This is a genomic window from Endozoicomonas sp. ONNA1 (genome assembly GCF_024606325.1).
Classification (GTDB): domain Bacteria; phylum Pseudomonadota; class Gammaproteobacteria; order Pseudomonadales; family Endozoicomonadaceae; genus Endozoicomonas_A.
In genome coordinates this window covers 1-41,052 of sequence record NZ_JAHHPN010000934.1, presented here as the reverse complement: position 1 = coordinate 41,052, position 41,052 = coordinate 1, and the positions used below count along the sequence as shown (strand labels likewise).

Genomic DNA, 41,052 nt, shown 5'->3' with positions numbered 1-41,052 from the left:
AGCAAGCCATCCAAGTCTTTATCAAGTGCACCTGCCAGCTCTGGGTAGTAGCGGTATGCCGACGGATAGCCGGGTGAGAATTCCCCGCCAAAAACCTGGACAGAAAAAAATAGCAGACTCGTCAGTAATAAATGGTGTAATCGATTCATAGCACTTTGACTCCTCTGAAAAGCACCTTGAGTAGCAAGTCAGGTATTGCGATACCGCTCGTTATTAATTAGACGCCAGAAGGTTCCGAAGAGTTCATTTATAGGTCAGAGAAATGGACACCCTTGTTAGCAGAATCCGTCTGGTAAGTACTTTGCCAGTGTGCTGGTTGATAATGGGATTATCGGTATCGTCCCTGCAATGATTGAAAGAGAAAACACGTTTGGCTCTTCTATTTTGATTGTCTGGAACTAGTTGCACTTTGTGTTGTCCAAGATGACATTGACAATATTAAATTAAATTCAATTAAACTCAGAGAGGTACAAATTATGCAACCTGTTAATTCCCAATCAACACTGCAACAGAACAGCTCGATCAGGCAGGAGCTATCTGTCCAGTCAACAGAAAGCTCAGGAAGGGCTGAAAACGGAAGGGCTGTAAACAGCTGGTTTGGCGCTATCTATAACGGTTTCTTCCGCGCTATTGGCTACGGAGAAACGGGTACAGTGACTGCTGCAGCAGCGCTTTCGGAAAGGACAATCGCTTCTTCTGTCTCCGGCAGCTCCGCACACACGGGCTCCAAACTGACAGCCGATTCACAACCAGTAAGTCCGATGGAACTAACAGAGGTTTTACCTGCTCTGGCAGAGGCCATAGATGCAAAAGATGCCGCCCGGGTAAAATCATTGCTGGCATCGCTGAAACTGTCATCTCCGGATCAAGCTGCGCAATTAGCCAAAGATAACCTTAAAACCATTTTGCAGGATAATTATCCATCTATTCGTAAAATACCCGAAAAAGAGTACGTAAAGCTGAAAAAGCTTATCGACTCTTTGGTGACCAGCTGTGGCAATGGTGGTAATGCACTGGCGAATTCAGCTCTGAATCTTTTTGTCGTCCGGGGAGATTTGCCACATGCCCAGTATTTTAAAAATAAACATCAGGCAACTCTGGAAGCAAATCATTTTCAGGTAGCCCTCGCTAAACTGGTCCAGAATGAAGCGCCATACACTAAACATACCGACGAACCTCACGGACACTACTTTCATGACCACGGCAAAGCGATACTGGCCCTGGCAAATATGCAAGATCATCAAACCATGGAGATTGCCAGGAAAACGCTCGCTGACGGGCTGGAAAAATGCCTGGGAGACTCCAAATGGCTGCGAAAACTGGACGAAAGAGATTTTGAGGATATTGGGAAGTGTTTTATGGAATTTTTCAAATTCGGCATCAAGGATGCAGAGCTGGCTTACTCCCTCCTGAATCTCTTGGTTACCAGGGGTCATTTCACTTGGGCGGAGAAATGGGCGAATGAATGGGATAAAGAAATTGCATCGGTCAGTATCCGCCTTAACGACAAGGATCTTTGCAAAGCCCTCAGGGATCCATTTTACCGGGGCTCTGTCGTGAAACTGCTAGAACAGGGATATCCCGGGGCAGCTGACCATCAGATAATTAAAGACACCGTTCTGGATATTTTGCAACAAACTCTGGTCGATGTTGATCGCATGGAACCTCACAAGATTGTAGGTTTCGAGAGTTTCATCCGGTGTTATACCTGTCTGCTTTCCGGACCGGTCAAAGACAAATTGTTCCTGCTCAACCCGCTCATTGACTTTTGTGTTCGTGCGGAAAGAATTGAACTGGCAGAAAGGCTGAAAACAATTTTTAAGGTGTGTTACCTTGAGCCACAGGCCTTCGAGAATGCTTGTGAAAAACTGGAGCAGTCTTCAACCGATGAATTACAGAAATCAATGACGCTAAAAGCGTTATCGGATCTGGCCGACCCTACCAAGATCAAGATCGATTAAGCCTTTGGTCTTGATCTTGGGCTGAGCCAATGTCTTGTTGATAGCCAGGGCAACAAAACTGAAAACCCTGGTATTCCGGAGACTTTATTGGCTCGGCTGGCAAGTTCATGACGTGGTACAATCACCGTTCCAAGTGAAAAACTGTAAACCATAGAACAGACAAACCGCACATGACCCCCACGATTGAACTTGCCATAGATCTGATTCAGCGTCCCTCCGTCACTCCCGAAGATGAGGGCTGTCAGGATCTGATGATCAGCCGCCTGGAACCACTGGGTTTCAAAGTAGAGAAACTGCGGTTTGGCGACGTCGAAAACATCTGGCTTCGCAGGGGAGACACTGCGCCGGTACTGGCATTTGCCGGTCATACCGACGTTGTCCCCACGGGTCCTGTAGAAAAGTGGGATAACCCTCCCTTTTCTCCCTTTGTCGATGAAAAAGGCATGTTGCAGGGACGTGGTTCAGCCGATATGAAAGGCAGTCTGGCTGCCATGGTGACAGCCTGTGAGACTTTTGTTGCTGGAAACCCTGACCATAAAGGCTCTATCGCTTTCCTGATTACCAGCGATGAAGAGGGCCCTGCCCGGCATGGAACCGTAAAAGTCATTGAGTACCTGGAAGCCCGTAACGAAAAGATAGACTGGTGCATCGTAGGCGAACCCTCCAGCACCCATCAGGTGGGCGATATCATCAAAAATGGACGCCGCGGCTCAATGCACGGTCACTTGGTAATTCATGGTATTCAAGGACACGTCGCTTACCCACATCTGGCGAGAAACCCGGTTCATGAAGTGGCATTGGCGCTATCAGAGTTGACTGGCGAAGAGTGGGACCAGGGTAATGAGTTCTTCCCGCCCACCAGCTTCCAGATCTGGCATATTCATGCCGGAGAAGGTGCCAGCAATGTGATTCCCGGAAAGTGCGAAGTCAACTTTAACTTCCGTTTTTCTCCCGAAGTCACTGATAAAGCGCTGCAAGAAAGAGTGCTGGCCATTCTGGATAGACATGACCTTGAATACGATATTGAATGGCATGTCAGCGGCCAGCCATTCCTTACCCGCCCCGGTGCACTGGTAAATGCCGCCAAAGCATCCATCAAAGCTGAAACCGGCCTGGATGCTGAGCTGTCGACCTCCGGTGGTACCTCCGATGGCCGCTTCATAGCGCCAACCGGTGCCCAGGTGGTTGAGCTGGGGCCGGTCAATAAAACCATCCATAAAGTAAATGAATGCATCAAAGCCGGTGACCTTAATCATCTCGACAGGATTTATCAGGGCATCCTGAAGCGACTCCTGACGTAAATTTATGCTCCATTTATAACGCTATAACCCTCTATGAATAACATTGAAGATATTGAAATCTATGCCAAAGACCTGAGCCTGGAGATGATCCGGAAATGGCTCAGAGCTCATTTTGATACTCTTGAAGTGCTGAGTAGCGGCAAGAAAGTTCACGACTTTCTGCTGCATGGCGAGGAAGGATCAGCGCCCGTCATGATTGTTGAGGGCGCTGTTGGCAAAGCCTGGACCAGCATCTGGTTCAAAGCCAATAAAACCCCATGGAGTGATGACATGGCCTGTGCCAGAAGCCTGAACCAGTTTGCCAAATGCCGGGTGAGAGCCAATGCGGCCCCCTGGTCAGACGGTGAAGATATGGATGAATGGTGGCAGATGACGGAAACAGGTGAAGAAAGCACAGTTTCCTGGCCAAATGCCCTCTGACATCTTATTGCCGCCAGAGAAGCTACTCAGCATCTCTGGTTTTTACCCATGGCTTTCCCTGTCAGGAAAGAATAATTGCCTTACGGGCGTGCTTTCGATCCGGCAAATATACACTTTCTTCTTTGCGCCACTGCCTCTATTCAAGCTAGAATCCACCGGTAGCCATTTACCCTCTTGATTTCAGGCCGCAGCCAGCCCAATGCACAAACCCAATACTCTCAGTCGCGTTTTGTTTCATAGCTTGAGAAAGCTGTTATTCATCTGGGTCAGAACAACAGTTCATAACAACACTACAGAAAGTCTTGGGATTCAACCAGACAAGACTGTCTGCTACGTACTTCGTAACCGCTCCCTGTCTGATCTGATGGTGGTTGAGCAGGAGTGTCGAAAAGCCGGTCTTCCTCGTCCCTATGCGTTTATTCACAAAGAGTGCAAGAACGGTGATCAAGCCTATTTTTACCTGACTCAACAACGAGGTGTTTTGCTTCAGCGAGAGCATCCGGAAACGGCAGATACACTGGCAAACCTGCTCAAGGAAACCGAGGAGCATCCCGACCGGGACGTACAGTTGGTTCCTGTTAGTATTTTCTGGGGACGGGCTCCGGATAAAGAGCAGTCCGCCCTGAAGCTCCTTTTTGACTGGAACTTCAGTCTGGGAGGGCGCTTCAGAAAGTTTATGGCCATCCTGCTTCATGGCAGACAGACCATGGTTCACTTTAACCCGGCCATGTCCCTGAGAGACATGGTGGATGAAGGTCAGGAACATACCCGCACACTACGCAAGGTGGGTCGAATTCTCAGGGTACACTTTCGTCAGCTCAGGGAGTCTGTCATTGGTCCTGATCTCTCTCACCGGAGAATACTGGTCAATGGTCTGCTCCATACTCCACAGATTCGCAAAGCCATAGAGACCGAAGCCGCCGCCCAGGAAATTACCCTGATTGAGGCTGAAAACAAGGCTCGGCAGTACGCCAATGAAATCGCATCTGACTATTCTTATCCGGTCCTCAGATTCCTGGATATTCTATTGACCTGGTTCTGGAACAAACTCTACGACGGCCTGTCGATCAATAACATTGAACCGATCAAAGCACTTTCCCGGAAGCACAGTATTGTATACGTGCCCTGTCACCGCAGCCATATCGACTACCTGCTGCTTTCCTATGCTCTTTACTATGAGGGACTGACGCCTCCCCATATTGCTGCCGGTATCAACCTGAATATGCCCATCGTGGGTACCATTCTCCGTAAAGGTGGGGCTTTCTTCATGAGAAGAACCTTCAGAGGCAACCCCCTTTACAGTGCCGTCTTTCATGAATACATGCATACCCTGTCCAGTCGCGGATTCCCCATTGAATATTTTGTTGAGGGCGGCCGCTCCAGAACCGGTCGGACTCTGAACCCGAAAACCGGCATGCTCTCTATCAGCATGAGAAGCTACCTTAGAGATAATCGCAAGCCCATAGTGTTTGTGCCGGTTTATATTGGTTATGAGAAGTTGCTGGAAGTCAGCACTTACATGAGTGAACTAAGGGGCAAAAGTAAGAAAAAAGAGTCCCCTCTGGACGTTGTGCGAACACTGGCAGCATTGAAGGATCAGTTTGGCAAAGCCTGGATCAACTTTGGCAACCCTGTCAGCATGGGTGAATTCATGGATAAGGAAGTTCCTCAATGGCAGGAAGATCAGTCTGAAGGCTTTAAACCAAAGTGGTTAAAGCAAGCGACCAATACTCTGGCATTCAAAATTGCCAGCGAGATCAACTCAGCTGCTGTCATCAACCCGGTTAACCTGGTCGCCATGGCCCTGCTTTCATCGCCTCGTCATGCCCTGGGTGAACAGGAGTTGGTATTGCTGATAGAGATCTATCAGCGGCTGCTCAGCAAATCCCCCTACAGCGACAAGACCGTTATTACTGATATGGATGGCTATGGCGTCATCCGGTATGCGGAGAAGCTGGATTTACTCAATAAATTCAGTGATTCTCTGGGTGATGTCTACAGCCTTGACGAAAAGACCGCTGTCATGATGACCTATTACCGGAATAACGTACTGCATATGTTTGCCGTGCCTTCCCTGCTCAGTTGTCTGTTTATTAATAACAGCGCCATGACGCAGAGAGAAATTTTCCGGGTCTGCTCCATTTTGTACCCTTATCTTAAATCTGAACTCTTTCTGAAGTGGAGCAAAAGAAGTTTCCTGAAAGTGGTCGTCAAATGGCTGGAAACATTGGAAAGCGAAGGCCTGATTATCAGCGACCATGACGGCTACTACCGTCAGCCTGAGTACAGTTCAGCTCAGTTTGTCACTCTGACAGTGCTTTCCCGTGCCATTGCCCAGACGCTCGAGCGCTTTTTCATGGTCATCAGCCTGCTGATCAGTAATGACAATGGCAACATTAAACAGGAGACACTGGAAAACCAGAGTCGAGTCCTGGCTCAGAGGCTGTCCATTATCCACGGGTTGAATGCTCCCGAGTTCTTTGACAAAGCTCTGTTCAAAAACTTTATCGAGCAATTACGGCTCAATAACGTAGTGGAGATTACCCAGACTAACAAACTCAACTTTGGCGATGAAGTCAAAATGGTCGCCGATGAAGCCTTCAAGGTTCTGACCAGCGAAGTCCGCCACAGCATACTGCAAACCACCAAAACACAACCTACTCCTATCAAAGAGCATTAACTCACTGCCGTTACAGCGCCCGTGCAGACGCCATCTTTCACCATCGGATTTAGCGGATATTGAAAGATGGCGGTCGCTGGATACTTAATTCACAACCTTTACTCAAATGCCTTAAGAGCATGGATATCGTACCTGCATGCCTTCCCTTGCAGTTTGTAGGTGGGCGAAGCATTGCCCAATTCCGGTGATAGCCTGGGCCTTTTAATCACTACCCGGTATCGGGCCAGTTTCAGCGCAGGCTCAAGCAGCTCATCTGCATCAGGATCACCCGATAATAACGCCTGAAAGATTTTCATTTCCTTTTTAACTTGTGCCGATTTCCCTTTATGCGGAAACATGGGGTCCAGATAGACGACATCGAACTGTTTTCCAGCGGACATACTCGACTCCATTGCACGACGACTGTCTTGTTTAATCAACAGCATACGTCCGGCAATCTCCGAGACCTCCCGATCTTCCATCGCCCTTCTGATACCGTCTTCCAGCAAAGCGGCGATGACGGGAGAACGCTCAATGATGGTCACCTTGCAACCCAGCGAGGCCAGCACGAATGCGTCTCGACCAAGCCCTCCTGTGGCATCCAGCACATGAGGTTTGACACCTTTATTCAAGCCCACCGCTTTGGCTATATCCTGGCTTTTCCCGCCGCCGAACTTTCTTCTATGGCCCGCCTTGCCACCCACAAAGTCAACACTGATGGGGTTTTCCTTGCCATTAGCCCGCTTCAGGGAAAGACGATCATCTTCAAAACCAAGAAGAAGTTGATCTTCCTCACAGCCAGCTGGATTCATAATAAGACAGGTTTCATCCATTGCACGAAGCAGCGTATCAAGATAGGCCTGCTTATCAGGATCCGGATGATTTTGTACTACGACAGAACTGGCCATTCGCCTTTTGCTCACAACATGTTGAGGTAGGTTGAATTTTATCACTGGGGAAGCATTTGAAAACCTCGAATCACTTCTCCCGGGAGCCCGTCGGAAGCAGTCTTTAGAGCATGAATTTCAGTAAAGCGAGCCCAGCCTCTTGCCTTCTTGCCTTCTTGCCTTCTTGCCATGAGTTTGAAAGGCCGCCAGACCCATTTTTTGAAACTGCAAACCACAAACAAAAACAGCAGATTCATGGTCTGCTGTTTTTATTTGTGGTTTAGACATTCATTCCAGCATCAATCAGGCTGAGCTACCATCCTCAGGTAAGGCTTCAGTGTCATCCAACCTTCCGGGAATTGCTTTCTGGCTTCTTCTTCCGTAACCGAAGGTGGAATGATCACATCCTCACCAGGCTGCCAATTCACTGGCGTAGCCACGCTGCAACGGCTGGTTAGCTGAATAGAATCCAGTGAGCGAAGGATCTCATCAAAATTTCTGCCAGTGGTCATTGGATAGGTCATCATCAGTTTAATCTGCTTGTCAGGCCCAATGATAAACACGGTTCTTACCGTAGCATTGGTGGCAGCTGTTCTCCCTTCTGAGGTATCTCCAGCGTCAGCAGGCAACATATTGTATAGCTTCGCTACGTTAAGGTCCGTATCGCCAATCATTGGGTACTGGGGCAGGTACCCCTGGGTTTCCTCAATGTCTCTGGCCCAGCGTTCATGATCATCAACAGGATCCACACTCAGGCCAATGAGCTTACAATTGCGTCTTTCGAACTCTGGTTGCAGTCGAGCCATATAGCCAAGCTCTGTCGTACAAACGGGTGTAAAGTCTTTTGGATGGGAGAATAAGATGGCCCAGGAATCACCTATCCAGTCATGAAAGTGGATGGAGCCTTGGGTAGTTTGAGCCGCAAAATCAGGGGCAACGTCATTAATTCTCAGAGTCATGTCAATTCCTCAGGGAGCAATCTCGGGTCATGAGTCGATGTCTCAGCGCTGTCGATGAAAAAATGTTCTCATTATGATCAGTCTGAAACAGACACAGTCTTGTCCGAAAAGTGTGGAATTACAATTTTTGGCAGAAAACGCAGACTTCCCAGCAGATCAATGCTGTGTCAAATAACGCAATGAATGGCGCTGAGGACCGCTGTGATGTTGCGCAAAATCCTTGCCTGACACCGCGCAGGAGCTGCACATCACGTGCAGGTGATTTGGCTTAATACTTTAGACGTCAAACCACACTTTTGACCTTCTTGACCTGAACATTGATGCCAACAGTTTCCTCTGTTTTGAACCGTTCATAGACGAATTCGTTCACGCTAACCTCGCAGCCATATACACTAAAGTCAACGACCTGACTGCTGCCACGGTTCCAGACCCTCAGTGTGGAATCACTGTGTTTTTCGATGTTCCATTGGTGGAATCCTGAATAGTCTTGCGTTTCCGCCTCATTTACAAAATGCTGGAAGCGAGCGGCACCATCAACCTTCAACGCCCTGCAAATCTGCTCAAAGGAAAGTATTGGGTCGTATCCATGATCGATAGAGTTCTGTGCAAGAATGAAATCAAACCGTTCTTGCCCGAACAGGTCAGCCGTTTTCTCTGCTACACCAAAAACCAGGTCGTAGCCGCGCTCAAGACCGTAGATATCCATCAATGTGTTGTAGGCACATGCCAGTGGGTCAGCGGCTATTATGTCCAGCTTTTGCTGGTTGAGGAGACGCCCAACCGCTGGCTTCAGCGCACAGCCCATATCGAGGATTTCTATATGACCTTCTGCATTTCCGGGTAATGAGTCCTCATATTGAAAAGGAAAGTCCAGCAGAAACTCTTTTCGGAAGTCTTCATGATGAGCCGCAAGCATATTCCTGGAAAGGCCATCCCACCAAAAACGCAACTCGTCTTCAACACCAGACGCCCATTCCTGTGCCTCAATTCCGTGTTTGTCGCATTCAATTAGAACGCTTTGTGTGAGGCTCTTTAAGGAGGATAGTAGCAAGCGTTCACAAAACCTGTTCCAGTGATCTCTGGAGCGGTACTTTTCAAGTTCGACGGCGAGGTCTGGAGAAGTATCGGAATGCTCGCTCGGTTTCACAACCTGGTATGTCTGGCGGCGAAATACTTTATTGATGCCCTGACGAATACTGCTCATTCAAATCTCCTGGTTTTAGGACAGTGAGTAGGAGCTGAACCAATTCTTCAACTGTGCTGGCACTGATCTTTCGTACTTAACCGTATACCCAAGTGCAGTAGTCCGTCCTATGAAAAAGTGCTTTCATTCAGATCAGTCTGAAACAGACGCAGTCTTTTCTGAACAGTCCCCAATTACGATTAATAAGAAGTAAAGCCTGTTTACACAAATGATCAACTGGAATTTACAGGCAGAAGAAGCCACTTTTTAATAACAAAAAAGTGAGTATTCAGTAGATAAACTCACCCATACGGCAGGATAGATGGCTGTGCCTTTAGCCATAACCATACTGATGGTCAGAACATCATAACAGCCATCAGTACAGCAACGAGAGCAAAGCGATAGATCACGAAAGGCATCAATCCGATTCGATTGATAAATGACAGAAAGAGATGCATACAGATCCAGGCGCTGACACCTGCTATCAGGGCACCAGAGAACAGTATGCCCCAGTCGACCGGCTCTGTGGATTTAATCAGATCCAGTGTCAGAAGCAGCCCCGCCCCCAGTATGACCGGAATGGATAACAAAAATGAAAAGCGGGCTGCCGCCTCACGAGTCAAGCCGAGCATCAGGCCAGCTGTTATAGTAATACCTGAGCGAGACGTTCCCGGAATCAAGGCAATAGCCTGAGCAAAGCCAATGATCATAGCCTGACGGAAGTTCAACGTTTCAATAGGCTGTATTTTTTTCCCTTTATAGTCAGCCCAACCCAGAAGAGCACCAAAAATCATGGTTGTTCCTGCAATGACAGCAATGCTGCGCATAGCCTCATCAAGACCCACAGACTTCAGGGCAAAACCAAACAGAACCGCTGGCAAGGTCGCAGAAATCAGGTACCAACCCAGACGACTGTTCACCGTTGAGCCTTTACCTGCCACAGAGCCCAGCCAGTCCAGGGCAATTCTGATCAAATCCTGACGAAAATAGACCACAACTGCGATCAATGTGCCAATATGAACAGCCACATCAAATGCCAGCCCCTGATCCGTCCAACCCAACAACTGCGCAGGCAATATCAGATGAGCAGAACTGGAAATTGGCAGAAACTCTGTCAGGCCCTGAAGCAGAGCAAGAATGATTACCTGAAGGCTATCCACGATAGCATCCCTCCCTTACCGGGTAATATCAGCACATATCGGCTTCAAAGAATGGTTAACAAAGAAAAGGCATTTCAGCGTTCACTTTTCTTGAGAGCAACTTTATCCCTGAGATAGACAGGTCTGGCCTGCTCAGCAGGCACTGCAAATCCTTCGTTAAAATCAGCCGCAGCCAGAATAGCGATATCTGCCGCTCTGGGATAAGCCTCGGGAAAACACTTCACCACTTTTGCTGCCAGCAAGTCTTCGAACTGCCAACCCGTTCCCATTCCCAGCCAGTTCTCTTCGCCATCGGGCACGAGCACTTGCTCTGGAGCAATAACGCTCTCTTCAATCACTGGCCTCATCAATCCATTTTCTTCCTTGAAAGCACCCCAATAAACTTCCCCCATGCGGGCATCAATAGATGCCAGTACAGCGTTTGACTGATGCACTCTGAAGCCTTCCTGTGCCAAGGCTCTCAGGGTTGACACTGCAACAACCGGTTTGTCCGTGGCAAACGCTAACCCCTGCACCATGGCAGTCGCTATTCTGAGACCTGTAAAAGCACCAGGCCCACGACCAAAAGCCATGGCATCCAGATCAAACAGGCTGACGCCCTGCTTTTTCAAAAGATTGTCAACCATTCCCAAAAGCTCACGGCTGTGCCTTCTGGGTAACAACTCAAAATGCTCAACAATCTCACCGTCCAGATTCAGTGCAACTGAACAGGCTTCTGTAGCGCTATCAAGAGCCAGGATTTTCATCGTTGTATCTCTATAGAGAGGAGGGGTATCTCACACATTCAAAAGCAGGCCGTATCATTGCCCGCTAATGCGAAAGTCTCTTGAAAACGTAAAAAAGGACGCATAGTCGTCCTTTTTTCTACGGTTAGCATCTGGAGATGCCAGACAACAAAGCTTATCAGGCAGCCGAAGACTTAAGGGCACTGATCACTTTGGCCTTGATATCATTAACGCTGCCTACACCCTCAACACGGGTATAGCGGGTCTGTCCTTCAATGTTCTCGTAGAAGCTGATCAGAGGGGCGGTCTGATCGTGGTAAACTCCAAGACGCTTGCGGACGGTCTCTTCAATATCGTCATCACGCTGAATCAGGTCTTCACCCGTTACATCATCTTTACCTTCAACCTTTGGTGGGTTGTAGACAACGTGATAGGTACGGCCACTGTCAGGGTGCACACGTCTTCCTGCCATGCGTTGAACAATTTCTTCATCTTCAACGGCAATTTCGATCACATGATCAATATCTACACCGGCATCACGAAGTGCTTCAGCCTGTGGGATGGTCCTGGGGAAGCCATCAAACAGGAAACCTTTGGCACAATCGTCTTTGCCGATACGTTCTTTAACCAGCTCAATGATGATTTGATCTGAGACCAAAGACCCGGAATCCATAACCGCCTTTACTTTAAGACCTAGCTCGGTACCATCCTTGATTGCTGCGCGCAGCATGTCGCCGGTAGAGATCTGGGGGATACCAAACTCTTCCATGATAAACTGGGCTTGCGTACCTTTTCCGGCACCCGGGGCACCCAACAGAATCACTCTCATGAACAGGCTCCTGTCTGTCAAGACCCACTGCTCGAGCCTTGTTATGACGATTTTAAAAGGCACAAAGGATATACACAGAGTCACTGCGTTACAAGTTGATACAGGAAAATTCTAACCTCCATATACCCATCACCAAGATAAACGAGGTTAAGTCACAACTATGAAATTTCTGCATCCGCTGGCCGATACAGTCATCAGAACGCCCATTCTGAAGAGAAGCAGACATGAGAAGGTCATACAGAGTAAAGATAGTGTCCATAATGGCTATGACCCTACTGGCTGTGACCTTGCCGGTCACCACTTTGGCACTTCCTAACGCTAAAATCATGGGACATCGCTGGCTACTATCCGCTATAAAGAGTAACCGACCGCCTTCCGGCTATCTTACTCTCGACAACTGTAAGATAAGCAAGAACATTGGCGACCTGCCCGTTGACAAGCGCACTTACAGAGTTTCATTTAACGAAAATTTTTCCTACGATCCTGCCAGTGGCAGCATCTCAACCATCATGAACAGGCTCTACCAACAGACCCTCAACCTGGGTGGAACCCCTGTTCTTATCAGTAAACCTGCCACCATTATCCTGACCAGCAGGCCCCAGAGAGAATCAGTCACTTACCAGATCGTCATCACTCATAATGAGAGAACCATGATGCAGCTCTATGAATGCCCCTGGAGTAAAGCGGTCTACTTGTGGAAACCCGAAAGAGGTAGTCTTTTCAATTAATTAAAGATTTAACGGATCATCAGTTTGACGACATCAGCATCAGCTTCACGGCTTTCTCCCGCCTGGTGAAGCTTCTCCAGATAGCTCTCCCAGTATTTTTCCTGATTGACGCAAAGATCGTAGAGATAGCCCCAGTCGTAGATGCCACTGTCATGACCATCATTAAAGTGAATTTTAATCGCATAATGGCCCACCCTTTCTATGCTGATGATCTGAACCTGCTTTTTACCCCTTTGCAGCACTGGATTACCATGCCCCCTGACCTCGGCAGAAGGACTGTGGACGCGAAGCATCTCGCTACTGAGTTGATATGTCTCATCTGCACTGTAATTCAACTCGAGTCGTTGGGATTGCTTGTGAAAGTTCAATGCTTCCGGGATTTTTTGCTGCATGCTGAAAGTCTCTGCTTTAGTTGAACGACTGGCTTAACGCAGTCTACATCAGAGTCCTCTGTAGGGGACAATTTTGAGACAAACCTTGATATGAAAGGATGAATAGGTGTCCGGTAGCAGATAGAGTCTTGCTTCCTTGTTAGTTGCGCTTACATCAATGTTTTGAACTTTCCATCTGTAAACCATTCAAAGAGTTGAAGGACATCTTTGTTGAATGCCCTTCAAACCAACATCCTTGTGATCGAGGATACTACTAAATTAACGAAAGGAACTTAACATGAACGTAAATAACACGCCCAGCGCTGCTGCTGGGCAGACTTACTCAGTCTCGCCACAGCCTGTTCAAGCTCAAGGTAATTGTTTCGGTAAGGTTGTCGTCTGTGATGATGGCAGCGCGAAAATCTATTGCCCGAAATCCGATGGATCATCGGAAGAAAAGGCCACCGTTTTTCGTGATAGCCCAATCAGGTCAGCTACCTTCAGCGCCGATGGTACCCAAGTCCTGATGACCAGTCAGGATGGAACAACGAGAACCTTTGGTCGTGATGCCGATGGGGTATTCTTCGAACAAGGCACCTCTATGAAGAAGTGATCAACTACGCTGCTTTGAGTACCAATGGCTGCCAGCTGTTGACTGCAAGTAGCGATAAAACGTTGAAAATCACTGAACTATGAGTGACAGTCAAGCGGCCTCCGACAGAGTTGGAGGCCTATTGGCTGACATCCTCAATATAACAACAATCCAGTCCCAGGCAAGCTACAACCCACCCCTGAATGATCGACATAAAACCAGAGGAGACATTAACCCTTTTATTCAGGATAATGGCGAGTCATTACCTAACCAATAATTACGCCCAAGGATTTTATCTCAGGCATGAACAACCTACAGACACCTAATGACTTATACCATAACCCTTACCCTGACGACGAAATTGATCTTTTTGAGCTTGTAGAAAAACTATTTGCCCAAAAATGGCTGATTATAGCGATTACCACTTTAGCAACAGCCATTGCTGTGGTTACAGCCTTTAAGCTTCCTGTAAGCTACACAACTGAAGCCGTCTTAAACGAACCCTCTTCTGCAGATATTGCAGCCTGGAACAGTAATGTGTTCTTAATTGCTTCAAATAGTAATAACAGTGGCTCGGGGTACCTTTCGACTGAAGAAGCCTATCAGCTGTATATGAAGTATTTAACCAGTCCTGCTGCAAGACGTTATGCTTTCCAGGAGTCATCGCTTGCGGATAATACTTCCACACCCGATCCTGAAATGCTTGCAGCGCAATATCAGGCATTCTCTAACAACTTAGCCATCACAACGGACAAGGGGGACAGTCGAACGAAAATTCGATATAGCTCTCACAGCCCTGAAGAATCAGCATCAATCGTCAATGAAATTCTTTTGCCATACGCTCAGGACCGATTTTTAAACCATATGAATGAGAACTTTCAAGCACAAATTGACATAAAGAAAAAACAGATCATAAGCCATATCAATCGTCTGGAATCAAACTTCATATCCTACAACAAACTGCGCCTGACAGAACTGAGAGAAGCTTTAGCCCAGGCACAAGCCGCCGGGATTACTGAACTTCGGACCAGTGAAGTGAATGCAACCATTCTTGATGGAGCCCCTTACCTGCTGGGTGAGAAGCTTCTGAAGTCGAGAGTTGACGCGATCAATAACAGAATTGAGAAGTATCGCTTTTACAGCATTCCCGAAACAGAAAATAGCACAGAAAAACCCTATATCAGAGGTGTATCCGGTCGTGTTTACCAGCTGGAACAATTAGAAAAACTGGACCCGGACTTTTCTTCCATGATTCCAGCCAAGATAGAGCAACCTGCGGTCATGCCAGCTTCGCCCTCTAAACCCAATAAAAAGCTTATTGTCGTTTTAGGCGCTATGTTAGGTCTGATGGCCGGAGTCTTCCTTGCCCTGATCAGGATAGCTCTCAAAAGCAGAGAAGAGAGAAAGCGAGCTGCCGACCATAACGTCCCGAGTATGGTCGGCTAAAAGGTCAGAGGATATAGCGACTCAGATCTTCGTCCTGAACCAACTCACCCAGATGCTCGTTAACATAAGCAGCATCAATCAACAGCGGTGATTCGCTGTGCTTGTGAGAGAGGTCTGCTGCACTGTAGGAGATCTCTTCCAGCAGACGCTCAATAACAGTGTGTAGACGACGGGCACCGATATTCTCGGTGTTCTCGTTGACTGTCCAGGCCACTTCCGCAATTCGGGCAATACCATCTTCAGCAAAGGTAATATTGAGTTCTTCTGTCTTCATCAGAGCCTGATATTGCTTCGTCAGGGATGCATTCGGCTCAGTCAGGATACGAACAAAGTCTCTGGTGGTAAGTGCCTTCAATTCAACACGAATAGGCAGGCGGCCCTGCAGTTCCGGAATCAGATCAGATGGCTTGGCAAGATGAAACGCCCCTGAAGCCATGAACAAAATGTGATCCGTTTTGATCATACCGTACTTGGTGGAAACGGTGCAGCCTTCGATCAATGGCAACAGATCCCGCTGAACACCTTCACGGGAAACATCAGCATTTGAGCTGGAAGAGCGCTTGGCCACCTTATCAATTTCATCGATGAAAACAATGCCATTCTGCTCAACAGATTCTATCGCTCTGGTTTTGAGTTCATCTTCATTGACCAGTTTCGCAGCTTCTTCGTCCTGAACCAGTTTCAAAGCGTCCTTGACTTTTAGCTTGCGCTTTTTCTGCTTTCCAGAATTCAGATTTGAGAACATATTCTGCAGCTGGCTGGTCATTTCTTCCATGCCGGGAGGTGCCATAATTTCCACACCCATGGCTGCTTCGCGAACATCAATCTCGATCTCTTTGTCATCCAGCTGGCCTTCACGCAGCTTCTTGCGGAACACCTGACGGGTTGTATTATCCTGAGGCTTTTCGGCGTCCTCCGAGAAGGAGCGGGGAGGCGGCAGTAAGGCATCCAGTATTCTTTCTTCTGTCGCATCGAGAGCACGATCTTTTACTCTCTCAACTTCCTGCTCACGCAGCATTTTTATAGCTGCATCCATCAGATCCCTGATAATAGATTCAACATCACGGCCAACATAACCCACTTCTGTAAACTTGGTTGCCTCGACCTTGATAAAAGGCGCATTAGCCAGTTTAGCCAGACGGCGAGCGACTTCAGTCTTACCCACGCCGGTAGGACCAATCATCAGAATATTCTTGGGAGTGATTTCATTTCGCAGCTCTTCATCCAGCTGCATACGACGCCAGCGATTGCGAAGAGCAATGGCTACGGCTCGCTTGGCATCATCCTGGCCAATAATATGTTTATTCAGTTCGTGAACGATTTCACGAGGGGTCATATTTGACATGTCACAAACTCTGTAAACGAAAGATCAGCAAACTCACCATTTAAACACTGTCAGCGAGAAGCCATATTGTAACTGACTTCTGCTTTTCAGCCTTTTGGTCAAGACTGCTCTATCTTGATTTCTTCGATAACCCGGTTCTGGTTGGTATAGACACAGACATCTGCAGCTATTTCCAGACTTTTCTCTACGATATCTTTCGCGCCCAAATCAGTATTCTGATAAAGCGCTTTGGCAGCAGACTGAGCAAAGAATCCACCCGAGCCAATGGCCAGAATGCCATCATCAGTGACCATAACGTCACCATTGCCGGTAATGACCAGAGATGCTTTAGCATCAGCTACAATCAACATGGCCTCCAGACGCTGCAATGTCCTGTCGGTACGCCATTCTTTCGCCAGTTCAACGGCTGCTTTTTCCAGACGCCCATGATGCTTTTCCAACTGGGCTTCAAAACGTTCAAAAAGAGTAAATGCGTCTGCTGTGCCACCGGCAAAGCCAGCTATCACTTTACCTTTAAACAGGCGACGCACCTTGTGGGCATTACCCTTAATGACGGCGTTACCCAGTGAAACCTGACCATCACCGCCTACGACCACACTATCGTTTCGACGTACGGACAGAATGGTGGTGCCACGATACTGTTCCAAGGTAGGCTCCTTTTAGCATTTTGCTTGATTCGTCACTTAATATTGGGGAGAAGACAGAATTATCAAGGGGGCGGCCCGGAAAAACTTTCCATACCGCATTGTGAGTAACTAACCAGTTGGTGATGAGTGTAATTTTCGCACTTGGCACTCTGTTACCGCATATCAAAGCATTTCAGGATAAAGGAGTAGTCAAACGCTATATCCTGTATCCACTCGTAACGCCTGCTGGCACCGGCATGGCCTGCATGCATTTTCATATTAAGGATCAGAGGGTTGTCATCGGTTTTCAACGCCCTGAGTTTGGCCACCATCTTGGTCGGCTCCCAGTAAGTGACCTGCTCATCGGATATCCCCGAGTTGTAGAGCGCAGGCGGATAGTTCCCGGCCTCTATATTGTCGTAGGGAGAGTAGCCAGAGATGTAGTCAAAGTCTTCTTTACTCGTTATCGGGTTACCCCACTCTTCCCACTCTGGCGCAGTCAGGGGCAAAGATGCATCACTGATCGTATTGATCACATCAACAAAAGCCACATCGGCAACAACACAACCAAACAGATCAGGTCTCATATTGGTGACAGCCCCCATTAGCAAGCCGCCCGCGCTGCCACCATTGATAGCAATCTGGCCTTTGCTTGTATAGTTACGATGAATCAGGTACTCACAGCAATCGATGAAATCGTTAAAGGTGTTCATTTTATGCTGCATTTTACCATTGAGATACCAGTCATACCCCTTGTCATCGCCACCTCTGATATGAGCAATGGCATAGACAAAACCACGATCAATCAGGCTGAATTTAGGCGAAGAAAAACCTGCCGACATTCCATGACCATAAGAACCATAACCATAGACCATGGTCTTGTTGCTACCATCCAGCTTAGTGCCTTTCTTGTAGATAATGGTCAGTGGCACTTGCTCACCATCCCGAGCCGGGGCGAACTCTCTCTTCACTTCATAGAGCGAGGCATTAAAATTCGGAACATCCTTGCGATAAACTTCTGTCAAAGCGCCATTTTCCAGATTCAGCTCAAACACTGTGTTTGGCGATATAGGTGAATCATAATCAAGCCTGACAACGGTCGCCTGATGATCCCAGTCACCATAAAACTCCAGACAATGAGCCTCCTCAGGCATGGAGATGATTGAGAAGGTTCCGGAATCCATATCCATCACAGCCACTTCGTCGAGCACTTTCTGGTTATTTTTGCGTTCAACAATCAGAAAGTGGCTGTAGAAGTGGATACTGCTCAGGCACAGGCCCTTCTGCTCCGCAATGAAGTCCTGCCAGTTTTCCTGAGCCCACTTTTCATGAGCTACAGGCATTTCATCGGCTATCGGCATGTGAGGAGCTGCCGGACACTTCATGACTTTGAAGTCATTGGCTTCATCCTGATTGGTCAGAATGTAGAAGTCCCCCCTGTAATGCTCCAGGGAGAAAGAGACATCGTTCTCACCCACAGCAAACTTTTCAAACTGATCAGAATTCCGTCCAGCCACATACACGACATGAGTAGAACCACTATCCAGATGAATCATGAAATACTCACGATCATTGGTTCGGGATAACGATAAAAACATACTGTCGTATTCTTCCGGTTTGGAATAGATTAACTCCTTTTCAGTAACGCCCTTGTGAATATCGACTTTGTACACGTCACGACCACGACCCGACTCATCCCGCTCAACAATGTACAGATGCTCATTGCCATGCCAAAGAAAAGACCCGGTACTGTTTTGAAACTCCCATTTCAGATCTTGCCCCGTCTCCAGATCCCGAACCCGGATGGTTCTCTCCATTGAACCGGTCAGATTGAAACTGTAGGCAAAATGAGTCTGCTTGAGGTTAGTGCCTGAAGCACCGAAAATATAAAGTTCTTTACCTTCTGCTTCCTTGTTTACATCAAAGTAGACTTCTTCGTGAGCTTTTCTTGAGCCTTTCTTGCGACAAAGAATCGGATAGTCCCTGCCTTTTTCTTCCCTTGTGTAATAGAAAAAAGCACCTTCTTTGACCGGCCAAGATTCATCATCTTCCCTGATACGAGACAGAACTTCACCGTAGAGGTTTTCTTCAACCTCCTTGTAGCCTTTCATCCACTCATCTTTATAGGCATTTTCAGACCGGATGTACTCAAGAACCGCTGGATTATCAAAATCCAGATCACCGGCAATAAACTTCTGCCAGTTTCTATCTCTCAGCCAGTGGTAGTCATCCACCCTGCTAATACCATGTTGAACGATTTCATGGGCTATTTTTTGGGCTACCGGTGCTTTCATACTTACCACCTGATTGATTTTTCTTCGCTCAAGGCACTGTATCATTCAAGAATAAAAAGTGAATCCAGCTATTTCATTCTCAGCAACAGACCATCAATTTTGAAATCAGCCAGCACCTGCTTTGCCTGATCAATACTTTCTGATGTTTCAAAAGGCCCCAGCTGAACCCTGTGCCATGACTCCCCTGCCCCCACGGTCACCTTGACGACTCTGGGTTCCTGGCCTGCCAACAGCAACTGAGCCTTGAGGCGTTCGGCATCTTTGGCACTTCGGAATGAACCTGCCTGTAACAAATACTTTACACCGGGCTTTGTGGTTGTTTGCGCTTCAGACACGGATTTTGAACCAGTTTTTTCACTGGCCGCTAGTGTCGGCGGCGACTGCCGCTCAACAGGTTCAGGCAGAATGACTTCCTGTTCGGGCAGCACGGTATAAAAATCAAAGACCGGTTCCGGACTTTTCTTATCGGGCTGAGCCGCTTCAGCGGACTTGGCAGGCGCATTAACGGAAACAGGAGCCGGTGTCAGATTGATCAGGAAAGCCACAAAAAAGCCAGCCGCAAAACCGGTGACCAGCCAGATCCAGCCTGGCAGCTTTGACTGTTGACTGGATTTCTTTTTCGAAGCGGCCTTGCTGGCGCCTCTTTTTGGTGGAGTACGGGTGCTCATATGTCTGATGCAAAATCTACTTCAAAAGGGAAAAACAAGAGACTCATCCTCACCCATGAACCGGAGTTTTGCACAATATCCTTTTTAAGAAGACGATTTTCACGAACAAGGTCATATTACCACGGATACCCTCTGTTACCATGCAATCACGGCACTTGTGACTTTAGATCTGGTCTTTATGGCCAATCCCAAGCTGAAAACGGGACATTTCAAAACGGTAGAAGAAGGTCATTGCAGAGCGGAGTTGACGGTGGAGCGCACAAAGAAAGTGTCTTAGCGTTAATCTCTGCTACTCTGTGCTATTCACTCACATTGATTGGAGTTATGCCAGTGAGCGCCAAAGCAAGACCTCAGCCAACAGAGATTGATCATATTCGCAACACTTTGACTGACGTAGTTGATGGTCTGGGTCAAACCCGTGGTGAAATGCACCAAAGGTTTGACCAACAAGAAAAAGAACACAGTCTATTCAAACATGAGGTTAAAGAGCGGTTTGACCTGCAAGAAAAAGAACATAGCCAATTCAAACATGAGGTTCAAGAGCGCTTTGACCTGCAAGAAAAAGAACATCGCCAATTCAAACATGAGGTTAAAGAGCGGTTTGACTGCCTCGAACAGAAAATTGACCAGCAAAGCTCTGAATTTAGTGAAGTCAAAGAAATGCTCCAAGCCTTGCTTACCCGCCAATAACCACGATCAAACGAATGCTTCCGGTTCGTTGGGGCTTCTTGGGGCTTCGCCGCTCCGCCCGACGTGCCTGTCGGCTCGCGGCTGAAGCCTTAGGTGGACCGGTATTCTATAACACGTTCTCCATTCATGGATGGGGTATAGGCTATTGTTTCTGTTATATCGCTGTTAGATAAACTTTCAGGCATACAGCACATTGCAGCATTAGCTCCTATAGCAATTATTCTAATATCAGGATTTTGTACTGGTGCTTTAAAAACCAACTTTAATTCATTTAAATCACCTTCGGGAAAACACACTAATATAGCTCCTCTTTCTTTATTTTGTAATTTACCAATAAAATCAGCAACGGCATCGGAAGCGTTTACTTTTTCGACATTTCTTAAAAATGGAGAATATCTACTTCTTTCTTTATCAAACCTGGAGAAATTATCCGTAGCAACAATATTGCACCCCCTTAGTTTAAGTTCTGAGGCAAGCCAACCATTACCAGCATAAACTTCCAAGCAAGTATCATCACCCAAATAGTCATGCAATTTAGCTAAAAACACTTGATCGATATTAACACAACTCCTTAAACAAGAAATTCTTACAAATCCATCACACACACTTTTAAATAAACCTGTTGTATCTTCTATTGCCTCTTTTATATTTATTAAATCGGGGTATTTATCTGGCACTTCATTCAACTCATATTTTTCTAAACATGCATGCATCAAGTTGAATAGAGAAATCATTTTCTCCTTATCCTTTATTTTCACTTCATCAGAAAGTGTTATACCACCCCCTAATGCGCCACCCATCTTCGAAACCAATGCTTTAAGTTCTTTTATTTCATCAATGTCAGACGGTTTATTTAAAGACTTTGATTCTATTTTTCTTTTTTTTAGTGCCCATCCTTTCAATTCACTACTATCACCAGCCTTACATTTTTTAGTGGCAGGTAAATCGAGCTCTTTATCAAGCTCTAATTTAGGTGCTAAGCAAAATTGAGCTTGCAATTTAGATACTACGGGCTTTTGACTTGGCAACATAGTTGATATCTCCTAAAAAAAATGATTTAAATATGAGATATCTGTTTATGAAATCTGTTCCATAATTGGTTATCATTGCTAACCATTCAGCAAGGCTACCTTACAAAAATTTCCAGATGGGAGGGGGCAGCACCTGCGGAGCAGCCCCTATAATTGGGTTATATGGCAAGTACACATCAATTAAATATGCTAGTTTCAAATACTTAAAAGAGCTATAGCCCGTGCATATAGACAAAACCGCAATTTTAACCCTGCTTTTTTATACTTTTATATCAGAAGTTCTTTCAGCCGCACCATTAGATAGAGTTGAACGATTTCTCGTTTTTAGCGAGTGCAATGGTTCAGAATTAAGTATCTTTGTCTTTCAATCATGAATCCATCAGTGCGTCAATTGTGTTGGAGGAAGTATATCAAGAGCATTCTGGCACTTGGTTTATTACTGGTCATTCACTGAATATACAAAACTGGAACAAATTAGCCACGTCCAGCACACCCACTTCATCCATTGCATTCAGTACATCACCAAACTTATACTTTGTCGTCCTGTCAGCCTTGTTGTGCTCTGTTGTACAAACCCTATAACAAAAAATCCCGGGAGCCTGCATCTCCGGCGCGGTCCATAAATTTGGCGTTATTTCTACTGCAGAGCCTTATTGTTGGCCATTCAGCGCGAGCTCGACGCTCAGAAAGTGTAGGTGCACCTTCTGTTTCTGCTGAAATTTCATATTGGAAGAGACAAACGCTACCCCCATTGCCCTCACTCATGTATGCTTCGGGGGTTAAACTAAGCACTAGCGTTTCCCTCCACTCTGCGAATTTGCACATTTGTACAAATTTTTAAATGCAGGGCACGAAACCCTTTAAATCCAGATTCTCGCAAAGAGCCATGATGGAAGAGCATTACCACCCGCATAAAATCGAGACAGAAGCCCAGAACTACTGGGAAGAGAACGACAGCTTTGCTGTCACTGAAGAGGCTGGCAAAGAAAAATACTACTGCCTGTCCATGTTCCCTTACCCCAGCGGTCGACTGCACATGGGTCACGTTCGCAACTACACCATTGGCGACGTGGTTTCCCGCTATCAACGTATGCAGGGCAAAAATGTTCTGCAACCTATGGGTTGGGACGCCTTCGGCCTACCGGCAGAAAACGCCGCTATCAAAAACAAAACCGCTCCAGCCCCATGGACTTATGAGAACATTGACTACATGAAAGGCCAGCTGAAGCGTCTTGGCTTCGGTTATGACTGGAATCGTGAGCTGGCCACCTGCAAGCCAGACTACTACAAGTGGGAACAGTGGTTTTTCACCCAACTGTACGAAAAGGGTCTGGTCTACAAGAAGATGTCTTCTGTGAACTGGTGTCCTAACGACGCTACCGTTCTGGCCAACGAGCAGGTAGAAGATGGCCGTTGCTGGCGCTGTGACACCCTGGTTGAGCGTAAAGAGTTGCCCCAGTGGTTTGTAAAAATCACGGCTTATGCCGATGAACTGCTGGCAGACCTGGATCAGCTGGAAGACTGGCCTGAGCAGGTTAAAGCCATGCAGCGTAACTGGATTGGTCGCTCTGAAGGGGTTCAGATGACCTTTGAGATAGCTAACCCGACTGCAGGCTCACCAGAAGAATTCCAGATCTACACCACACGCCCGGACACACTGATGGGTGTCACTTACATCGGCGTTGCCACAGAGCACCCCATCGCCAAAGCTGCGGCTGCAAACAATCCGAAACTGGCGGCTTTCATTAAAGAATGCAAGACCCATGGTGTGACCGAAGCAGAAATGGCCACCATGGAAAAAGTGGGGGTTGATACTGGTATTCGAGCTATTCACCCGATCACCGGCAGAGAAGTACCTGTCTGGGCTGCCAACTTCGTCCTGATGGATTACGGCACTGGCGCTGTTATGGCGGTACCCGGTCATGATCAGCGCGACTATGAATTTGCTAGTCGCTTTGAGCTGCCTGTCGAGCAAGTCATAGAGCCTGCAAATGGCGAACAGTGTGACTTGTCCAAAGCAGCGTTCACTGAAAAAGGCAAGCTGATCAACTCTGGTGAATTTGACGGCCTGACTTCTCAGGAAGCATTCAATGCCATTGCCGACCAGTTGATTGCTCAAGGCAAAGGTGAAAAGCAGGTTAACTACCGTCTGCGTGACTGGGGTGTGAGCCGTCAGCGTTACTGGGGGACTCCAATTCCCATGCGTTATCTGGAAGATGGCACTGAAGTCACTGTCCCTCTTGAAGATCTGCCGGTACTGCTGCCTGAAGATGTTGAGATGGATGGTGTTCATTCACCCATCAAGGCCGATCCCGAGTGGGCTAAAACCACCCATGACGGCCAGATAGCAACCCGTGAAACCGATACGTTCGATACTTTCATGGAATCCAGCTGGTACTACGCTCGCTACTGCTCTCCCCAGACGGATGAACAAATGCTGGACCCGGCTGCTGCCAACTACTGGCTGCCAGTGGATCAGTACATTGGCGGTATTGAACATGCCGTTATGCACTTACTCTACTCCCGCTTCTTCCACAAACTGCTGCGTGATGCGGGTCTGCTCGACAGCGACGAGCCATTCAAAAAGCTGCTGTGCCAGGGCATGGTTCTTGCGGATACCTTCTACTCACTGGACGAAAAAGGCTTGAAGCACTGGATTTCACCCAAAGATGTAGACTTTGAACTGGACGACAAAGGTCGATTGATCAAAGCCACCCTGAAAAAAACCGGTGAAGCCGTTGAGCACGCGGGCATGAGTAAAATGTCCAAGTCCAAAAACAACGGTATTGACCCACAGGATCTGATCGATAAGTACGGTGCTGACACCATTCGTCTATACACCATGTTTGCTGCTCCTCCCGAACAGACCCTGGAATGGTCAGAAAGCGCTGTTGAAGGGGCCCACCGTTTCCTGCGTCGTTTCTGGAAACAGGTTTCCGAACATCTGGCTTCCGGCGATCTACCGGCTCTGGACAGTAAATCCTTGAGCAAGGAACAGAAAGACCTGCGTCGCAAAACTCATGAAACCATCAAAAAGGTTTCCGATGATTGCGAACGTCGTCTGACTTTCAACACCGCTATTGCTGCCATCATGGAATTGAACAACGCAATTGCCAGGTTCGGGGACACCAGTGATCAGGGCCGTGCCGTTCTTCGTGAAGCCCTGGAAGCCTCCACTCTGATGCTGGCACCTATTGCCCCTCACGCTATGCACAGTGTCTGGCATGCTCTGGGTCATGCAGAGCCTGTGGTTCAGGCTGGCTGGCCAGCAGTGGACGAGTCGGCCCTGGAAAAAGACGCTATCACCATGGTGATTCAGGTCAACGGCAAGGTTCGTGCAAAACTGGAAGTTCCAGCTGGCATGGATAAAGAGGCGATTGAAAAGCTGGCGCTTGAACAAGAGAACGTAACAAGGTTCATCGAAGGAAAGACCGTTCGCAAGGTGATTGTAGTACCGGACAAACTGGTTAACATTGTTGCCAGCTGACCGGTTATTAACCACAGCTCACTGTCAAAAAGGCCAGCATTTCTGCTGGCCTTTTTAATATGCGATGTGTGACTTTTCAGAAAGGATATGAGTTGGACAGGTTTTGCCAGAGTTCAACAGACTGCATAATTCAGCTGAGATAATCCACCAGAGTTTGAAACAAAGCGTCACGTTCAATGGGCTTGGTCAGATAATCGTCCATACCTTTTGATAAAGCCTTGTTTTTAAACTCGTCAATAGCGTGAGCACTAAGACCGATGATGGTATGCCTCTCAATTCCGGCCTCCTGTTCAAACTGCCGGATCGCTTCGGTAGCAGAGTAACCATTCATAACAGGCATTTCACAGTCCATCAGAATCAGATCCCAGTTATCCTGATTACTCTTGAACTGATCGAGAGCTTCCTGACCATTTTCTGCAAAGACAGGCACAATATTGACTTTTTTGAGTAACTTTTTTAGCACCAGCTGATTGGCGGGATTATCTTCAGCCACCAGCACGTTCTTGTTATTCAGCACACCGGACTCAGCAATTTGGGAAACATCCATGATTCAACCTGTTTAGAATAATTATCTTACTTTCAGATTAGCGGTTAACCCAAAGATTGCATTATCAAACACTATTGATAAGTCGCAATACACCCCCACCTATCAAGTACTATTTTTCATGCTCCCCCGGTAAATGATATGTCTAAGCCTGTTCAAATCGTCTGCCCTTTATACAGCACTCCCAACCGGGTTCCCAAAATTCGCTCCATCCCAACCCTGATTCTGTTCAAAAACGGGAAAGAAATTGACCGCACATCCGTTGCCCTGCCCGGGAATCAACTGAAGAAATGGATTAGAAATGCGGCCAAAAGCTAATAAGAAGTGATAATAAATAGAGCAGCTATTAGGTTCTACTATTCTTAAGGGACGGTAAAAAAAACAGCATACAGGGACAGTATGAGCTTAATCGACAAAACCTCAGGTCAGGGTCCGCAATGGATCCAGCCCGAGGGAACCCAGCAGGTTTCTAATGATGGCAGAGTCAGGGCATTACGTAATGTCTTCAACAAGATGCTCCCTCCAGAGGATCAGGTAACTCCTAAAAAGCATTCCATCCATGAACGAGGCGTTCGAGTTATTCCTCCAACGCCAAAACACATTTACAAGACATCGTCCCGACCTCGCAGACCGGCCCCTAAAGCAGCCGATCTTAAGCCGCAACAACAACCTGCTACTGAGCAGAAGGCTCCAACCAGACCCAGAAGCCAGGTGCTTACTAAAAGACCCCCGAAAGCCAAATCGCTTGCCAGTCGATCCATCAGCAAACCTGCAACATCTTCAACGAACGCATTGCCTCAGTCGGCTTCTATACAAAAGGCAACCAGTAATCTTCTGGATCATCACCTGGCCAAAATATCATCGGCATCAGACAGGCAGGCGCAATACCGGGAACTGATTGCCACCTTCAAAACCAGCTCCTGTGTTGAGGGTGACGATGCATTCTCTGATATACAAGAAGCCCTCAGGGACGCAGCCAACAAACTGGAAAGCCCCGGAGTCGCAGATGATCCCGCTGCGATACAAAACCTGAAGAAGCATTTTTACCGACGTCTGGTAACAGAGGGCGCAAAACTTCTGAAGCAAGCTCCCCCGGAAAGAACCGTTAAGAAAGTACCTCCAAAACCACCAGTCCGCACCAGCTCACTGCCCAATAATGTAGCTCCGACAGCAAAAAACACAGAGCCTGCGAGCGTGCAGAAAACGCCTGTCACAGCACCAGAGAAAGTTGAAACAGAACCGACCAGCCATATTAGTGAAATTTCTCTTCCGGTTAGACGTCAGAGAAAAAGACAAGCGGCACTGGATGCACCGGCAAAATATATGTCCAAAAGTCTCGCCCAAGGCAAGGACACCCCCTGGAAAGAGCAGATGCCGAAGTTTTTCACCCGATATCTGAGAGCCATGGCTCTGACGGGGGCTTCTGAAAAAGCAAGCGTCGACAAAAAATGGTTCAAGCATGAGGTGCCAGGCGCTTCAATATTCAGTAACAAAAGCAGTGTCTCTGATACCCAGAAAGAACTCAGGAACAGGCTGGAAGATATTGCTTTCCAGAAAGGTGAATCCCTTACCGGCTTTTATCGTTTCTTTGACCAACATCAGCTTGGCAGAAATGTGAGAATGGCAGCAGTCAGCCAGATGATGTTACCCCTGTCCGAGCATGGCCATCTTGATCCCATGAGCCTGCAGGATCTTGAACCCAACTCGGGTAAAGAAGTATCTCAATGGCTGAATCAACAACTGGATGTTATATCCCAACGGGAATATCAGAATTACACGGCATTGCTAGATGACCTTAAGAACAGAACGGAAGGTAAATACAGGGTGAAGCTGGATGACACACCTTTCGGTAAAGTGCCTCTGGAAAGCATTACCGCAAAAACGCATGGCGAAGGTGTCTTCAAAGTAGCCAGGGTGAACAGCTTTCAGTACACCCTTGATCATTGTACGCCCTGGCTAAAATCCGCTCACCCAGTCACCGACAAATTTGCCGAGCTGCGCCTTAAGGACACCACCGGAAAAAATAATCAAAAATTATCAGCAGATCAGCTCGAAGATTTACACAACCAGGCAAAAGGCCTGTTAAGCGAAATGAGCCAAATAAATATGAACAAGGTCCCCAAGAGTGTCCAGGACACTATGGCTTCAGAAAAGAAAAGTCTGGAAAGAATCATCGACAAATATCAAGATCTGGCCAAACAAAAGAACTAGCGCAGTCAAGCGGTACACCTCATACCGTTCGAACCGGGCTTATAAAAGTATCGTGCAACCATCCTTCGACAAGTCAGGGATGAACGAAGCGTCTATATTTCAGCACCTGGCTGCACTGGATAGTCAGCCGCTGATAAGCAATTCCAGAGAACTGATCCCTCCTGACTTTAAAAGTACCAATATTTATTGGGTGAATATTAATGAGAAATTGACAGGAACAGTATCAGAAATCGGAATCTGACCCACGGTTTTTGCCAGCTCTGTCAGGTTTTTAGCCGGAATACCAAATTCTGAAGCTCGAATGATAACAGGCTGAGTGCTGGCTACCGACAATACTTTTCCGCTTTTTACCACATTGACTGAAAATTCCAATTCTTGTGTATGGCCAAACAGAGTTACTTTAGCCGGAACAGTTAGCTGTTGGATCACTAAGTCAGAAGCTAATAATGAGTTGGAAATTTCTGCTGAAACCTTAGCGCTGGGAAATAAATCCGATTGGAAGAATAGCTTATTCAAGCGTTCATTTCTTATTCCAATTCCAGTGTCAATGCCAGAGATTGGAATATCCAGAGTTAACTGACCGGCTTCACTAATGCTGCCAGTCAGAGAGGATATTGTCGCTGGCTCAATAACATACTGTAACTTCACCGTAGCGAATGAGACTCTTGATATGTCTCGGTTTAGTTCAAATTGCGCCGCTTTACTCAGTCCACAAGCAGTGAACAGTAGTAGGAATATAAGAAATTTCTTCATCTTTTTTCCCTTAAAATCACGCGATAAGCCAACTCAAACTCAGCTGTCACTATGTTGTCTCCGGGCCAGGTCAGATTAACTTCCACGAATGATGCGGTGAACTACTCGTCCCTGAATGGAGTGTTTACAGTTCTCAGGACACTCATGAGCACGGCTAATTTAAGAGCCCATCAAGGTGTCCAAATGCCTGAAAAGAAAACGAAACCGTACATTGCTGAGCTCAAAGTATCCGCATTAAAGTTGGTCGTTGAGTTAGGCAAACCGGTGACAGAAACCGCCACAGAGCCTGGAAATTAATATTAGCACCTTACATACCCGGATAGCCAAGTACTCTTTACGGAACCATTTGCCATCTGCCTGGCAGCCAGGAATCAGGGCTCTGTCTTCACAGTCATTAGTGACAAGATGGGAGCCATCGTGATTGAATCGGCCTGAGTAGGATAGACCCCGCTTTCTGACTCAGTATCGTCGCTTGGCTGCCACCTCCCTGGCATGGCGTATGGGGCCATACTGTGCGCACAGCTGAAGGAATCTTCCGAAGCTAACGGCTGGGGCTTGCCGGAATGGGCAGCAACCTCTGGCAGTAGTGGTTTATTATCAACAACATCATCGACGGTGGAGGCAGTTATTTCAGGATTGTCAGTGCTTGTCGTTTTAATCTGAGCATCCGGCTTCGGGGAGAACAGAGACTTAATGGGGATAGGACGTACATGGAACTGAAAGATGCCGTCCAGCATACGAATGTGACAGGTGTTCGCATCGGAAAAGAATACAGAAACCTCTTTGAGATCCTTGACTGACCTACCGGCAAAACAGTGATAAGAGCCATTTCTACGGGCTTGTAACAAAATAGCAGGCTTGCTGAATCTGCTGCCGTAAAGCCTCAATTCAAAAGCTGCGCCGACAGTTTGCTCCGATATGATGGGATGGCTCTGCATACTCTTCTTCCTTTGAGCTGGTTATTTATCTGATGTCGATTGTTAAACCGTCGCGACTGCGTTGTGGACAGTAGCTTTGACAGATTTCCAAAGAAAAAGTTCATCGTTTTATCTCAACTGGATACCCCATGCTTTTAGTAGGGGAGGAATGTTGACTTGCCTGCCAGGGCAAACCAACACTGTTTTTTTGGCGCTTACGCACCGAACCAGGCTTTCACCAGTAAAGTTCACCTCGACGGGGTCGCGTAGACAATATTAAGCAGGCGGTTTCTTGATAGCAGCAATGTGATTAACCCTCAATACACTGTTTACCCACTATCCATAGCGCTTGGGACTGGTCAAGCATCCCAAGGTAACTATGCATTTGCCTCTAACGTAGCCACTGGAAGTGGCTTAGTCTGGTCACTTACATCCCTGAATCCAGCGCGCGTCGAAGGCGGCGTCCTTTGGTACCATTTGGCATGCGCGATTTTTCAGAAACAAACATACAAAACAAATCCTACTGGCACTACAATAATGAGAACAGGAATTGCCAACGCCAATCCAACTGCGCCTATTGAAATCAAAGCACCCATTGCAACGGCTGGAATAGTTACCAGCGACGACCCGACAATTGCTATTCCGGCAATAGAAAAGCCAATTACAGCAACAACAGAAGAGAAAGCTAGCATGGCAGTCGATATAATCGGGCAGTCATAGAAACGACATTCATAGTGATAGCCTTCGCTAACAAAATTAAAATTAGATTCGTCAGATTTAGAGAAAGTACATAATGAAAGCAATACTATAAGAGACAATATTTTAATAACATAATTTACTTTTTTCATTTCTTTGGATGCAGATCTGTGCATTGATATTTCGATGCTGACCAAACTCGACATCCTACCCGCCGTGAACGACGGGGATTCCTACAGCCAGAGGGTCATGCCCGACCGCAGTGTATCCTTAACCCAATACCGGGACACACCTTATTCGACAGTCTGCTCTACCTTTCGGATTGTCCGGGCGACCCCGTTAAGAAACACAAGCAGAGAGCGGAAAGTATTTTACCTTTCATGTCAGGTAGCGTAATCGCTAAAAACGCCTGACAGACTGCAAAATAGCACAAGGGGTTTGCTTTGCAAGCCGAGCTTACATCCCCGTCCTCAAGAGGGTGTCGCAAAGCACGAGGTTTTACGCTCATTCGATAATATTCAAAAAATTTCAGTAAAAAGCGCTTTTTTGTGTTTCCTCTGCAGGCTATAACCCACGCTTCTTCAACTCTGTCTCTATCAGCTTCCTGATTTCACCATGACATGCCTCAGGAGCTAACGCTACTGAAGATGCTTCAATATCAGCACCCTGTTCAAGAAGACGTTTAACGATTTCAATATGCCCGGCTTTAATCGCCATCAGTATCGGGGTTTCGCCCTCATTCGTTTTGTGATTTATTTGGACATCAGGTCTGACGAGTAACTTTTCCACTATTTCAGCGTGACCATAATGACAGGCACTGTGTAATGGTATTGCACCATCTTGTCTGGGTAGATTGGTACGGATGCCCGGTTGATCTAACAACTTATGCACGACATTTGTATGATTCATGGCTATAGCCAAAGTCAGGGCAACCTGGCCAAAATGATCTTGCTGATTGAAAAAGCCTGGTTCTATGTCTGCGACCTCTGTGGCTTTAACCATCACTTTTTCAGCCACTTCACTGGGTCCAAATGCAACAGCCAGTAGCAACTGATTGAACTTATGAGGGTTACGATGATTTATGGGTAAAAGCCTGGCTTCCGGAATTTCCGCTAACAGGGTTTCAAGACGCCTGTGTCCTGAGTTGTTGCTGGCTGATGAAACGTTTGTGAATTCCTTGATGGAAAATACGGTATCCGTTGACTCGTTTGGAATGGCCATGCCGGATGACAAGATTTGACTGGTGTTTAAAGATTCGGCTATGCATTTAGCAGCGAAGAAGTCCCGTTCCTTTTTAAATAACTGCTTATAGTTACGAATATTTTGATCCCTGATTTCAAATCCTTCGGAAGTCACTTGCAGAGATAGGATATGCATGCCGGTCCGGAGATGAAAAAGACGGCTGCCCCCGCCTTCCCGAGTCGTTTCTGCGATCTTGTTTAATAATAAGCACAACCCGGATTCGGTAAGCCCAATTGGGTACGAGGGAGTTGAATGTAAGACCGGGGTATTGCCATCAGCCGCCGAGACAATCCATTGTGCAGTCTTCTCTGTATTTTGCTCAGGCACTTCTTCCTGCAACGTTGTTCTACCCGGTGCCTGAAAAGCCAGTAACGATTCACAAAAAGGCCGCAGTTTTAATAAAAAGAGCGTTTGATGATCCTGTGTGGCAGGATCGGCTTTAAACATCTGCTGGGCGTCCAGAATAGCATCCGCCAGATGATCATAGTGCTTATCCCAAAATACCCAGCCCAGTGCCGGATCCTGACTTACAGTGCTCAAAAGTTCATCATATTCCTCTGTACACCCCAACTGCTCGTACAGTACGTAGCTTGAGGCAAGACCATAGCAACAACCGTCACTAAAATCATAAAGTCTTGCCTTATCTTCACCATCAAACCGGGTCGACAGTGACATCAGATTCATGACCAAAAACGGTAATCTTTTCTGCGGCTCTGATTTCGATTGCTCAATTTTCTGCGCTCTGGTTAACAGAAGCTCTCCATGACCAATCAGGTGGAGCAAAGGCCGTAATATAGTTTGCGTTACCCGACTGAGCAAAGATGTGGATTGAGTGAATGCTGCAAACAGCATGTGCAGAAAAGTTTGGCCGTCGGTACTTTGGACTGCCCGGTGCTTAAAACGCCCTGAATCCAAGTCCTGCTGCCGGGGCATTTGATCAGATTGAACCTGATCAGTCGGCAGGCGCGGTCCCGTTTTCATAGCTATCCCTGAGTCACAGTAATGACCGATTTATCGGCTCTGGGCGAAGTAAATCAACGGATGAAAAATTAACCGACAGGAGCTGGACTACATGACCGACGAAGAGACTGATGATAACCGGGCTAATGAAAACGGGTCCGCACCGTTTCTTCCTGAAGAGTGAAACGCTGGAATTTTCAGGGCAAAGCTGAACCACCAGCCACAGGCCAAGGCTCATTTCCACCAGACCCTATTCGGGCGATAGTGTTTTAACCATTCATCAGTTGATTTTTCCGGGTTTACGGGTATACGGCAATGTATATGCATTACATAGGAGTTGGAAAGCACGATTAATATAAATCACTGAATCAACAGGCATAAACTGACAAGCTGCTCTCAGATACCGGAAATATGGCCGATATAAGCCACATCCCCTGCAAAACAGAGTGTTTTTAAGGTGTAACAGACCGGAAGAGACTATGAATAAAGCAGCTGAACCGATTGATAACGTTATCCCAGAAGAGAGTAATAGCCCTTACCCGGGTTTATCAGATAAAATGACCCGTGCTGAGCTTAGTCAGAGACTCAAGGATGCCGTAGCTAAGGATCAAACTGAGCTGCTGGAATCCCTTTTCTGCTTCATGCTGGTCAATGAATACACACCCGAACAAATAAATCAGGAGCTGGATTATATTCGCGCTAATAATCCGGCCATCCAGGACTCACTCATTCGCTGGAGTGAAGAGCCAAAAGGGAAAAAGAAGCTAAGGATTGCCGGCAAGGCTGCTTTTATTGGGGTCGTAATTCATTACAGTAACAAAAGTTTTGTTCCTGCCATTAAAGCCATAGAGCAATTCAACGCCTTCGGGGATGCCCCCCATGAATTTGCCGAGGCCATTGATGAGCTTGAAATACGCTCCTGGCTGGGCCTACTGAACCATGAACTTGAAAATCAGGTCCCGCTTAAAAACATCATGCGTCAACTTGAAGCCCTGAGGCTGAAGCACATCTGGTCAAAAGATCTGGCAGTTTTTGCCATTCCTGTAACCACGGCTTTTTTCCGTGAGCAGGCTAATGAAAAGCTACTTGATGGTGATTTTACCGGAACGTATCGCGATCTGGAGCAAGCCCTGAGACTACCTGAAAGTGACAAGTCAGCGACCTACCAGGCCTATGCGGATTGTATTGTCCGACAAGTGAATGATCCTTTGTTTCGTTCAAGAGCCATCATTGCCGATCTTGAAAAGCTCAGCGCCAAGATGGAATACCTGCATGATGTCGATTTCTGGACACCCGAGCTGGACATCGGGCGCTTTCATCTCAAGAATATGATGGGTGAGATTTAACGCTCTGACTTTAGAAGTCCACCAGGCTCTGAAGTATTATCAGAATCATTTGGTAACCCATTCCAGCGTTTAGATAGAGCGATTGATGCACTTCGCAGCGGCAAAAACGTCATTCTGGTGGATGACGAAAACCGGGAAAATGAAGGGGACCTGATTTTTGCAGCAAAAGCCCCTCACAGTAAAACAGATGGCCCTGTTGATCCATGAATGCAGTGGTATTGTCTGCCTGTGCTTAAATTCTATTCAGTGAGCCGTATCCATCAACGCCTGAACACGGTTATCGCCGACACCAAAAGCCAATATTCTGCTAAGTTCGGTGAGAGATCGACCACTGCTCTCTCTGAGCCGATTGAAAAATAATTGAATAGCTTTCTGACTTTTCTGACTGCCAGCACTGCCTTCAATGATCTTCATGGCTCTGAAATAACCTTCAACATCCCTTGTCATCAAGAAGGTATCTTTGCCCAATGCCCTCAGCGCATAGGGACCAGTATTCCCGCCCAGACGACTGCCATGCTTTTTCAGGTAGGCCCAGAGACCAATGATATTATCTTCAGGCCAGACTGCGACAAACTCTGCAAAGCTGCCTTCTCTCTGTCGTACATCATGGATCATCAGGGCGTTTTCCCGAATGCTCCAGACCTTCTTGAGATGACGAATAATTTTGGGATCAGTCGCTTTTCGCTCCAGCATGTCGTCAGGCATCATCAGCAGCTTTTCAATATCAAAACTCCAGAAAACCTCCTCGAAGTCAGGCCATTTCTGTTCCACCACTTTCCAGACAAAGCCACTCTGAAAAACCTTGCGGGTAAGTTCTGCAAGGAAGCGATCGTCCGGAATGCTTTGTAATTGGTCACTGGAGAGAGGTTTTACCAGCAAAGATTCAACAGCTGCTTCTCCTCCTTTGCGTTCACAGGCACGTTCAAAAATGATGTCATAGCGTTCTGGCTTCATGACCACTCGATACCTCCAACAGCGATTTGCCGGAAAGTGTATACAGTGCTCAAAAAAAATTGAACATTGATACTTAGTGATAAAATGTGTATTACATACAGGCTCCCTTGTCATAAACCTGACCAAAAGGTCAATAACAGTAGAACAAGACATGACCATTCAATCATTTCACCCACCCAAACGAACCCTGATGGGCCCCGGTCCCTCAGACGTGTACCCTCGAATTACAGAAGCCCTGTCCCGCCCCACCATCGGTCATCTTGACCCTGAATTTGTTCGCATGATGGATGAGGTCAAGGAACTGCTTCAGTATGCCTTCAGAACCCGCAATGCCCTGACACTGCCTATCTCGGCACCCGGTTCCGCTGGTATGGAGGCCTGCTTTGTCAACCTGATCGAGCCAGGTGACAAGGTAGTGGTATGCATCAACGGTGTCTTTGGTGGCCGTATGAAAGAGAACGTTGAGCGGGCTGGCGGCGAACCCGTAATTGTTCAGGGTGAATGGGGTCGTGCTGTTGATGTGGCTAAAGTTGAAAAAACTCTGCTGGCTCATCCGGACAGCAAAATTCTGGCCTTCGTTCATGCAGAAACCTCTACCGGTGCCCGCTCTGATGCAGAAGCACTCTGTCGTCTGGCCAAAGAGCATAACTGCCTGACCATCGTTGATGCCGTCACGTCACTGGGTGGATCTGAACTGGAAGTGGATGCCTGGGGGATCGATGCTATCTACTCAGGCACCCAGAAATGTCTTTCCTGTGTGCCGGGTATTTCTCCGGTAAGCTTCAGTGAAAAAGCCGTAGAGAAAATTGCCAGCCGCAAACACAAGGTCCAGAGCTGGTTCCTGGATATGAACCTGATTATGGGTTACTGGGGCAAAGGAGCCAAGCGGGCTTATCACCATACCGCACCTGTGAACGCGATGTATGCCCTTCACGAGGCACTGGTTATTCTGCAGGAAGAAGGTATCGAAAACGCCTGGGGCCGCCATAAGCTTCACCATCAAGCTCTGGCCGCCGGTCTGGAAGCTATGGGGCTGGAACTGGTTGTTCCTGAAAATGAACGTCTGAGCCAGCTTAATGCGGTTAGGATTCCTGATGGTATCGACGACGCACAAGTGAGAAGTGACTTGCTGTCAAAGTACAACCTGGAGATCGGTGCAGGCCTCGGCGATCTGACTGGAAAGGTCTGGCGGATTGGCCTGATGGGCTGCAGCGCCGACCAGACCCATGTTCTGAGCTGCCTGGGTGCCCTGCAGGCAGTACTGGGTTCTGATAAAAACGGGGCGGCCGCCGCTCTCGCGTTTTATCGCTCACAGAACTGATGGCACGGGTCTCCTTCATCCGGTGAGGGAGACCTGAATTTTTAATAAGAAAATTCTCAACAGTACATCGAGCCTAAAAAAATCATTCTGCTAATATCGAAGAAACGAATTCATTAGGGTATGAAGCATGTACAAACTGATGGCAATTATTCTAGTGGCTCTGGTTGCGATCGTCGGCCTGTCCCGGCATTTTGAAATGTCCATTGGACAGGATTATGCCTATGTGAAAGCGGACTATCCCCGCTTTGCCGACAAAGCCTGGTTTGACTTTGAGGTGGGAAAAAGAGGTGGACTCGAAGGCGTATACGATAACGTTAAAGAAAAAATAAAGCAGTAATCATACTTTATTCGTCTACGCTGATCGTCGTTACTGCGCTTTCGGACCGCACGCCTTCCATTGGATAGCAAGTCTACCCGCAGTAGCCGGTATCACGCTCACTCTGTCTTACATCCAGACTACCTACTTTGGTTGCGGTTGTCTGAACATCAGTGTGTAACTGCTTGCAAATCAGATCGACTTTACCTGCAAGCAGAGTCTCTTTCGTGCTGGCGGTTTTCGCAACAGCGTCAGGTGCCACCATCAAGGTGCTGGCCGGGGATTCGTCCCGGCAAGCTTGATGATTTCAAGCCAAATTCGTATCAGGCAGCTTGAAGATGCATGTCTCTGTTGGGTAGTGGGGGTTTATTGAAAACCAGAATTCCAGTTCGCAGCTCTCCAGGGATCTTCGAGTCATACGTACTGTAAAAATACTCTGACCAGACTTTACCGAATTAACTCAAACGAAGTGACATCGTTGACGCGACTGTGGCATTTTTTCAAGTTACGCCATATCTATGAATATTCTCTCAGATTTATATCAAATATTACTTAAGCCGACCACTCAGTTTCTATTTCTCCCTGTATCAAATGTACCTCGCTCTATCAGAATAATCCGGGATAAAATTTTTTAAACGTGCAGGTACGTTTACCAACTGTTAAAACTCCAAAAATTGTCATTTAAACTAATTGAGCTATTCTTAACTGCCATTCTCTAATATTTGATGAATATTAAATAGAGAGTTAACAATGAAAACAAACGTCAGTTTGATTATTTTATTCTTTCTCTGCTTGCTATCATCTTATTCAAATTCAAAAGAGTTACGCTTTAATTGGAAGCTGGAACAGAACGGGAATTCACTACTAAGTGGAACAACTGTAACATCCACCATGACCAGTCATAGCGATGCGGACACAGCAGGCGATCATTCATCAGTGTTAGATGACTGCACCCAATCCTGTAATGTTTGTACAGTGGATGATTATGTCATTTATGACATCATCTCTTCCACTCTGATGGTTTTTGATCAGAACAACCCTGGTTATATTATGCCGTCACCTTTTGATACTTTATTGGGGAATTTGCAAACTGGCAGTTGTTCTATTCAACATAGCTTTCGTACTCAATACATACTGAGAGGTCAAACGACAACAGCAGCATATGAAGCTGCTAAAGTGTTCTGTTGCGTGTTCTGTTTCCCTATATATTTGAAGTTCTGGGCAAAAAAAGTGCCCCATAGACCATACGATGAGTTGGACAGAATCAGAGTATTGAGAGCAGTAATACCCAAGGATTTACCAGAAGTTGTCATTGTTCAAAAATGCTCTTTATTTCATAGGGCTAGCAGTGATAGCCAAATATTTTCATCGCCAGGCACACTGGTTACAGACAGCAAGACTAAAATATTTGACCTTTTCCTGAATACTCCGGAAACACAAAAATGGATAATAGAGCATCTAAACCCATCGACCAACCAGAGGTTAGATTTGATAATACCTCAGTTATCCCATACAGCTGTGCCAGCTGTAATTCTTGTGCGAGAGCAAAACGACGTAAGTAACAGTGGAAGCCGGAAACCATCACATTTTATAACAGTAAATTTAACGAACGGAATTAAGGTAGAATACCACTTTAATCGAGTATCCGACGATGGTGTTCCAGTGTTGGCGATTGTGGCTAGCGCTCATGGTTATACGCTGACTCTCGCGGTTGATAATTACGATGTTATGGCTAACCAACCCCCTCCACATTATGCAGAATTAGATATCATAGCTAACCAACCCCCTCCACAATATTCAGAATTAACAGAATCCTGTCATTGTAACGGCGCATGTAATTGTGCTGCTCCAAGGGAAAATGACACCGATAATTCAGATAATCAGATTCATGTTATTAGTATTCTGAATCAACATCTTTTTTTCTCAAACAGCCAATAACAAGCCTTTAAATAAGTGCCTCTAACGGGTAGTGGGCATTTATCGGAAATTATCCTTAGAATCATTCAAAATCGAGTCAACTCTGTCTCGGTTGCTGTCTGTGACTTGAGCGCCTCTGTCAATGAGCTGTTGCAATGCTTCCTTGTCCTTAGCTCTGAGAGCATATTCAAGAAGGCTGGGACCTGGGTCGCGACCTGAATGACCTGCCGGTGCATTAATATCAGCAAAGCCATTAATAGCAGACGAGAGTAACAATTTAATAATTTCCGCCCTGACGGATGGATTTCTTTCATAATCGACTCCGTCAAAAGCTGTGTAACCGCGTCCGGTGCGAAGCTCAACTTTTGCCCCCGCATTGATCAGCATCCTGACCAGGCCTAAATGGTTTTTCTTTTTTGGGTAACTTTGATGTAAACCAAATACCATTGCGTAGTGAAGGGCGGTACGTCCATCGCGAGCAGTTGCATTCACATCGGCTCCGTTTTTAATCAGAGTTTCAAGTGCCAACTCATGGCCAGCATCAACAGCTATATGGATTGCCCTGTGACCGTTTTTATCTGGAATATCGAAACGGGCTCCATGCTCCATCAAAAGGGTAAACAAATCAGGACATTCAGGCTTTTGGGCAGCCAGATGCAGAGGTGTATAGCCACACTCGTTGCGGATGTTCAAACCAGCATTGAAGTCAAGTAATGTTCTCACCGTCTCCAGGTTATGATTGCTGACTGCGTAGTGCAGTGCTGCGTTGCCCTTTGTGTCTTGAACGTCAATATCTACATCAATGTCAGGTACTTCGTCGACACCAATACCTTCATCCGCTTCAATATCTTCATTGATGTCAGGATCCCCGGCCAGTAGTCTGGCTATATTTTGGTCGCCCTTTATCGCTGCAATGTGGAGGGCTGACATCTTCGCTTCCTGCCATGAGTGTTTCGAGCCCGGCTCTTCATGCTCCATCAGTTGCAGGGCGTGATCTATCTGGCCAGATATTACCGCATGAGCCACCGATGAAAATTCTAATGCCCGGCCAAAGTCTTCCTGACAGCTGGGGCATATTTTCCGGGAATGAAGATTCTGCTGGATGGCTGCAAGTTCCCTGCGGCAGGAACCATGAAAAAGATGGAGGTTGATTGACTTTACAAAAAAACCCGATGGAGCGTGTGCAACAACGACGTTGTGAGAGCCAAACACCCCCTTAGAGCAAAAGCCACACTCTTTAGAAACATCATCTTCAGTCAAATTGTTGATTTTTCTTGTATCGTCTTCAAAGAAACGATTCGATTCCAGTATCAATTGTTTCAAATTTGCCAGATTGAAGGTGTGAGAATTTATATCCATTATCAAATCCTTATTGTGTTTTAGATCAACGCCAAATAATAATGCCAGTTAATAGCAGACATGCTTTGTTCGGGAACTCATTGCTGCAGCTGTTAGAGCCTGTGCCATCAGGATGATTATTTCTTACACAGTGCATTAATAAATTCATCCCAACAGAACGTAAGACACAATAATTAGCCGAATGTTCATTTATTCATGCAATTTTATCTTCTGGAACATAGAGTCAGGGGTAGGATAGCCAACCGCACAACGAAAAAGTTTGAACAAAAATTCAATGTTCAGCTATTTGAGCGCATTGGCAAAAGACTTCAGCGGAATGGCCTCGACCACCGGATTCAGCCGGAAGCCGAAGCACTTCTGGAAAAAGCCCAGCCGCTTGACCAGAAACTTTTCAATAAAACGCAGACATGACAGATCAAAGTAGGCGCTCATCTGACCAAAGGCAACTACCTGACCATTCAGATCGTATCCCAAATAATGAGAGACCATCCGGGCACACATATTGGCTGGTTTACGACAGCCTGTTCTGGAAAGGATTACTTCTCCACAAAAGCTCTTTCGATAACATAGTGCCCCGGATTTCCACCACGGGCTTCCTTAAAGCCACGCTGATCCAGAATACGGCATAGATCCTTCAACATGGCAGGGCTGCCACAGAGCATGAAGCGATCATTTTCCAGATTGGGCTCTGGCAGATCGAGGTCCGCAAACAACTTGCCACTTGCAATCAAATCCGTCAGACGACCCTGGTTACGGAACGGTTCACGGGTAACCGTTGGGTAATATTTCAACTGTTTTTTAACCATTTCACCAAAGTATTCATTTTCTGGCAGTTCATTCTGAATCCGATCCTGATAAGCCAGCTCAGAAACATAGCGAACGCCATGGGTCAGAATCACATTGTCGAACTGCTCGTAGATTTCAAAATCCTTGATAATGCTCATGAAAGGAGCCAAACCGGTACCGGTGCTGAGCAGATAGAGATTCTTTCCAGGCAGTAGATGGTCAGCTACCAGAGTACCCACAGGCTTGGTGCCCACCAGAATGTCATCTCCCACTTCCAGCTTCTGCAGGTGTTGGGTGAGGGGGCCATCCTGTACCTTGATGGAGAAAAACTCCATCTCTTCTTCATAGTTGGCGCTGGCAATGCTGTA

At 46.8% G+C, this 41,052-nt stretch carries 41 protein-coding genes; 17 read left to right on the top strand and 24 right to left on the bottom strand.

Annotation, left to right across the window (positions count from 1 at the left end):
* Positions 1-476 precede the first annotated feature (476 nt).
* From KDK19_RS22515 to plsB, 4 genes are all read left to right on the top strand, one after another.
* The gene (locus KDK19_RS22515) at positions 477-1,961 is read left to right on the top strand and encodes a hypothetical protein (protein ID WP_257254532.1); all 1,485 of its coding nucleotides are present in this window, start codon (positions 477-479) and stop codon (positions 1,959-1,961) included.
* A 170-nt stretch (positions 1,962-2,131) separates the two neighbouring features.
* Positions 2,132-3,262 carry a succinyl-diaminopimelate desuccinylase gene (gene dapE, locus KDK19_RS22510; RefSeq protein ID WP_257254533.1) on the top strand — a complete coding sequence of 377 codons (1,131 nt, stop codon included), beginning with the start codon at positions 2,132-2,134 and terminating at the stop codon, positions 3,260-3,262.
* Between the two features lie 33 nt (positions 3,263-3,295).
* On the top strand, positions 3,296-3,682 hold the full coding sequence (locus KDK19_RS22505) for a hypothetical protein (RefSeq protein ID WP_257254534.1): 387 nt from the start codon (positions 3,296-3,298) through the stop codon (positions 3,680-3,682).
* Between the two features lie 199 nt (positions 3,683-3,881).
* Entirely contained in the window at positions 3,882-6,362 is a 2,481-nt protein-coding gene (plsB, locus tag KDK19_RS22500) for a glycerol-3-phosphate 1-O-acyltransferase PlsB (protein ID WP_257275428.1), read from the top strand.
* A gap of 98 nt (positions 6,363-6,460) precedes the next feature.
* Here plsB and KDK19_RS22495 read toward each other — a convergent pair whose 3' ends face one another.
* From KDK19_RS22495 to adk, 7 genes are all read right to left on the bottom strand, one after another.
* Positions 6,461-7,249 carry a class I SAM-dependent methyltransferase gene (locus KDK19_RS22495; RefSeq protein WP_257255439.1) on the bottom strand — a complete coding sequence of 263 codons (789 nt, stop codon included), beginning with the start codon at positions 7,247-7,249 and terminating at the stop codon, positions 6,461-6,463.
* Between the two features lie 117 nt (positions 7,250-7,366).
* Positions 7,367-7,516, bottom strand: a complete 150-nt coding sequence (locus KDK19_RS22490; RefSeq protein WP_257255440.1) for a hypothetical protein — start codon at positions 7,514-7,516, stop codon at positions 7,367-7,369.
* 11 nt (positions 7,517-7,527) lie between these two features.
* Positions 7,528-8,187 (bottom strand): peroxiredoxin, encoded by a 660-nt coding sequence (locus tag KDK19_RS22485; protein ID WP_257255441.1) that lies wholly within the window; start codon positions 8,185-8,187, stop codon positions 7,528-7,530.
* Between the two features lie 283 nt (positions 8,188-8,470).
* Positions 8,471-9,391 carry a class I SAM-dependent methyltransferase gene (locus tag KDK19_RS22480; protein ID WP_257255442.1) on the bottom strand — a complete coding sequence of 307 codons (921 nt, stop codon included), beginning with the start codon at positions 9,389-9,391 and terminating at the stop codon, positions 8,471-8,473.
* 335 nt (positions 9,392-9,726) lie between these two features.
* The gene (locus KDK19_RS22475; RefSeq protein WP_257275430.1) at positions 9,727-10,530 is read right to left on the bottom strand and encodes an undecaprenyl-diphosphate phosphatase; all 804 of its coding nucleotides are present in this window, start codon (positions 10,528-10,530) and stop codon (positions 9,727-9,729) included.
* Positions 10,531-10,604: 74 nt separating this feature from the next.
* Positions 10,605-11,276 (bottom strand): tRNA (adenosine(37)-N6)-threonylcarbamoyltransferase complex dimerization subunit type 1 TsaB, encoded by a 672-nt coding sequence (gene tsaB / locus KDK19_RS22470; protein ID WP_257255444.1) that lies wholly within the window; start codon positions 11,274-11,276, stop codon positions 10,605-10,607.
* A 157-nt stretch (positions 11,277-11,433) separates the two neighbouring features.
* The gene (gene adk, locus KDK19_RS22465; RefSeq protein ID WP_257255445.1) at positions 11,434-12,084 is read right to left on the bottom strand and encodes an adenylate kinase; all 651 of its coding nucleotides are present in this window, start codon (positions 12,082-12,084) and stop codon (positions 11,434-11,436) included.
* Positions 12,085-12,344: 260 nt separating this feature from the next.
* On the opposite strand from adk, the gene KDK19_RS22460 reads away from it, so the two are divergent.
* A complete protein-coding gene (locus tag KDK19_RS22460; RefSeq protein WP_257255446.1) occupies positions 12,345-12,812 on the top strand; it encodes a hypothetical protein in 468 nt (155 codons plus the stop codon).
* Positions 12,813-12,820: 8 nt separating this feature from the next.
* On the opposite strand, the gene KDK19_RS22455 is transcribed toward KDK19_RS22460, so the two are convergent.
* Positions 12,821-13,204: a DUF971 domain-containing protein gene (locus tag KDK19_RS22455; protein ID WP_257255447.1), complete on the bottom strand. Its 384-nt coding sequence runs from the start codon at positions 13,202-13,204 to the stop codon at positions 12,821-12,823.
* A gap of 277 nt (positions 13,205-13,481) precedes the next feature.
* Between KDK19_RS22455 and KDK19_RS22450 the strand changes: the two genes are divergently transcribed.
* The 3 genes from KDK19_RS22450 (at position 13,482) to KDK19_RS22440 (ending at position 15,221) form a co-directional block, all read left to right on the top strand.
* Complete coding sequence (locus KDK19_RS22450) at positions 13,482-13,796, top strand: hypothetical protein (protein ID WP_257280080.1); 315 nt, start codon at positions 13,482-13,484, stop codon at positions 13,794-13,796.
* A 79-nt stretch (positions 13,797-13,875) separates the two neighbouring features.
* Positions 13,876-14,052 (top strand): hypothetical protein, encoded by a 177-nt coding sequence (locus KDK19_RS22445; RefSeq protein WP_257292992.1) that lies wholly within the window; start codon positions 13,876-13,878, stop codon positions 14,050-14,052.
* A 26-nt stretch (positions 14,053-14,078) separates the two neighbouring features.
* Entirely contained in the window at positions 14,079-15,221 is a 1,143-nt protein-coding gene (locus tag KDK19_RS22440; RefSeq protein ID WP_257280078.1) for an LPS O-antigen chain length determinant protein WzzB, read from the top strand.
* 4 nt (positions 15,222-15,225) lie between these two features.
* Here KDK19_RS22440 and hslU read toward each other — a convergent pair whose 3' ends face one another.
* The 4 genes from hslU to KDK19_RS22420 form a co-directional block, all read right to left on the bottom strand.
* Complete coding sequence (hslU, locus tag KDK19_RS22435) at positions 15,226-16,566, bottom strand: HslU--HslV peptidase ATPase subunit (RefSeq protein ID WP_257255451.1); 1,341 nt, start codon at positions 16,564-16,566, stop codon at positions 15,226-15,228.
* A 98-nt stretch (positions 16,567-16,664) separates the two neighbouring features.
* A complete protein-coding gene (gene hslV / locus KDK19_RS22430; protein WP_257255452.1) occupies positions 16,665-17,213 on the bottom strand; it encodes an ATP-dependent protease subunit HslV in 549 nt (182 codons plus the stop codon).
* Between the two features lie 152 nt (positions 17,214-17,365).
* On the bottom strand, positions 17,366-19,486 hold the full coding sequence (locus KDK19_RS22425; RefSeq protein ID WP_257280077.1) for a S9 family peptidase: 2,121 nt from the start codon (positions 19,484-19,486) through the stop codon (positions 17,366-17,368).
* A gap of 68 nt (positions 19,487-19,554) precedes the next feature.
* Positions 19,555-20,154: an SPOR domain-containing protein gene (locus KDK19_RS22420; protein ID WP_257292991.1), complete on the bottom strand. Its 600-nt coding sequence runs from the start codon at positions 20,152-20,154 to the stop codon at positions 19,555-19,557.
* On the opposite strand from KDK19_RS22420, the gene KDK19_RS22415 reads away from it, so the two are divergent.
* A complete protein-coding gene (locus KDK19_RS22415; RefSeq protein ID WP_257292990.1) occupies positions 20,155-20,844 on the top strand; it encodes a hypothetical protein in 690 nt (229 codons plus the stop codon).
* Positions 20,845-20,933: 89 nt separating this feature from the next.
* On the opposite strand, the gene KDK19_RS22410 is transcribed toward KDK19_RS22415, so the two are convergent.
* Entirely contained in the window at positions 20,934-21,875 is a 942-nt protein-coding gene (locus tag KDK19_RS22410) for a hypothetical protein (RefSeq protein WP_257255456.1), read from the bottom strand.
* 576 nt (positions 21,876-22,451) lie between these two features.
* On the bottom strand, positions 22,452-22,667 hold the full coding sequence (locus KDK19_RS22405) for a hypothetical protein (RefSeq protein ID WP_257292989.1): 216 nt from the start codon (positions 22,665-22,667) through the stop codon (positions 22,452-22,454).
* 97 nt (positions 22,668-22,764) lie between these two features.
* Here KDK19_RS22405 and leuS point away from each other — a divergent pair, with 97 nt between their 5' ends.
* Positions 22,765-25,362: a leucine--tRNA ligase gene (leuS, locus tag KDK19_RS22400; RefSeq protein WP_257292993.1), complete on the top strand. Its 2,598-nt coding sequence runs from the start codon at positions 22,765-22,767 to the stop codon at positions 25,360-25,362.
* 130 nt (positions 25,363-25,492) lie between these two features.
* Here the strand turns inward: leuS and KDK19_RS22395 are convergent, their stop codons facing one another.
* Positions 25,493-25,909: a response regulator gene (locus KDK19_RS22395; protein WP_257280074.1), complete on the bottom strand. Its 417-nt coding sequence runs from the start codon at positions 25,907-25,909 to the stop codon at positions 25,493-25,495.
* A 138-nt stretch (positions 25,910-26,047) separates the two neighbouring features.
* On the opposite strand from KDK19_RS22395, the gene KDK19_RS22390 reads away from it, so the two are divergent.
* Positions 26,048-26,224, top strand: a complete 177-nt coding sequence (locus KDK19_RS22390; RefSeq protein ID WP_257280073.1) for a co-chaperone YbbN — start codon at positions 26,048-26,050, stop codon at positions 26,222-26,224.
* Between the two features lie 81 nt (positions 26,225-26,305).
* Positions 26,306-28,117, top strand: coding sequence for a hypothetical protein (locus KDK19_RS22385; protein WP_257292988.1), 1,812 nt, complete (start codon positions 26,306-26,308; stop codon positions 28,115-28,117).
* A 183-nt stretch (positions 28,118-28,300) separates the two neighbouring features.
* Here the strand turns inward: KDK19_RS22385 and KDK19_RS22380 are convergent, their stop codons facing one another.
* The 4 genes from KDK19_RS22380 to KDK19_RS22365 form a co-directional block, all read right to left on the bottom strand.
* Positions 28,301-28,870 carry a YceI family protein gene (locus tag KDK19_RS22380; protein ID WP_257280071.1) on the bottom strand — a complete coding sequence of 190 codons (570 nt, stop codon included), beginning with the start codon at positions 28,868-28,870 and terminating at the stop codon, positions 28,301-28,303.
* A gap of 371 nt (positions 28,871-29,241) precedes the next feature.
* Positions 29,242-29,808: a hypothetical protein gene (locus KDK19_RS22375; RefSeq protein ID WP_257288494.1), complete on the bottom strand. Its 567-nt coding sequence runs from the start codon at positions 29,806-29,808 to the stop codon at positions 29,242-29,244.
* Between the two features lie 473 nt (positions 29,809-30,281).
* Positions 30,282-30,689 carry a hypothetical protein gene (locus KDK19_RS22370; RefSeq protein ID WP_257288493.1) on the bottom strand — a complete coding sequence of 136 codons (408 nt, stop codon included), beginning with the start codon at positions 30,687-30,689 and terminating at the stop codon, positions 30,282-30,284.
* Positions 30,690-31,047: 358 nt separating this feature from the next.
* Positions 31,048-32,706 (bottom strand): ankyrin repeat domain-containing protein, encoded by a 1,659-nt coding sequence (locus tag KDK19_RS22365; RefSeq protein WP_257280066.1) that lies wholly within the window; start codon positions 32,704-32,706, stop codon positions 31,048-31,050.
* Between the two features lie 458 nt (positions 32,707-33,164).
* On the opposite strand from KDK19_RS22365, the gene KDK19_RS22360 reads away from it, so the two are divergent.
* Positions 33,165-34,031 (top strand): hypothetical protein, encoded by an 867-nt coding sequence (locus KDK19_RS22360; protein ID WP_257292987.1) that lies wholly within the window; start codon positions 33,165-33,167, stop codon positions 34,029-34,031.
* 117 nt (positions 34,032-34,148) lie between these two features.
* Positions 34,149-34,238 (top strand): 3,4-dihydroxy-2-butanone-4-phosphate synthase, encoded by a 90-nt coding sequence (locus KDK19_RS22355; protein ID WP_257292986.1) that lies wholly within the window; start codon positions 34,149-34,151, stop codon positions 34,236-34,238.
* Between the two features lie 36 nt (positions 34,239-34,274).
* On the opposite strand, the gene KDK19_RS22350 is transcribed toward KDK19_RS22355, so the two are convergent.
* Positions 34,275-34,985, bottom strand: a complete 711-nt coding sequence (locus tag KDK19_RS22350; protein ID WP_257280063.1) for a DNA-3-methyladenine glycosylase I — start codon at positions 34,983-34,985, stop codon at positions 34,275-34,277.
* Positions 34,986-35,136: 151 nt separating this feature from the next.
* Between KDK19_RS22350 and KDK19_RS22345 the strand changes: the two genes are divergently transcribed.
* Positions 35,137-36,306 (top strand): alanine--glyoxylate aminotransferase family protein, encoded by a 1,170-nt coding sequence (locus tag KDK19_RS22345; protein WP_257292985.1) that lies wholly within the window; start codon positions 35,137-35,139, stop codon positions 36,304-36,306.
* Between the two features lie 127 nt (positions 36,307-36,433).
* Positions 36,434-36,643, top strand: coding sequence for a hypothetical protein (locus KDK19_RS22340; protein ID WP_257280061.1), 210 nt, complete (start codon positions 36,434-36,436; stop codon positions 36,641-36,643).
* A 73-nt stretch (positions 36,644-36,716) separates the two neighbouring features.
* Here KDK19_RS22340 and KDK19_RS22335 read toward each other — a convergent pair whose 3' ends face one another.
* Positions 36,717-36,887, bottom strand: coding sequence for a hypothetical protein (locus tag KDK19_RS22335; RefSeq protein WP_257280060.1), 171 nt, complete (start codon positions 36,885-36,887; stop codon positions 36,717-36,719).
* A gap of 485 nt (positions 36,888-37,372) precedes the next feature.
* Between KDK19_RS22335 and KDK19_RS22330 the strand changes: the two genes are divergently transcribed.
* A complete protein-coding gene (locus tag KDK19_RS22330) occupies positions 37,373-38,560 on the top strand; it encodes a hypothetical protein (protein WP_257280059.1) in 1,188 nt (395 codons plus the stop codon).
* A 39-nt stretch (positions 38,561-38,599) separates the two neighbouring features.
* Here KDK19_RS22330 and KDK19_RS22325 read toward each other — a convergent pair whose 3' ends face one another.
* The 3 genes from KDK19_RS22325 to KDK19_RS22315 all read right to left on the bottom strand — a co-directional run.
* On the bottom strand, positions 38,600-39,898 hold the full coding sequence (locus KDK19_RS22325) for an ankyrin repeat domain-containing protein (protein ID WP_257280058.1): 1,299 nt from the start codon (positions 39,896-39,898) through the stop codon (positions 38,600-38,602).
* 282 nt (positions 39,899-40,180) lie between these two features.
* Entirely contained in the window at positions 40,181-40,387 is a 207-nt protein-coding gene (locus tag KDK19_RS22320; protein WP_257288485.1) for a hypothetical protein, read from the bottom strand.
* Positions 40,388-40,434: 47 nt separating this feature from the next.
* Positions 40,435-41,052: ferredoxin--NADP reductase (locus KDK19_RS22315; RefSeq protein WP_257292984.1), on the bottom strand; the 618-nt coding region annotated here is incomplete at its 5' end.

Coding starts and splice junctions, on each gene's coding strand:
- KDK19_RS22415 (WP_257292990.1), top strand. CDS start 20,155: ATGTCTGATGCAAAATCTACTTCAAAAGGGAAAAACAAGAGACTCATC.
- KDK19_RS22490 (WP_257255440.1), bottom strand. CDS start 7,516: ATGTCTAAACCACAAATAAAAACAGCAGACCATGAATCTGCTGTTTTT.
- hslU (WP_257255451.1), bottom strand. CDS start 16,566: ATGTCAAATATGACCCCTCGTGAAATCGTTCACGAACTGAATAAACAT.
- KDK19_RS22425 (WP_257280077.1), bottom strand. CDS start 19,486: ATGAAAGCACCGGTAGCCCAAAAAATAGCCCATGAAATCGTTCAACAT.
- KDK19_RS22385 (WP_257292988.1), top strand. CDS start 26,306: ATGAGCTTAATCGACAAAACCTCAGGTCAGGGTCCGCAATGGATCCAG.
- KDK19_RS22445 (WP_257292992.1), top strand. CDS start 13,876: ATGAGTGACAGTCAAGCGGCCTCCGACAGAGTTGGAGGCCTATTGGCT.
- leuS (WP_257292993.1), top strand. CDS start 22,765: ATGGAAGAGCATTACCACCCGCATAAAATCGAGACAGAAGCCCAGAAC.
- KDK19_RS22340 (WP_257280061.1), top strand. CDS start 36,434: ATGTACAAACTGATGGCAATTATTCTAGTGGCTCTGGTTGCGATCGTC.
- plsB (WP_257275428.1), top strand. CDS start 3,882: ATGCACAAACCCAATACTCTCAGTCGCGTTTTGTTTCATAGCTTGAGA.
- KDK19_RS22480 (WP_257255442.1), bottom strand. CDS start 9,391: ATGAGCAGTATTCGTCAGGGCATCAATAAAGTATTTCGCCGCCAGACA.
- KDK19_RS22375 (WP_257288494.1), bottom strand. CDS start 29,808: ATGCAGAGCCATCCCATCATATCGGAGCAAACTGTCGGCGCAGCTTTT.
- KDK19_RS22325 (WP_257280058.1), bottom strand. CDS start 39,898: ATGGATATAAATTCTCACACCTTCAATCTGGCAAATTTGAAACAATTG.
- KDK19_RS22460 (WP_257255446.1), top strand. CDS start 12,345: ATGGCTATGACCCTACTGGCTGTGACCTTGCCGGTCACCACTTTGGCA.
- KDK19_RS22420 (WP_257292991.1), bottom strand. CDS start 20,154: ATGAGCACCCGTACTCCACCAAAAAGAGGCGCCAGCAAGGCCGCTTCG.
- KDK19_RS22345 (WP_257292985.1), top strand. CDS start 35,137: ATGACCATTCAATCATTTCACCCACCCAAACGAACCCTGATGGGCCCC.
- KDK19_RS22380 (WP_257280071.1), bottom strand. CDS start 28,870: ATGAAGAAATTTCTTATATTCCTACTACTGTTCACTGCTTGTGGACTG.
- KDK19_RS22450 (WP_257280080.1), top strand. CDS start 13,482: ATGAACGTAAATAACACGCCCAGCGCTGCTGCTGGGCAGACTTACTCA.
- KDK19_RS22410 (WP_257255456.1), bottom strand. CDS start 21,875: ATGTTGCCAAGTCAAAAGCCCGTAGTATCTAAATTGCAAGCTCAATTT.
- dapE (WP_257254533.1), top strand. CDS start 2,132: ATGACCCCCACGATTGAACTTGCCATAGATCTGATTCAGCGTCCCTCC.
- KDK19_RS22320 (WP_257288485.1), bottom strand. CDS start 40,387: ATGGTCTCTCATTATTTGGGATACGATCTGAATGGTCAGGTAGTTGCC.
- KDK19_RS22330 (WP_257280059.1), top strand. CDS start 37,373: ATGAAAACAAACGTCAGTTTGATTATTTTATTCTTTCTCTGCTTGCTA.
- KDK19_RS22495 (WP_257255439.1), bottom strand. CDS start 7,249: ATGGCCAGTTCTGTCGTAGTACAAAATCATCCGGATCCTGATAAGCAG.
- tsaB (WP_257255444.1), bottom strand. CDS start 11,276: ATGAAAATCCTGGCTCTTGATAGCGCTACAGAAGCCTGTTCAGTTGCA.
- KDK19_RS22390 (WP_257280073.1), top strand. CDS start 26,048: ATGTCTAAGCCTGTTCAAATCGTCTGCCCTTTATACAGCACTCCCAAC.
- adk (WP_257255445.1), bottom strand. CDS start 12,084: ATGAGAGTGATTCTGTTGGGTGCCCCGGGTGCCGGAAAAGGTACGCAA.
- KDK19_RS22350 (WP_257280063.1), bottom strand. CDS start 34,985: ATGAAGCCAGAACGCTATGACATCATTTTTGAACGTGCCTGTGAACGC.
- KDK19_RS22370 (WP_257288493.1), bottom strand. CDS start 30,689: ATGTCGAGTTTGGTCAGCATCGAAATATCAATGCACAGATCTGCATCC.
- KDK19_RS22365 (WP_257280066.1), bottom strand. CDS start 32,706: ATGAAAACGGGACCGCGCCTGCCGACTGATCAGGTTCAATCTGATCAA.
- KDK19_RS22395 (WP_257280074.1), bottom strand. CDS start 25,909: ATGGATGTTTCCCAAATTGCTGAGTCCGGTGTGCTGAATAACAAGAAC.
- KDK19_RS22455 (WP_257255447.1), bottom strand. CDS start 13,204: ATGCAGCAAAAAATCCCGGAAGCATTGAACTTTCACAAGCAATCCCAA.
- KDK19_RS22485 (WP_257255441.1), bottom strand. CDS start 8,187: ATGACTCTGAGAATTAATGACGTTGCCCCTGATTTTGCGGCTCAAACT.
- KDK19_RS22505 (WP_257254534.1), top strand. CDS start 3,296: ATGAATAACATTGAAGATATTGAAATCTATGCCAAAGACCTGAGCCTG.
- KDK19_RS22360 (WP_257292987.1), top strand. CDS start 33,165: ATGAATAAAGCAGCTGAACCGATTGATAACGTTATCCCAGAAGAGAGT.
- KDK19_RS22515 (WP_257254532.1), top strand. CDS start 477: ATGCAACCTGTTAATTCCCAATCAACACTGCAACAGAACAGCTCGATC.
- KDK19_RS22440 (WP_257280078.1), top strand. CDS start 14,079: ATGAACAACCTACAGACACCTAATGACTTATACCATAACCCTTACCCT.
- KDK19_RS22335 (WP_257280060.1), bottom strand. CDS start 36,887: ATGGTGGCACCTGACGCTGTTGCGAAAACCGCCAGCACGAAAGAGACT.